General features: G+C 47.9%; 47 protein-coding genes and 3 tRNA genes (1 of these 50 running past the window's edge). 46 read left to right on the top strand and 4 right to left on the bottom strand.

Features of this window, described 5'->3' with window-relative positions; all coding sequences use genetic code 11:
* Nucleotides 1-155 precede the first annotated feature (155 nt).
* The 11 genes from BLQ36_RS03255 to BLQ36_RS13210 all read left to right on the top strand — a co-directional run bounded on the left by BLQ36_RS03255 (nucleotide 156) and on the right by BLQ36_RS13210 (nucleotide 10,968).
* Entirely contained in the window at nucleotides 156-353 is a 198-nt protein-coding gene (locus BLQ36_RS03255) for a hypothetical protein (protein WP_074513961.1), read from the top strand.
* Between the two features lie 125 nt (nucleotides 354-478).
* Nucleotides 479-2,443, top strand: a complete 1,965-nt coding sequence (gene htpG, locus BLQ36_RS03260; RefSeq protein WP_074513962.1) for a molecular chaperone HtpG — start codon at nucleotides 479-481, stop codon at nucleotides 2,441-2,443.
* A 105-nt stretch (nucleotides 2,444-2,548) separates the two neighbouring features.
* The gene (locus BLQ36_RS03265; RefSeq protein ID WP_318260902.1) at nucleotides 2,549-3,295 is read left to right on the top strand and encodes a nitroreductase; all 747 of its coding nucleotides are present in this window, start codon (nucleotides 2,549-2,551) and stop codon (nucleotides 3,293-3,295) included.
* A 157-nt stretch (nucleotides 3,296-3,452) separates the two neighbouring features.
* On the top strand, nucleotides 3,453-4,328 hold the full coding sequence (galU, locus tag BLQ36_RS03270) for a UTP--glucose-1-phosphate uridylyltransferase GalU (RefSeq protein ID WP_074513963.1): 876 nt from the start codon (nucleotides 3,453-3,455) through the stop codon (nucleotides 4,326-4,328).
* 10 nt (nucleotides 4,329-4,338) lie between these two features.
* On the top strand, nucleotides 4,339-5,577 hold the full coding sequence (locus tag BLQ36_RS03275) for a DUF445 domain-containing protein (protein ID WP_074513964.1): 1,239 nt from the start codon (nucleotides 4,339-4,341) through the stop codon (nucleotides 5,575-5,577).
* Nucleotides 5,574-6,878: a DUF445 domain-containing protein gene (locus tag BLQ36_RS03280; protein WP_074513965.1), complete on the top strand. Its 1,305-nt coding sequence runs from the start codon at nucleotides 5,574-5,576 to the stop codon at nucleotides 6,876-6,878. Before BLQ36_RS03275 ends, BLQ36_RS03280 begins: the two co-directional genes overlap by 4 nt.
* A 245-nt stretch (nucleotides 6,879-7,123) precedes the next feature.
* Nucleotides 7,124-7,336, top strand: a complete 213-nt coding sequence (locus tag BLQ36_RS03285) for a 50S ribosomal protein L9 (protein WP_074513966.1) — start codon at nucleotides 7,124-7,126, stop codon at nucleotides 7,334-7,336.
* A 99-nt stretch (nucleotides 7,337-7,435) separates the two neighbouring features.
* Nucleotides 7,436-7,717, top strand: a complete 282-nt coding sequence (locus BLQ36_RS03290) for an HMA2 domain-containing protein (RefSeq protein WP_074514161.1) — start codon at nucleotides 7,436-7,438, stop codon at nucleotides 7,715-7,717.
* A gap of 3 nt (nucleotides 7,718-7,720) precedes the next feature.
* Nucleotides 7,721-8,353 (top strand): HMA2 domain-containing protein, encoded by a 633-nt coding sequence (locus BLQ36_RS03295; RefSeq protein WP_074513967.1) that lies wholly within the window; start codon nucleotides 7,721-7,723, stop codon nucleotides 8,351-8,353.
* Nucleotides 8,350-10,464, top strand: coding sequence for a heavy metal translocating P-type ATPase (locus BLQ36_RS03300; RefSeq protein ID WP_074513968.1), 2,115 nt, complete (start codon nucleotides 8,350-8,352; stop codon nucleotides 10,462-10,464). Before BLQ36_RS03295 ends, BLQ36_RS03300 begins: the two co-directional genes overlap by 4 nt.
* A gap of 18 nt (nucleotides 10,465-10,482) precedes the next feature.
* The gene (locus tag BLQ36_RS13210) at nucleotides 10,483-10,968 is read left to right on the top strand and encodes an HMA2 domain-containing protein (protein WP_081342200.1); all 486 of its coding nucleotides are present in this window, start codon (nucleotides 10,483-10,485) and stop codon (nucleotides 10,966-10,968) included.
* A gap of 66 nt (nucleotides 10,969-11,034) precedes the next feature.
* Here BLQ36_RS13210 and BLQ36_RS03310 read toward each other — a convergent pair whose 3' ends face one another.
* Nucleotides 11,035-13,098, bottom strand: a complete 2,064-nt coding sequence (locus BLQ36_RS03310) for a methyl-accepting chemotaxis protein (RefSeq protein ID WP_318260904.1) — start codon at nucleotides 13,096-13,098, stop codon at nucleotides 11,035-11,037.
* Between the two features lie 117 nt (nucleotides 13,099-13,215).
* Entirely contained in the window at nucleotides 13,216-14,310 is a 1,095-nt protein-coding gene (mutY, locus tag BLQ36_RS03315; RefSeq protein ID WP_081342201.1) for an A/G-specific adenine glycosylase, read from the bottom strand.
* Between the two features lie 372 nt (nucleotides 14,311-14,682).
* Between mutY and ilvN the strand changes: the two genes are divergently transcribed.
* The 15 genes from ilvN to BLQ36_RS03390 all read left to right on the top strand — a co-directional run bounded on the left by ilvN (nucleotide 14,683) and on the right by BLQ36_RS03390 (nucleotide 28,352).
* Nucleotides 14,683-15,213: an acetolactate synthase small subunit gene (ilvN, locus tag BLQ36_RS03320; protein WP_074513969.1), complete on the top strand. Its 531-nt coding sequence runs from the start codon at nucleotides 14,683-14,685 to the stop codon at nucleotides 15,211-15,213.
* Nucleotides 15,194-16,210 (top strand): ketol-acid reductoisomerase, encoded by a 1,017-nt coding sequence (gene ilvC, locus BLQ36_RS03325; protein WP_033170771.1) that lies wholly within the window; start codon nucleotides 15,194-15,196, stop codon nucleotides 16,208-16,210. Before ilvN ends, ilvC begins: the two co-directional genes overlap by 20 nt.
* A 79-nt stretch (nucleotides 16,211-16,289) precedes the next feature.
* Nucleotides 16,290-17,552, top strand: coding sequence for a 3-isopropylmalate dehydratase large subunit (gene leuC / locus BLQ36_RS03330; protein ID WP_074513970.1), 1,263 nt, complete (start codon nucleotides 16,290-16,292; stop codon nucleotides 17,550-17,552).
* A 1-nt stretch (nucleotide 17,553) separates the two neighbouring features.
* Nucleotides 17,554-18,042, top strand: a complete 489-nt coding sequence (locus BLQ36_RS03335; RefSeq protein WP_074513971.1) for a 3-isopropylmalate dehydratase small subunit — start codon at nucleotides 17,554-17,556, stop codon at nucleotides 18,040-18,042.
* A 2-nt stretch (nucleotides 18,043-18,044) separates the two neighbouring features.
* Entirely contained in the window at nucleotides 18,045-19,112 is a 1,068-nt protein-coding gene (gene leuB, locus BLQ36_RS03340; RefSeq protein WP_074513972.1) for a 3-isopropylmalate dehydrogenase, read from the top strand.
* 39 nt (nucleotides 19,113-19,151) lie between these two features.
* Entirely contained in the window at nucleotides 19,152-20,816 is a 1,665-nt protein-coding gene (gene ilvB, locus BLQ36_RS03345) for a biosynthetic-type acetolactate synthase large subunit (RefSeq protein WP_074513973.1), read from the top strand.
* Nucleotides 20,817-20,898: 82 nt separating this feature from the next.
* On the top strand, nucleotides 20,899-21,771 hold the full coding sequence (gene rfbA / locus BLQ36_RS03350) for a glucose-1-phosphate thymidylyltransferase RfbA (protein WP_074514165.1): 873 nt from the start codon (nucleotides 20,899-20,901) through the stop codon (nucleotides 21,769-21,771).
* A 5-nt stretch (nucleotides 21,772-21,776) separates the two neighbouring features.
* Complete coding sequence (gene rfbC, locus BLQ36_RS03355) at nucleotides 21,777-22,343, top strand: dTDP-4-dehydrorhamnose 3,5-epimerase (protein ID WP_074513974.1); 567 nt, start codon at nucleotides 21,777-21,779, stop codon at nucleotides 22,341-22,343.
* A gap of 18 nt (nucleotides 22,344-22,361) precedes the next feature.
* Entirely contained in the window at nucleotides 22,362-23,405 is a 1,044-nt protein-coding gene (gene rfbB, locus BLQ36_RS03360; protein ID WP_074513975.1) for a dTDP-glucose 4,6-dehydratase, read from the top strand.
* A gap of 100 nt (nucleotides 23,406-23,505) precedes the next feature.
* Nucleotides 23,506-23,581: transfer RNA gene (locus BLQ36_RS03365), tRNA-Ala, on the top strand.
* A gap of 25 nt (nucleotides 23,582-23,606) precedes the next feature.
* Nucleotides 23,607-23,682, top strand: a tRNA-Ala gene (locus tag BLQ36_RS03370).
* Between the two features lie 466 nt (nucleotides 23,683-24,148).
* A complete protein-coding gene (locus BLQ36_RS03375) occupies nucleotides 24,149-25,657 on the top strand; it encodes an IMP dehydrogenase (protein ID WP_074513976.1) in 1,509 nt (502 codons plus the stop codon).
* Between the two features lie 141 nt (nucleotides 25,658-25,798).
* Complete coding sequence (locus tag BLQ36_RS03380) at nucleotides 25,799-26,476, top strand: response regulator transcription factor (RefSeq protein ID WP_074513977.1); 678 nt, start codon at nucleotides 25,799-25,801, stop codon at nucleotides 26,474-26,476.
* Complete coding sequence (locus BLQ36_RS03385) at nucleotides 26,476-27,801, top strand: sensor histidine kinase (RefSeq protein WP_074513978.1); 1,326 nt, start codon at nucleotides 26,476-26,478, stop codon at nucleotides 27,799-27,801. Before BLQ36_RS03380 ends, BLQ36_RS03385 begins: the two co-directional genes overlap by 1 nt.
* A gap of 101 nt (nucleotides 27,802-27,902) precedes the next feature.
* Nucleotides 27,903-28,352 carry a hypothetical protein gene (locus tag BLQ36_RS03390; RefSeq protein WP_074513979.1) on the top strand — a complete coding sequence of 150 codons (450 nt, stop codon included), beginning with the start codon at nucleotides 27,903-27,905 and terminating at the stop codon, nucleotides 28,350-28,352.
* Between the two features lie 34 nt (nucleotides 28,353-28,386).
* Here BLQ36_RS03390 and BLQ36_RS03395 read toward each other — a convergent pair whose 3' ends face one another.
* Nucleotides 28,387-29,547, bottom strand: a complete 1,161-nt coding sequence (locus tag BLQ36_RS03395) for an FprA family A-type flavoprotein (RefSeq protein ID WP_074513980.1) — start codon at nucleotides 29,545-29,547, stop codon at nucleotides 28,387-28,389.
* A 119-nt stretch (nucleotides 29,548-29,666) separates the two neighbouring features.
* Here BLQ36_RS03395 and BLQ36_RS03400 point away from each other — a divergent pair, with 119 nt between their 5' ends.
* The 3 genes from BLQ36_RS03400 to BLQ36_RS03410 all read left to right on the top strand — a co-directional run bounded on the left by BLQ36_RS03400 (nucleotide 29,667) and on the right by BLQ36_RS03410 (nucleotide 34,105).
* Complete coding sequence (locus tag BLQ36_RS03400; protein ID WP_074513981.1) at nucleotides 29,667-30,920, top strand: efflux RND transporter periplasmic adaptor subunit; 1,254 nt, start codon at nucleotides 29,667-29,669, stop codon at nucleotides 30,918-30,920.
* Entirely contained in the window at nucleotides 30,917-34,015 is a 3,099-nt protein-coding gene (locus BLQ36_RS03405; protein WP_074513982.1) for an efflux RND transporter permease subunit, read from the top strand. The genes BLQ36_RS03400 and BLQ36_RS03405 overlap by 4 nt, the downstream gene beginning before the upstream one ends.
* 13 nt (nucleotides 34,016-34,028) lie before the next feature.
* Nucleotides 34,029-34,105, top strand: a tRNA-Pro gene (locus tag BLQ36_RS03410).
* A gap of 56 nt (nucleotides 34,106-34,161) precedes the next feature.
* On the opposite strand, the gene BLQ36_RS03415 is transcribed toward BLQ36_RS03410, so the two are convergent.
* Nucleotides 34,162-34,443: a hypothetical protein gene (locus BLQ36_RS03415; protein ID WP_033170757.1), complete on the bottom strand. Its 282-nt coding sequence runs from the start codon at nucleotides 34,441-34,443 to the stop codon at nucleotides 34,162-34,164.
* A 184-nt stretch (nucleotides 34,444-34,627) separates the two neighbouring features.
* Between BLQ36_RS03415 and BLQ36_RS03420 the strand changes: the two genes are divergently transcribed.
* The 17 genes from BLQ36_RS03420 to BLQ36_RS03500 form a co-directional block, all read left to right on the top strand.
* On the top strand, nucleotides 34,628-36,004 hold the full coding sequence (locus tag BLQ36_RS03420) for an amino acid permease (RefSeq protein WP_074513983.1): 1,377 nt from the start codon (nucleotides 34,628-34,630) through the stop codon (nucleotides 36,002-36,004).
* Between the two features lie 221 nt (nucleotides 36,005-36,225).
* Entirely contained in the window at nucleotides 36,226-39,750 is a 3,525-nt protein-coding gene (gene nifJ / locus BLQ36_RS03425; RefSeq protein ID WP_074513984.1) for a pyruvate:ferredoxin (flavodoxin) oxidoreductase, read from the top strand.
* Nucleotides 39,751-39,907: 157 nt separating this feature from the next.
* Complete coding sequence (locus BLQ36_RS03430) at nucleotides 39,908-40,504, top strand: recombinase family protein (protein ID WP_074513985.1); 597 nt, start codon at nucleotides 39,908-39,910, stop codon at nucleotides 40,502-40,504.
* 74 nt (nucleotides 40,505-40,578) lie between these two features.
* A complete protein-coding gene (locus BLQ36_RS03435) occupies nucleotides 40,579-42,030 on the top strand; it encodes an ATP-binding protein (RefSeq protein WP_074513986.1) in 1,452 nt (483 codons plus the stop codon).
* A 322-nt stretch (nucleotides 42,031-42,352) separates the two neighbouring features.
* Nucleotides 42,353-43,702 carry a GumC family protein gene (locus tag BLQ36_RS03440; RefSeq protein WP_074513987.1) on the top strand — a complete coding sequence of 450 codons (1,350 nt, stop codon included), beginning with the start codon at nucleotides 42,353-42,355 and terminating at the stop codon, nucleotides 43,700-43,702.
* A gap of 4 nt (nucleotides 43,703-43,706) precedes the next feature.
* Complete coding sequence (locus BLQ36_RS03445; RefSeq protein ID WP_081342217.1) at nucleotides 43,707-45,536, top strand: nucleoside-diphosphate sugar epimerase/dehydratase; 1,830 nt, start codon at nucleotides 43,707-43,709, stop codon at nucleotides 45,534-45,536.
* An 86-nt stretch (nucleotides 45,537-45,622) separates the two neighbouring features.
* Nucleotides 45,623-46,837, top strand: coding sequence for a DegT/DnrJ/EryC1/StrS family aminotransferase (locus tag BLQ36_RS03450; RefSeq protein WP_074513988.1), 1,215 nt, complete (start codon nucleotides 45,623-45,625; stop codon nucleotides 46,835-46,837).
* A 2-nt stretch (nucleotides 46,838-46,839) separates the two neighbouring features.
* Nucleotides 46,840-47,517 carry a sugar transferase gene (locus BLQ36_RS03455; protein ID WP_412582395.1) on the top strand — a complete coding sequence of 226 codons (678 nt, stop codon included), beginning with the start codon at nucleotides 46,840-46,842 and terminating at the stop codon, nucleotides 47,515-47,517.
* The gene (locus BLQ36_RS03460) at nucleotides 47,514-48,506 is read left to right on the top strand and encodes a glycosyltransferase family 2 protein (RefSeq protein ID WP_074513990.1); all 993 of its coding nucleotides are present in this window, start codon (nucleotides 47,514-47,516) and stop codon (nucleotides 48,504-48,506) included. The genes BLQ36_RS03455 and BLQ36_RS03460 overlap by 4 nt, the downstream gene beginning before the upstream one ends.
* Nucleotides 48,499-49,596 (top strand): glycosyltransferase family 4 protein, encoded by a 1,098-nt coding sequence (locus tag BLQ36_RS03465; RefSeq protein ID WP_074513991.1) that lies wholly within the window; start codon nucleotides 48,499-48,501, stop codon nucleotides 49,594-49,596. The genes BLQ36_RS03460 and BLQ36_RS03465 overlap by 8 nt, the downstream gene beginning before the upstream one ends.
* Nucleotides 49,574-50,866, top strand: a complete 1,293-nt coding sequence (locus BLQ36_RS03470) for a hypothetical protein (RefSeq protein ID WP_074513992.1) — start codon at nucleotides 49,574-49,576, stop codon at nucleotides 50,864-50,866. The genes BLQ36_RS03465 and BLQ36_RS03470 overlap by 23 nt, the downstream gene beginning before the upstream one ends.
* A gap of 183 nt (nucleotides 50,867-51,049) precedes the next feature.
* Nucleotides 51,050-51,949 carry a glycosyltransferase gene (locus BLQ36_RS03475; RefSeq protein WP_074513993.1) on the top strand — a complete coding sequence of 300 codons (900 nt, stop codon included), beginning with the start codon at nucleotides 51,050-51,052 and terminating at the stop codon, nucleotides 51,947-51,949.
* Between the two features lie 41 nt (nucleotides 51,950-51,990).
* Nucleotides 51,991-52,794, top strand: a complete 804-nt coding sequence (locus BLQ36_RS03480) for a glycosyltransferase family 32 protein (protein ID WP_074513994.1) — start codon at nucleotides 51,991-51,993, stop codon at nucleotides 52,792-52,794.
* A gap of 38 nt (nucleotides 52,795-52,832) precedes the next feature.
* Entirely contained in the window at nucleotides 52,833-55,139 is a 2,307-nt protein-coding gene (locus BLQ36_RS03485) for a polysaccharide pyruvyl transferase family protein (RefSeq protein ID WP_074513995.1), read from the top strand.
* On the top strand, nucleotides 55,136-56,536 hold the full coding sequence (locus BLQ36_RS03490; RefSeq protein ID WP_074513996.1) for an oligosaccharide flippase family protein: 1,401 nt from the start codon (nucleotides 55,136-55,138) through the stop codon (nucleotides 56,534-56,536). Before BLQ36_RS03485 ends, BLQ36_RS03490 begins: the two co-directional genes overlap by 4 nt.
* 134 nt (nucleotides 56,537-56,670) lie before the next feature.
* Entirely contained in the window at nucleotides 56,671-57,591 is a 921-nt protein-coding gene (locus tag BLQ36_RS03495) for a GDP-mannose 4,6-dehydratase (RefSeq protein ID WP_074513997.1), read from the top strand.
* Between the two features lie 53 nt (nucleotides 57,592-57,644).
* A protein-coding gene (locus BLQ36_RS03500) for a toxin-antitoxin system HicB family antitoxin (RefSeq protein ID WP_074513998.1) crosses the window boundary here: on the top strand, nucleotides 57,645-57,671 show its 5' portion. It continues 165 nt past the right edge of the window; 27 of the gene's 192 nt are visible here — the first part of the coding sequence; it begins with the start codon at nucleotides 57,645-57,647; its stop codon lies off the right edge, out of view.

Raw genomic sequence — 57,671 nt, forward strand, 5'->3', positions numbered from 1 at the left:
AGTGTTGGCACTGCCCCTAGCGGCGGCGAAGAGTTGCTTCGAATGAGATTCGTGTAACCTGCAAACTGTAATTTACAGCCCAAAGATGATTGCATCTAAATTACAGAGATATAGTATAATATAGAAAAAGCAATTGAAATGAGGAGGTCTTGATTATGGTGACTTATGAAGAATTGTTTGAAGCGGCCAAGAAACAGGGCTTTGGTGGTACCTTTGAGGAATTTTGTGTGGCGTACAATACCTTTCAGCAGCGAAAGCCATCGACGGAGAAGCAGGTCCGCGGCATGGTTCAGCAGGAAAGCCTGGCTGACCATATGGATAAGAATCTGGAAATCGCGTATAAAAAACTTTGACCGGTCAATTGTCAATTTTTGACTTTTTGTTTTTTTTGTCGTATACTTATATCTGTACGTTAGCACTCAGCCTATTAGAGTGCTAAAACTTCAAAAATTATTTCTGAAAAGGAAGGCAGATAGATATGGCAAAAGAAACCCATGAATTTCAAGCGGAGACCAAACAGCTCCTGGAACTGATGATTCATTCCATCTATACGAATCATGAGATCTTCCTGCGTGAGCTTATTTCCAATGCATCGGATGCAATTGACAAGGTTCATTTTGAGAGCCTGACGAATCGCGATCTGCTTGAGGGGGATGACAACTTTGAGATTTTCCTGGAACCGGATAAAGATGCGCATACGCTGACGATTTCCGATAATGGTATCGGCATGAGCCGTGAGGAAGTCATTGAAAATATCGGTACCATTGCCAAATCTGGTACGAAGGCATTTATGGAACAGCTCAAGAAAGCCAAAGAAGCTAGTGAAAATGGTGAGAGCAACACGGATAAAGAGCTCATTGGCCAGTTTGGTGTCGGTTTCTATTCGGCCTTCATGGTAGCGGAGAAAGTTACCATCGAGACCCGCAAGGCTGGTGAGAAGCAGGGTACCCGTTGGGAGTCCACGGGTGACGGCTCCTACAGCATTGAAGAATGCGAGAAGGAAAAACGCGGTACGACGATTACGATTACGCTGGGCAAGGAATTCTTCGGGGATGCCTCGGAAGAAAACTACACGGATACCTATAAACTGGAAAGCCTGGTCAAAAAGTATTCCGATTATGTCCGCTATCCGATCAAGATGAACTTCACCTTTGAGGAAACGCCGAAAGATGATGAGGGCAAGGAAATCGAGGGAGCAGAGAAGGTAAAACGTGTGGAGCTTCGTACCTTGAACTCCATGCAGCCGCTTTGGACCAAAAATAAATCGGAAATCAAAGACGAAGAATACGAGGAATTCTTCAAGAATCAGTTCCATGAATGGGAAAAACCGATGGAGGTATTCCATACCCATGCGGAAGGTTCTGTGGAGTACACGGCGTTGCTGGCAATCCCTGCCCATGCACCGTTCAACCTCTATCATACGGATTATGAGCCGGGCCTGCAGCTCTATTCCCGTCACGTATTCATCATGGATAAGTGCAAGGACTTGCTGCCGGATTACCTGCGCTTCATGAAGGGCTTGGTGGATTCGCCGGATCTTTCCCTCAACATCAGCCGTGAATTGCTGCAGCAGAGCCGTGAGCTTAAGACCATCGGCAAGGCCTTGGAAAAGAACATTCTTAAGGCTTTGGGCCGCAAGATGAAGAATAAGCGCGAGGACTATGAGAAGTTCTGGAATGAGTTCGGTAAATCGCTGAAGATTGGTGTTTATGGCAGCGTTTACTCGGGCATGGATACCATTAACAATCTTAAAGACCTGTTGCTCTTCATGAGTTCGAAAGAGGGCAAACTGGTATCCCTTAAAGAATATGTGGAGCGCATGCCGGAGAGCCAGAAGAAAATCTACTATGGGACGGCAAAAGATAAGGCAACCATCGAGCAGCTGCCCCAGATGGAGACCCTGCGTGACAAGGGCATCGAGGTGCTCTATCTCTTAGACCCCGTGGATGAGCTCTGCATCGAGGCATTGCGTGAATACGAGGGCAAGCAGTTCCATTCCATCAGCCGTGGTGACCTGGATCTCGATGATGCTGAGAGTCAGGAAGTCAAGAAGGAGACTGAAGACATCCAGAAGAAGAACGACGATCTTATGAAGGACATCAAAGAAGCGTTGGGAGAAAAGGTCGCCGATGTCAAAGTTTCGGCCCGTCTCAAATCCAGTGCCGTCTGCTTGGTGGCAGATGAAGCTGGTCCATCGCTGTCCATGGAGCAGACCTTTGCCGATATGAACAATCCGCTGTTCAAGGCACGCCGTATTTTGGAAATCAACCCGCATCACGATTTGTTCACCCGCCTGCAGTCTTTGCATGAGGCTGGCAAAGACAGTGCAGAGTTCAAGGATTATTGCGATCTCCTTTATACGCAGGCACTGCTCATCGAGGGTATTCTGCCGGAAAATCCTGTCGAGTTTGCGAATAAAGTAGCAAAACTTATGGCAAAATAAGAAAAATTTCTTTAAAAATAATAGCCTGCTTCCGTTTGGAGGCAGGTTTTTTTCTTTTGATAACGAATTATATACAATAGAACCGAATGAAATGGAGGGCATAGAATGGATAAACAGCCGGATATGGAATGGTTTGATTACGTAATCAGCAAGCTTGAAGATGTCGATGATGTGCTGCTGATGGAGGGTCACCAGAAATCACATAAGAAAGTCAGTGATGCCATCGACCTTCTGACCTGGTCAGAGGAAAACCTCATGAAGGGGGCTCTGCCATGTATCGCATCCCGTCATAGCACGCGGAAGTTCAAACCGGAGCCAATTGAGGAAGAGAAGCTGCAGCAGGTAATCGAAGCCGGGCGGCAGGCACCAAGTGGTAAGAACAAACAGCAGAATCATTTTCTGGTAGTTCGGGACCCCAAGGTGCTCGATACGTTGGTACGTCTCGTGCAGGAAGAATTTGCCAAGATGGAGATTACCGATGAAAACAGTGATGACATTGGCAGCGCAATCCGTCTATCCAAGAAGGGGAACTATGTATTCAAATATAATGCGCCTTGCCTAATTATTGTTGCTAATAGGCGCAACTATGGCAACCGTTATGCGGATACCGCTTGTGCCATCGAAAATATGATGCTGGCGGCCAATGCCCTTGACCTCGGTTCCTGCTGGATTAACCAGCTGCGCTGGCTTAAGGATAACCCCGTTATCATGGAGTATCTCTATGAGCTGGGGCTTCAGGAAAACGAGGCGGTATTTGGCTCCCTGGCCATCGGCTATGCCGACAGTGAAGACGGCTTGCCGAACCGCCGGGCGATTCCCATCAAGGGCAACGAAGTTACTTATATCGGTTAAAATGACATACCAGCGAGCGTGAAACAAAACGTTCGTTGGTTTTTTCTTGTGTACTGGTGAGTCACATTTTGCGTGGAACTGCGTAAGTAGCAGGATTTTTTTCATTCATGTATAATATATATACTTAGGACATTTTACAAACAAGGGGATTTATACTATGCAGAAGATAAAGAAGGCTGTTATTCCGGCGGCTGGTTATGGAACGCGTTTCCTGCCGGCAACGAAGGCGACACCGAAGGAAATGTTGCCCATTGTCGATAAGCCGACGATTCAGTACATCGTTGAAGAGGCAATGGCCAGTGGCATTGAAGATATTCTGATTATCAGCGGGCACGGCAAGCGTGCCATTGAGGACCACTTTGATGGGGCTCCCGCCTTGGAAGCGGAGCTGCTGAAAAAAGGGAAAATGGATCTGCTGGAAAAAGTCCAGGAGACTGCCGATATCAATATCCACTACATCCGCCAGCGCTACATGCGCGGGCTAGGAGATGCAATTCTCTGTGCCAAGTCTTTTATGGGGAATGAACCCTTTGCGGTATTGCTGGGGGATGATGTGGTTTACAATCCGGAAAAAACAGCGCTGCGGCAGCTTATGGATATTTATGAGGAGACGGGCGGTTCGGTGCTAGGCTGCCAAAATGTACCCGAGGAGAAAGTCTCCGCTTATGGTATCGTGGCCGGCACTAAGACGGATAATGAACGCCTGATGAAGGTAACGGACATGGTGGAAAAACCGGCCCGGGAAGAGGCTCCCAGCCGTATGGCTGTGTTGGGCCGCTATATCATTAAGCCCCAGATTTTTGACATTCTTGAGAAGACGGAGCCAGGCAAAGGTGGCGAGGTTCAGCTAACCGATGCGCTTAAAGTTTTGGCTCGTGAGGATGCCGTTTATGCCTATGATTTTGAGGGCAAGCGCTACGATGTTGGCGATAAGCTCGGATTCCTCAAGGCAACGGTGGAATTTGCCCTGCGCCGGGAGGATTTAGGGGCGCCCTTTAAAGCCTATCTGCAGGAACTTACGGGAAGAATCTGAGGTGTGACTTTTGCAGACAAAAAATAAAGCCAATCTGGCTTTAGGCATTAGTGCCGCCGGTTTCATCGGAACGATGGCAGCCGGCGGCACTGGCTTTTTGCCAGGTCTTTTGCATCACGGTTTTTTAGCCGCAACTATTGGCGGCCTGGCCGATTGGTTTGCCGTGACGGCAATCTTTCATAAACCGCTGGGCATATCCTATCGCACGGATATCCTGCGCCGCAATCGGCAGCGCATCATGGAGGCCATTGTGACCTTTGCCAGCGATGACCTTTTGAGTACTCAGAATATCATGCGTGTCATCGAGGAACAGGATACGGCGCGTTTGTTGGTGGAGTATCTCGAGCATCGCGGCGGCCGTGAGCGCGTGCATGAAGTGGTCGAGACCGTTTTGCTCCGGGCGGTGGAGGATTTGGACACGGCTGCGGTGGCAGCGGAACTCTCCCCGGCGATTCGGGAGGGGCTTCAGACCTTTGCTTTAGAGGATATCGTGTCTGACCTTCTGGAGATGCTGGCGGAAGAAGAGCATTCCGAGCGAATACTGGCAAGCCTGCTGGCCATCAGCCAGCGCTTGCTGGAATCAGAGCCCTTGCAACAGGTATTGCTTTCGCGTATCACGAGCCTGCGCCAACAGTATGAGAAGGATTCAGCGGGACGGGCTTTTGTGCTTTCTTCGCTGGGGATTACCGATGAACGGATTCTTACGCTGCTGCTATCTCGTATGCAGCAGCAGTTAAAAACGATGCTGGCTGAGCCGACGGAAAGCTATGCCAGCGTAAAGGCGGGCCTTGAGACCATGCTGCGGGCGCTGAGTCAGGATGTGCGGCTGCGTGCTATCCTGCAGGATCGTAAGGAACAGCTGCTGGAGAGCCTCGATATCGAAGGGGGGCTGGCGCGATGGTTGGAGGCAAATCTCAAGGGGGAGGAGCCCTTCTGGCTGCCTCAGGTCCACGCGTTTCTCGATGCCCGCATGGACGATTTTTCCCGCTCGGAGCCTTGGCAGCGGCGTTTTGACCGCTTTGTCAAGCAGTTTGTTGAAGACGAGCTGACCAAACATCATGATTTGATTCCTGGGATTATCCGCGAGCGCCTCGATGAGTTTTCCGATGATGAACTCGTGGCCTTTGTGGAAGCGAAAGTGCAGGATGATTTGCAAATGATTCGCATTAATGGTTCCCTGGTGGGTTCTTTGGTGGGCATGGGACTTTATTTGGTCGTCATGCTGCTGGAAAGGATGTGGGGACTATGAGATGGGCAGATTTTAATAAGGCTGATAAGACTTTGCTGTTAGCCTTGCTGGTGTTTTTTCTGGCGTTAGCCTTGCATTTGAATTACCCGGAGCGGATGCTGGCGGATGGTTTTCTGTTCTGTGCGGAAGCCGCGCTGGTGGGCGGTATTGCTGACTGGTTTGCCGTGACGGCAATTTTCCGCAAGCCCCTGGGCTTTCCCTATCATACGGCTATTTTGCCGCGCCGCCGGCAGTCCTTTATTGAGGCATCAGTGACGATGGTGCAGAAGGAATTCTTTTCCAGGCGAAAGGTGTTCCGCCATTTGGAGCGGCTTCATCTGCTTCCCATGCTGCTGGGGTGGCTGGCAGAGCCGGAGACAGAAAATCGCCTGGTGCTGCAGCTGGTTCATTATGCCCGGGATTTTCTGCTGCAGCAGGACGCTCGGTCCCAGGCGAAAGCTGTTGCGGAAAGGTTCCGCGGCACGCTGGAGGCACTGGAACCGGAATCCTTTTTTGCCCTTTGGGGCGGTTGGCTGCGGCAGACCGGCAAGGATAAAGAATTTTTGAGCCGCGTGGCGGTCTATCTTCGGGGGCGGGCGGCAACGGAAGCGACTTGCACCGCCCTGGCGGAAATGTTTGAGCACTACGGTGAGGAGAAGGTGCAGGATAATTCTCTGGGGGCTTTCCTGATGGGGCTGGCCAAGGCCGTGGACCTTGTCAATTACGAGGAAGCGGCGAAGCTGGTGCAGCAGCAGCTTTTGGTGATGCTGGATGACCTGGCTGCGAAGGATTCGGAACTGCAGCGGGAGATGCTGGCGCTGTTTTATGAAAAAGCCGCCGAACTCAATCAGGAGCCATCCTTTCATCAGTTGGTTCATGAGCTCAAAGACCGGCTGGTCAAAGACCTGCCTTTGGAGGAGGCTGTCTTCCGGACCCTTGACCATCTGCACCGCCACTTTGCGGCGGATAAGGCACGTCATGTCGACCCCCTCACCGAGCATATGCCGGCATTGCGGACGCGGCTGGAGGAAATCCTGCGTGGCGAGTATCGGCGCATGTTGCAGCTGGTGGAGTCAGACGAATTGCTCCGCCGCTCGGTGGGCCATTTTCTCTATGACCTCATTGCGCGCACGGCCCTCCATGCCCAGACCCTTGTGGGTGTCATAGTGGCAAATGTCTTGTCCCGGCTGACGGACGAACAGCTCAATCATCTGGTCTATGATAAGGTGGAGCCGGACCTTTTATGGATTCGCATGAATGGTTCGATTGTCGGCGCGGGAATTGGCCTGGTGTTGTTTATCCTTATCGGCTGTGTAGGATAAACAATTGTCCTAAGATGCAGTAAATAGATTGACAATTCCAATATTAACGTCCTATAATGAATATTAAAGGGCGTCAGCGTTGACAAAGAAACGTGGTTTTGCTACTATAGAAAATGAAATTGATAATTCTTCTAGATTGTTGATTTCATTCTCCAACGGCAGAATGGAGAACAGGATGCCCATATACAGGAGATAAGCAGGCATTGCCTGTTTATGATTGTTTATTATTTAGGAGGATGGATTTTATGTTCCAGAAAACTGATTTTTGGATTGGTCTGGCTGTAGGTGCTGTTGCTGGTATCTTCGGTTATCGTTTCATGCAGGAGCGCGAGGCTCAGCTGGCTGCTATGCAGCAGGCTGCACCGGCTGCTGAACTTCCGGTTGCTGAACTCCAGCGCCAGAAGGAAGAGCTCGAGGACCTCATCGCAGCTCAGGAAGCAAAAAAGGCTAGCAAATAATAAGTCGTTCTAGGACGAGAAAGGAGACTGCCGCTCTTTGTTTTTGCGGCAGTCTTTTTGTATGATTAGGGGGAAACTGTTTTGAGTTTGCTGGGAAAAATGCAAATCCCAACGAATAAACTGGATTTATTTATTCGTTCCGTGGAAATCGCATCGTATTTGCCGGGACGGGTACGGTTATATTCAAATAACATGATTGGCGATGAAGGTTTAGCACAGCAAGTAAAGAGCCAGTTAACGGCCTTTGCTGAGATTGATGCAGTAACGACGAATACAGTATCGGGTTCGATTCTCATTGTTTACACGCCAGACAAGCTTCGCCGCAACGCAGAACTGCGCAAGGTGGAGGAATATATCATGACGCACGCGAGGAGGAAATAACGAATGTCATACGTATCAGGATTCATGATGGGGGCGGCCATTGGTAAGAGTATCCGCCGGGCAATAGCCGGTGGTACACCAGCACGTCATCGGGGGCCAGTAAAGGCTTGCCGTAAGGTTGCCATGCCGGTAAAGGCTGCTCGTGTTGAGGGCTTACAGCTGATTTCATCCCTGCCGGGGCGCCGCCGCTATCGGGCCGCTTTTTCGGCGGAGCTTGGCAAACTGCTGGAAGAAAAGCTGGCAAAACTTAGCTATGTGAAATCGGTGCAGGTAAATGCCGTAAGCGGCAGCATTCTGTTGACTTTTGCGCCCCAGGATGATATTTATATGGATAAATTAGCCAAATGGCTGGAGCAGCATCTATTTAAGAAATGCTGCCAGCAGAATGGTGCTGCTCCGGATATGGAACGTGAGTCCCATGCGGGCCTTATCACGCGCAGCATCCGCAATACGGCCCGGGCCTTCAGCCAGTGGATTAAGGACCACACCTGCGGTTGTTTTGATATGAGTTCGCTGGCTTCGATGTTGTTCTTGTTGCGAGGCTTGCGCAAGATGCTTTTGACGGGCCAGTATCCGTCCGGTTCCCAGATGCTCTGGTGGGCGGTTACGTTGATGAGAGGATGGCGAACCGTATGATATACGGAAATTGTTTTTTTCATTTGCAGGCAGCGCTGAATCGTGAGGAGCGGGCCAAGCTGGCTGCAATGATACGCCGCAATCGTTATGTGGTGGCGGTGTCGGTAACAGAGCGCAGGGTGCAAGTCTGGTACAAGCGGCAGATGCCGCCTTACCAGCTGCAGCAGCTGCAGCAGCTCATGATTGCTACGGTTAAGCGCTTGCAGGAAACGGCGGTTACGCCGGCCCAGCGGTTAGAGGAATACCGTCGGGATGCGTTGATTTCCCTGGCGGGGTTTGCCGGCATGGAAATTTTAAAGCGCACTTCCCCGGGGCTGTTTGCTGGTGCTAAGGTACTGCGCAGCCTGCTGGTGCTGGGAATTGCCCGCAAGTTCATTCAAAATGGCGTGCAGGGGGTCGTGAAAGACCGCCAGCCCAATGCGGATACTTTGACGGCTACGGCCGTTATCGCCTCGGTTCTCGCTGGCAAGCCGGAATCGAGCCTGACCCTGTTAGCACTTTCCAATGGCGCAGAAATGCTTACAAGTTACGCCGCCGAGAAGGCGCGTACCCATATTTCGGGTCTGCTGTCCCTTGACCAGCGCTATGTATGGCTGGTGGAGGGGGACACGGAAAAGAAGGTTCCCGTGGAACAGGTCAAGGTTGGCGATACGATTGCGGCCCATACGGGCGAAAAAATCGTAGTGGATGGCCGGGTGATTTCCGGTGATGCTGCCGTCAATCAGGCCTCCATCACTGGTGAGTCGAACCCTGCCATGAAACATGCTGAATCACCGGTTTACGCTGGCAGTGTGGTGGAAGCTGGCGAGCTGGTTATCAAAGTTGAAAAGGTGGGCGAGGATACGTCCCTGGCGCATATTGTCCATCTAGTCGAGGAGGCCCAGAACCGCAAGGCGCCGGTGCAGAACTTTGCGGACAAGATGGCCAATTTCCTCGTGCCGATTTCCTTTATCGGGGCAGGCATCGTCTATGGTGCCACCCGGGATTGGCAACGGGTGCTGAATCTTTTGTTCATCGACTTCTCTTGCGGCTTGAAGCTTTCGACGGCTACGGCTATGTCAGCAGCCATCGGCGCTGCGGCGAAGCGCGGCATCCTCGTCAAGGGCGGCAATTATATCGAGGCCCTGGCGGAGACGGATACGGTGGTGCTGGATAAGACTGGCACCCTTACTGTGGGGATTCCGCAGATTGCCTTTACGAAGACGGCCAAGGGTGTTGAGGAGAAGGAAATGATTCTCTTAGCATCGTCGGCTGAGCAGCATTCAGTCCATCCGCTGGCCGTAGCTATTCAGAAGTACGTTCAGGAACAGGAATGGACTTCGCCCCAGCATAAGTCCTCGAAGACCATCGTGGCTCGGGGCATGCTGGCAGAGGTGCCGGATTTTGAAGGTTATCAAGGCGGCACGGTTCGGGTGGGCAGCCGGAAATTCCTGCGGGAAAACGGCATTGCCATCGATGAATCCCTGCTGGAGGGCATCGAGTGCAAGAACCTCCTGTATGTGGCAAGAGATACGGAGCTCTTAGGCGTTATTGGCATCGAGGACCCGGTCCGGGCCAAGATGAAGAAGACTCTCAATCAGATGCGCCGTCATGGTGTGGATGAAATCGTCATGCTCACAGGCGATAGCAAGGCGGTGGCAGCTGAAGTGGCCCGCAATATGGATATCGACTCCTACCATGCGGAAATCCTGCCCGAGGATAAGAGCCACTATGTGAATAAGCTCAAACAGCGCGGTACCGTAATGATGGTGGGGGACGGCATCAACGATGCACCGGCGTTGGCTTTTGCTGACGTAGGCGTTTCCCTTGGCGGCCGTCAGACGGATATTGCGGCTGAGTCGTCAGCGGTGACGATTCACTCGGAAGACCCGGAGCGCTTGATTGAGACCTTACAGTTAGGACGCCGGACGATGGAGTTGGTTCATCAGAACTTCATGGCCACTATTTTGGTTAATTCTTCGGCGATGCTGCTAGGAGCCCTGGGCAAAATCAGTCCTCTCTGGGCGGCGGTAATTCATAATACGGCAACCCTGGCAGTGGTGCTCAACAGCTGCCGGATACTGAATCAGAATAAGACTGGATTTTTTGCTCGGCCTCGTCGGGCTGCTTGATGGAAAAGGGGGATAGTTATGCAGTATGGATTTAAAAATTTGCCACTGGGACTGCCCATGACGGTAGCTTCCGTGGGAACCTTGGCTACGCTGTGGGGTGGGAAGAAATTCCACGTGGGCTTCGGTGTTGCCTGGGCGGCTTTGTCCTTCCTGCATGGTTGGCAGCATCATAAAAAGATGCAGGCCGATGCCTGCCGCTTAGCTGGCTGTGGCAAGCAGTCTGCTGAAGTTGCTGACCCCTTGCAAGCCATAGCGGCCAGCTTCCAGGTGGAGTCCTATCTGCCGGGGCGTGTTCGCCTGCGCAGTGGTATGCTAGCGGATAATCCCCAGTGGCAGAGGCCTTTGGCGGATTATTTGAAATCCTTTACAGGGGTTAACGGAGCGGTGATAACGCCGCTGACGGGTTCCCTGCTCATTACCTATGACCCGGAACAGCTCCGCCAGAAGCCGAAACTTGCCCGTTTGGAGCAGCAGCTTGCTGAATTGGCGGCAGAGCGCAATTAATCGAGCATAGACGAAGGCCCGATGGTGCATTGGCATCATCGGGCCTTCGTCTATGCTATGAGGGGGTTAGATTCCCATTTCGATATTGTGGATAATCGTCGTGAGTTTTTCCATTTCGGCTGCTGTGCGTTGGTTGATTGCCTCCAAGGCCTGGATAGACTGCGTGGATTTCTGGATATGGGTGACCCCTTCGTTGAGGCTCTTGTGGAGATTCTTCATCTCCGCCGCGAAGTGTTTGTCGAACTCATTGATTTTATCCTCGAAGTCTTTGTTAGCCGAGAGAATGTTGTCAATTTCAGCGACATCATGCAGCAGGACTTTGATGGCCTCATCGGAGGTATGCAGGCTCGTCTGCGTGTTCTCAGAGAGCTTGCGGACCTCTTGCGCGACGACGGAGAATCCGCGGCCAGCTTCGCCTGCACGGGCAGCCTCGATGGCGGCATTGAGGGCGAGCAGATTGGTCTGGGCGGCAATTTCATTAATCATCTTCATGACATCGTCGATCTTCTGCGTGCTCTGCGAGAGCATGTCAAGTTTCGGTGTGATCTCGCGGTTGCGCTCGGTTAACTGATTAAAGAGCCCGTTCTGTTCGTCAATGCCCTTGGAGAGCTGCTGGATGGCCTCTTGAATGAGGTCGACATCGTCAGACATGCGCATGATTGTCTGGACGATACCCGGCATCTTCGCTTGGTAATCCTTGAACATATTGATGAGGTTGTCCTTGAGTACCTCAGTATGTTTCTGACGGTCGATAATGCGCTTAAAGAAGAAGGAGTTGCAGTTTGAGTAGCTGCCCGCAAAGTTGTCGATATATGTGTCAGAGAAATGCTGTCCTTCGGGTACGTGATAGAAACAGATGGCGGTCAGGGTTTCGTTGACATGCAGCCCCATGATTTCGCCGAAACTTGAGAACCCAGCGACCGGTATATCTTTGAAGAAGTCCATGTGTTTTATTTCTTCTGGATAGCCGAGACGGCGCAGGATACAATCGTTGAGAATAGCGCCGAGAGCCTTTGGTTTGCCGTTAGTGTAACTGCGGATATCACGGTTGAGCGTTGTCTCCAGTGACTGCCGTTTGAGCAGATAGAGTTTTTCGCCGGTTACCACGTCGCAGAAGAAACTGATGCGGTCGTTGACGTCATCGATACCGGAAATCGTACGGATGAAATCATCGCCGTTGATATCCGTGGCGAAAGTATACCCCTGCAATTTTGTCTGGAGTTCTGCGGTGCTGCGGACACCAAAGTGGTCTTTGAGGGCTTCGATAAAGGAAATGGGTTCGCCATTTGGCCCCTCAATGGTTTCGACATAACGAAGGGCGGTGTTGGCGCTGCCGACGGTAAATACATCTCCGGTGCGTTCAACGGCCTGGGATTTGAAGATGCCGTAGCGATAGGCTTTCTTGAGACGGATCAGCGTGATGACCGCATGATTTTCAAGACATTGCTTATCGTTATAGATGTAAGTGTGCGTAAAGGTCATATCGCCTGCCGAGCTGCCGCCGATAAACGGAATTGGATATTTGCCGGATTCGAACAATGCTTGGAGTACAAAAGTTTCACAAGCTGAGACGCCATCGACATAAACCATAGCAAAGGTATGAGCTACACTCAGACGGAACGGCACTGGCAGTTTGTCGATTTCGCGGCGGATAGCGGCAACGCGTTCATTGACCGTCAGCTCGACTTCGCCGCGGCGAAGATCCTCGCTGGGCAGCGGGATACTCATGATATGTGCAGCTTCAATCATGCGGTTGGAAAAGGCTTGCAACAGGACTTTAGCGCGGCCGTCAGGGGCATCGCAGTAAAGGGATTGGCTTCCCTGAGGGCGGCAAAGTTCGCCAGAAGTCGTCATCAGGATGACTTTTGTCGTGGTGGGAACTTCGCGCTTGATAGCCTGAGCAACATCGGAAAGATTGAGGTCGGGGGAAACAAAGCCCATGATAAGGGCGCAGCCCTCGGCAACATCCGCTAGGTCTTTGAGACGAACCGCCGTGAGTTCACTCTTGCCCAGATAGGCAACCTTGATGTCCTGCTGCGTGGAGACAGCAGGTACGGTTGGCGTTACACTAGCAGCTGCCGGACTGGCAGCTTCGGCTTTCTTCAACGTTGAAGAAAAAATATTCATCATTTCTAAACACCTCTCTGTCCTTGCTCGTAAAATGCGTCGTTTGCATCAGAATAACTTTGGATTCGTTCTTTTATCCTTAAATTTTCGCCAAGTAAAAGAAATCTCCTGCCAAATCCGTTATTTTATATAGGAAATGTAGTGCGCAAAGGCTGTGGGGATGCTGAATTGGCTGGCAATTTCGGCTGGGGTTGCCCAGGTGAAGTTGTCTTTTGTTTCCGCTATACGAAGGTCGGCGGGGGCCAGCTGGATTTTCCAGCCCGTCAGCTGCCAGGTGATATGGGAAAAGATATGCTTGGCTGCGGGAAGCTTTTCTATCTTCAATGGGGTTAATTGCTGCTGGCGCAGATATTCTTTGACTTTTGACCGGTCAAGTTGACCGGTTAAATTGGGAAATTCCCATAATCCTGCCAGAAGTCCTTGGTTGGGACGCTTGTGCAGGGCGATGTGGTTTCCCTGTTTGATCAGCAAAATGGTACGCTCTTCCTTTCTTTTTGCCTTGGCCGCAGCTTTTTGCGGGAAGTCCTGCGGGGTGCCGGTTTCTTTGGCTAGACAGAGCTTTGCTAGGGGGCAGTGGGCACAATGGGGTACCCCGTGGGGGAGGCAGATGGTGGCCCCTAGGTCCATGAAGGCCTGATTCAGTGCCCCAGCATCCTGGCCCTCAGGATAATGGGGAAGCAGCAGCTCTTCGAAGGCCTTTCGCGTCCGGGGGGCCATGATGTCCTCGCGGCAGGTGATGACACGGGCGATGACGCGAAGTACGTTGCCGTCAACGGCTGGGAGGGGAAGGCCATAGGCGATGGAGGCGATGGCGTTAGCTGTGTAGCGGCCAATGCCTGGGAGTGACAGCAGCTGTTTTTGATCTTGGGGTAGCTTTCCCTGGTGTTCTTGCAGGATGACCTGGGCGGCTTTTTTCAGGTTCCGCGCCCGGGAATAGTAGCCAAGTCCCTGCCAAAGCTTCATCAAGACTTCTTCGTCGGCGTTGGCTAAGGTAGAGATATCGGGAAATTCTTCGAGAAAGCGGTTGTAATAAGGAATCACTGCAGTGGCCCGAGTCTGCTGCAGCATGATTTCCGAAAGCCAGGTATGGTAAGGCGTGGGGGCTTCCCGCCAGGGAAGCTGGCGGGTTTGCGCCTGGCCCTTATACCAAGTGAGCAAGGGGGCGATGATTTCGCCGATGATATCGGTATGGTCAAGGATTAGTGCTGGTTTCACGACAGATGGTTCCTTTCCTATTGTCAAATTATATGTTCGCTCTATCCTATCACAAACGGCTGGGAAAAACTAGCGGGACGGAAAACATAAAAAGATACCAAACCGTTCAATAATTCAGAAAAAACCAAGAAATATAACTTAGCTTCCTTGTAAGGTGGACAGATATGCTGAAATATGTGGGGATATATAGGATTTTGTGCTCGGGTAGAGGAACATAATATTAAAAAACATCGACAAAATACAAAAATGTTACAAAACTCTATTGACAAAACCGTCTATCGGCGTAATAATGTATACATGCTTTACAACATTACATTTTAAAGAAACAGCAACGACTTTGGTCTTTAGGCAATATGGGGAGGAGCAATCGCTATGAAACACGTTTTGTCTGTATTTGTCGAAAATCAGACCGGCGTACTGGTTCGGGTTGTAAGTATGTTTTCCAGACGGGAATTCAACATTGACAGTTTGTCGGTGGGAGTGACCGAACGCCCGGAATTTTCCCGCATCACCGTTGTGGTGCAGGGGGATGAAAATCTTGTGGAGCAGATGATAAAACAGCTCGAGAAGATGCCGGTGGTGCAGGCCGTTCAGCGTCTGGATGAGAAGAACGCTGTGTGCCGCGGAATGACGCTTATCAAGGTCAAAGCGGATGATACGAGCAGGCTCGATGTCTTGAAGATGGCGGAGCTCTTTCGGGCTCATGTGGTAGATGTGGACTCGTCTACGCTGGTCTTTGAGATAACGGGAAGCGACGATAAGGTTTCGGCTTTTTTGAAGCTGGTTGAGCCTTATGGTATTGCCGAAGTCATCCGTACCGGTCTTATTGCATTGGAACGCGGTGAGCATACCATTTATGAACATTGTGAGGAGAGAGAGTATTATGGCAAAAACTTATTATGATCAGGATGTCAACTGGGAAGTTCTGAACGGCAAAAAAGTTGCAGTCATTGGCTACGGCAGCCAAGGACATGCACATGCCCTTAACCTCAAAGAGAGCGGTGTTGACGTAGTAGTCGGCCTCTATGAGGGCTCCAAATCCAAGAAAGTTGCCGAAGAACATGGCCTGACGGTTAAAAACGTTGCGGATGCAGTCAAAGAAGCTGACATCACGATGGTCCTGATTCCGGATGAGAAACAGTCCGACGTCTATAAGAACGAAATTGCTCCGAACCTCAAAGACGGTAGTGCTCTTGCCTTTGCTCATGGTTTCAACATTCATTATCAGCAGATTGTTCCGCCGGCTAATGTGGATGTATTCATGGTTGCTCCGAAAGGCCCAGGCCATCTCGTTCGCCGTACTTATACGGAAGGTTCCGGTGTTCCGGCAGTATTTGCCGTTCATCAGGATGCTTCGGGCAAGTGCTTTGATATCGCCCTGGCTTATGCCAAAGGCCTTGGTGCCACCCGTTCCGGTGTCCTGCAGACTACTTTCCGTGACGAGACGGAAGAAGACCTCTTCGGTGAGCAGGCCGTTCTCTGCGGTGGTGTTTGCCAGCTGATGCAGACGGGCTATGAGGTCCTCGTCGAGGCAGGCTATCCGCCTGAGATGGCATACTTCGAGTGCTTCCATGAGATGAAACTTATCGTTGATCTTTGCTATGAGGGCGGCTTCACGAAGATGCGCAAATCCATCTCCGATACAGCTGAATATGGCGACTACATGGTAGGACCGCGCATCATCACGGAAGAGACCAAGAAAGAGATGAAGAAAGTCCTCAAGGAAATCCAGGATGGTACCTTTGCCCGCAACTGGCTCCTTGAGAACCGTGCAGCTGGCCGTGCAAACTTCATGGCGCAGCGTCGTCTCCATGCTGAGCATCCGATTGAAAAAGTCGGTGCTGAGCTTCGCCAGATGATGCCATGGCTTCGCGATGGTGCAGATTTGTCGAAAGACTAATTGATGTAACCGAACATTTCTAAGCCTTCCCCCGAAGGGGAAGGCTTTCTTTAGGATATATGACTAGGAGGGCAACAATATGGGCATGAATATGAGTGAGAAAATCCTGGCCCGTCATGCAGGGCTGGATTCGGTTAAGGCCGGTCAGCTGATTACTTGCAAGCTGGATATGGTACTGGCCAATGATATAACGGCACCACCGTCCATCAAGAAGTTTGAAGAAATCGGCCGCCCTGTCTTTGACAACGAGAAAATCGCACTGGTTCCGGATCATTTCCAGCCAGCGAAGGACATCAAATCGGCAGAACTGGCGAAAGCTGTCCGCGATTTTGCCCAAAAATGGAATATCGTCAATTACTTCGAGCAGGGACGCGTTGGCATCGAGCATGTTATCCTGCCGGAAAAGGGCATTGTCGGGCCGGGCATGCTGACGATTGGTGCAGATTCACATACTTGCACGTACGGCGCTGTAAATGGCTTCGCTACTGGTGTCGGCTCCACGGATTTGGGAGCAGCGATGGCAACGGGGGAGGCTTGGTTTAAAGTTCCCGAGGCAATCAAAGTCAATTTAACGGGCAAAAAACCTAAAAATATCAACGGCAAAGACGTTATCCTCACGTTAATTGGTAGGATTGGCGTAGATGGTGCCCGTTATAAATCGCTGGAATTTACTGGCCCAGGGGTGGCAGAACTCACGATGACCGATCGTCTGACAATCGCCAATATGGCCATTGAAGCCGGTGGAAAAAACGGCATATTCCCCTTCGACGAGGTTTGTAAGGAGTATGTGGAGGGGCGTGTCAAAAAGCCGTATGAGCCAGTAGAGGCTGATGCTGATGCGCAGTATTGTCAGACGGTAGAAATCAATCTTGACGAATTGAAACCAGTGGTGGCATTTCCGCATCTTCCGGGGAATACGAAACGGGTGGAGGATATCGAAGCACCAATCGCCATTGACCAGGTAATCATTGGTTCCTGCACCAATGGGCGCTTGGAGGACATGCAGATTGCGGCCGAAATCCTCAAAGGGCATAAAGTGGCCGATTGGGTGCGCTGCATCATCATTCCGGGCAGTCCGGCGATTTACAAGGAATCCATGAAGCGCGGCTATATCGATGCCTTTATCGATGCCGGCTGCTCGGTATCAACGCCGACCTGTGGCCCGTGCCTCGGCGGCTATATGGGAATTATGGCGGCTGGCGAGAAATGTGTTTCGACGACGAACCGCAACTTCCGTGGCCGCATGGGACATGTCGACAGTGAAGTTTATCTGGCAGGACCGCATGTAGCAGCCGCCAGTGCCGTCTTGGGACGCATCGCAACGCCAGAGGAGGTAAAGTGATATGAAATTAGAAGGTAAAGTATGGCGCTACGGCGACAATATTGATACCGATGTCATCATTCCGGCTCGTTATCTGAATTCGTTTGATCCGAAGGAATTGGCCAGCCATTGTATGGTAGATATTGATGAAAGCTTTTCCCAGAATGTAAAAGCTGGCGACATCATGGTGGGGGGCAAGAACTTTGGCTGTGGTTCTTCTCGTGAGCATGCACCAGTAGCAATCAAAGCCTCTGGGGTGCCGGTAGTTATTGCGGCTAATTTTGCCCGTATCTTTTACCGTAACGGCATCAATATTGGGCTGCCACTTTTGGAAATCGGTGATGATGTGGAAAAAATCAATGCCGATGACCAGCTGCGGGTGGATACGGCCACGGGGGTAATTGAAAACGTCACGACCGGGGATGTATTCCACGCCAATCCGCTGCCGGGCTTTATCCAGGACATTGCCAAGGCCGGCGGCCTCATTAACTACATAAAGGAGAAAAAATAACTATGGCTTATAAGATTACGGTAATTCCGGGAGACGGCATTGGCAAAGAAATCACCGATTCGGCTGTAGCCGTTTTAAAGAAAGCCGATGAGAAGTTTGGTCTGGGGCTCTCCTTTGATTATCACGATGCCGGCGGCACGGCCTACGATAAATTTGGTACGCCGTTGCCAAAGGAAACCATCGATGCCTGTAAGGCGTCGGATGCAGTGCTGTTTGGCGCTGTGGGCGGCGACAAATGGGACAATGTGGATCCGGCCCTTCGCCCGGAGAAGGCAATCCTTGGCCTGCGCAAGAACTTGGATCTCTATGCCAACCTGCGCCCGGTCAAAGTGGCCGATGCTCTGGTGGATTATTCCCCCCTTAAACCAGAGCTGGTAAAAGGCGTGGATCTGGTTATTGTGCGTGAGCTGGTGGGGGGGATCTATTTCGGCGAAAAATGCGAATCGGAGCAGCACAATGGTGCGGAACGCGCTTGGGATTTGGAGAATTATTCCGTTCCCGAGGTGGAGCGCATCGCGAAGCTCGCTTTTGAGACGGCGAAACTGCGCCGCGGAAAAGTTACGTCGGTGGATAAGGCAAATGTGCTGGCCACGTCCCGTCTCTGGCGCCGTACGGTGGGCAAAGTGGCAGAAAACCATAAGGATGTGGAGCTTAACAACCTCTACGTCGATAACTGTGCCATGCAGCTGGCAATTCGTCCCACTCAGTTTGATGTAATCGTAACGGGCAATCTGTTTGGGGATATCCTCTCTGATGAAGCGGCGGTGGTGGGGGGGTCCATTGGCATGATGCCATCCGCATCCATCGGTACCTGCACGAGCCTTTACGAGCCGATTCACGGCAGTGCGCCGGACATTGCTGGCAAGGGCATTGCCAACCCCATGGGAACGATTCTATCGGCGGCAATGCTGCTACGATATTCCCTTCATGAGGAGGCCGCTGCCAAGGCCATTGAGGCTGCGGTGGATAAGGCCTTGGCAGATGGTTATCGCACGCCGGATCTCTGGAAAGAAGGATTTTCGAAGGCAAATACCGAAGAGATTACACGGGTAATCTGCGAGCGGATTTAAGTCTTCCTCACTGGGGGTAGGCTGTTAGGAGGCGATCGTTTGAAAGGTGCACAAGCAGTAGCGGCCTGCCTCAAGGAGCAGGGCGTTACCACGGTTTTCGGATACCCCGGCGGCATGATTTTGCCGCTATACGATGCGTTTTACGATGACAAAGATATCCAGCAGGTGCTGGTAACCCATGAGCAAAATGCGGCTCATGCCGCAGATGGTTATGCCAGGGCTTCAGGGAAAGTCGGCGTCTGCATTGCCACATCAGGCCCGGGGGCGACGAACCTCGTAACGGGAATTGCCACGGCCTTTATGGATTCTATTCCGCTGGTGGCGATTACCGGCCAGGTCGATACGACCTTGCTGGGCAAGGATGCCTTCCAGGAGACGGATATTCTGGATGTCACCATGCCCATCACGAAACACAATTACAAGGTAAAGGATGCCCGTCAGTTGGTGCCGACCATTCGCGAAGCCTTTAAGCTGGCCCGCCAGGGGCGGCCGGGGCCCGTGCTGGTGGATGTGCCGCGGGATTTGTTCTTTGCCGAGGTAGAGTATAGGGCTCTGGCGTCAGCGGAAAAGCGGCAGGGGGAACCGGATGCGGATTTTCTGATTTGTGCCGCTGAGGCAGCAGGAGAAATCCTTCGCGCCAAACATCCCGTGGTTATCGTGGGGGGCGGCGTCATTTCGGCCGGAGCATCGGCTGAGGTCATTGCCTTTGTAGAAAAATTCCACTTACCCGTGGTACATACCTTGATGGGGCTGGGGGCAATCCCCAGTTCCCATCCTCAGTCCTTGGGCTTTGCCGGAATGCACGGCGAAAAAGCCGCCAACCATGCAATTGCCGCCGCTGACTTGGTGGTGGCAATCGGCAGTCGTTTCGGTGACCGCCAGACGGGAAACCTCAAGAAATACACCCAGGATACGAAGTTCATCCACATCGACATCGATCCGGCGGAGATTGACAAGAATGTGCGCAATACCTTAGGATTGGCTGGTGATATGAAAAAGATACTGGCCTTGCTCATGCGCCATGAGCCCCGCGGTGACCTTAGCGATTGGTGGGCGAAAATCCGCAAATGGAAGGAATCCTACGAATACGATTATCATCTGAACCGTCTGACGGTGCCCTGGGCCATGCACCAAGTAGCCGTCAGTACCAAGGGCAAATCCTATGCCTATGCCACCGATGTGGGGCAGCATCAGATGTGGGCGGCGCTTCACCTTCGCGTGGAGGAACCGCGGACATGGCTGACTTCTGGCGGCTTGGGAACCATGGGCTTCGGCCTGCCGGCAGCGATGGGGGCACAGCTTTCTTATGGCAACAGCCGGCGGGTTATCCATGTGGCCGGCGATGGCGGCATCAAGATGACCGGCAATGAGTACTATACCATTGCCCGGCTGCAGCTGCCGATTATTTCCCTAATCGTGAACAACACGAGTCTGGGCATGATTCGCCAGCTCCAAAAGGTCATGTACAAGGAGCGCTACATCGCCTGTGAGTTCGACTATCCCATGGACTATGTCGCCTATGCGCGAAGCTTTGGCATCGAAGCTGAGAGCGTATCCACCCAGGAGGAATTTGCTGAGGCTTTGCAGAGGGCTTTAGAGGATAAAGAGCATCCCCGGGTTATTGTGCTTAATGTCTGGCGGAGTTTTGTGGAGCCCATGATAAAGGGCGGCGCCCGCATTGACGAGTTCGTTGAATTTAAATAACAACTCCATATAAAAGAAGGAAAATCATCTCGGTTTGTTGTATAATATTAAAGATACAATGAATTTCGGAGGTGATTTTCTTTTGATAAAAAAGGGAATAATACTGGCAGGCGGTTCGGGGACACGGCTCTATCCGCTCACAAAAGTTGTCTCCAAGCAGCTGATGCCGGTATACGATAAGCCAATGATATATTATCCGCTAAGCACCTTGATGCTGGCGGGGATTAACGACATCCTGATTATCACGACGCCGGAGGACCAGGAGCTGTTCCGGCAGCTGTTAGGGGACGGCCGCCAGCTGGGAATCCAGATATCCTATGCGGTTCAGCCAAGTCCCGATGGTTTGGCCCAGGCCTTCTTGATTGGTGAGGAGTTCATCGGTGGTGAAGCCTGTGCGCTGATTCTCGGCGACAACATCTTTTATGGCTCGGACCTGGCACAGGCCATGCAACGGGCGGCTGCACTTGATGAAGGTGCGACGGTATTTGCTTATTATGTTTCAGATCCGGAACGCTATGGCGTGGTGGAATTTGATGCTGAGGGAAAAGCCTTGAGTCTTGAGGAAAAACCAAAGGCACCAAAGTCGAACTATGCCGTTACGGGACTGTATTTTTACGACAAGGATATTGTCGATATCGCTAAGACCATCCGGCCATCGGCCCGGGGGGAATTGGAGATTACCGATGTCAATAAGGTCTATCTGGAGCGTGGAACGCTGCAGGTGGAAAAGATGCGCCGCGGCTATGCTTGGTTGGACACCGGAACCCATGAATCCCTGCTGGATGCTGGCGCCTTCGTGCGTACCATTCAGGCTCGGCAGGGCTTAAAGATTGCCTGTTTAGAAGAGATTTCCTATCGCATGGGGTATATCGATGCGGCCCAGGTGGAAAAATTGGCTCAGCCGTTGCTGAAAAATGAATACGGAAAATATTTGATTAATATGCTGAAAGAGTGAAAGAATTGAAAGCAACAGAAACAAAATTAAAAGGCGTGTTTGTGCTGGAACCTCAGGTGTTCGGTGACGAGCGCGGCTGGTTTATGGAGAGCTGGTCTCAGCGCAAGATGGAAGAGGCTGGCATAAAGGTGGACTTTGTGCAGGACAACCAATCCTTCTCAGCGCAGAAGGGAACGCTTCGCGGTCTTCATTACCAGCTGAATCCAAAATGCCAGGCCAAGCTTCTTCGCTGTACTCGCGGCAAGATTTTTGATGTGGCGGTCGATATCCGCAAGGGGTCGCCACAGTACGGCCAGTGGGTAGGGGTTGAGCTCTCGGCTGAGAACAAGAAACAGCTCTTCATCCCTCGGGGATTTGCCCATGGTTTCATTACCTTGACCGATGATGTAGAAGTACAGTACAAGGCTGACAATTACTATGCACCGGAATGTGATGGCAATATCCGTTGGGACGACCCGGATATTGGGGTAGCGTGGCCAATCGAGCCGGTCATTTTGTCCGACAAGGATAAGAAAGCCCCAACGCTCAAGGAAAGAGCAGCAAATCACCTCAACTTTGTGTATGAGGATTGATAGGAAAGAGGTAATGATATGAATATCGTAGTAACTGGTGGAGCCGGTTTTATCGGTTCGAATTTTGTGTATTATATGCTCAAGAAGCATCCCGCGGACAAGATTATCTGCTATGATAAGCTCACCTATGCCGGGAATCTGGAGACGCTGGAAAAGGCACTGACGAAGGAAAACTTCAAGTTTATCCGTGGGGATATTGCTGACCGCACCCAGGTCTATAAGATGTTCGAGACGGAAAAACCGGATATCGTCGTAAATTTTGCTGCCGAATCCCATGTGGACCGGTCAATCGAAAATCCGGAAATCTTTCTGCAGACCAATGTCATCGGTACTAGCGTGCTGTTAGATGCCTGCCGCAAGTACGGCATTGACCGCTATCATCAGGTATCGACAGATGAGGTCTATGGTGATCTTCCTCTGGACCGTCCGGATCTGTTCTTTACGGAGACGACGCCGCTTCATACGTCGAGCCCGTATTCTTCTTCGAAGGCTGGGGCAGATTTGTTGGTTCAGGCCTACCATCGCACCTACAAGATTCCAGTGACCATTTCCCGCTGCTCCAATAACTATGGTCCTTTCCACTTCCCGGAAAAGCTCATTCCGCTGATGATTATCAATGCGCTGTCGGATAAGAAGCTGCCGGTTTACGGGGATGGCCTCAACGTTCGTGATTGGCTCTATGTCGAAGACCACTGCGCAGCTATCGACCTCATCCTGCAGAAGGGAAAAGTCGGCGAGGTGTATAATATCGGCGGCCATAATGAGCGTTCCAATATCGATGTGGTCAAAACCATTTTGAAGGAACTGGGCAAAGGCGAGGAAAACATCGAGTATGTAACGGACCGTAAGGGCCATGACCGCCGTTATGCCATCGACCCCACCAAGATTCGCGAGGAACTGGGCTGGGAACCGACGACGAAGTTCGAGGACGGAATCAAGGAAACCGTAAAATGGTATCTGGATAATCGCGATTGGTGGATGGGCATCATCAGCGGGGATTATCAGACCTATTATGAACGCATGTATGATACGCGAGCGAAATTGGAGTTCGCGAAAATCTAATCGTGTGTAAATTTTAAAAATAAGGGGTTGACATGATGATGCCAACCCCTTATAATATTATCTGTTGACAGCAACAAGTTAATAAATAACGGAACATTCTGGGGGCATAGCTCAGCTGGGAGAGCGCTTGCATGGCATGCAAGAGGTCAGGAGTTCGATCCTCCTTGTCTCCACCATTTACAATGTTCGGTTTATAACAATGGGGGCGTAGCTCAGCTGGGAGAGCACCTGCCTTGCAAGCAGGGGGTCAGGAGTTCGATTCTCCTCGTCTCCACCATCGAATGTAACAGGACTTAGCAGATTGCTAAGTCCTTATTTTGTTTTTTATTTACCTTGCTGATATAATCAGAAAATTATTGACTTTCTCAAAATGGCGCGCTATAATAGAACCAAATAAAGGAACTGATTATTCTGAAAAGGTAATAGCTAGCCAACGGAGAGTCAGCTTCCTAAAGTGTACACGAGCTGATTAAGGAGGGGAGTCCGATGGGCCCGTAAGAGTACCCAAAAGGTAACCAAATGAAGACGAAAAAAGTAAATCGAGACGAATAGCAGTCAATGGATGAAACACATCATTGGCTGCTATTTTTGTATTGACTGCATATATGTAATATTGTAAAGCGAACTGCAGTTTTGAGATTGACACAGATTCGCAATTATATTAACATATATAACAATATACACAGGCACAGTGTACTATTGCTTTAGGTAGATTCATAGGTATCAAGAAAGAAGGGGTTACGTTGGCATTCTATTTCAAAGAACCATCACACACTTTTGGCGAGTATTTGCTTGTTCCGGGATATTCTTCGGACAAATGTATTCCGAACAATGTATCGCTCAAAACTCCGCTGGTAAAGTTCAAAAAGGGTGAGGAGCCGAAAATCTCCATGAACATCCCGATGACTTCTGCTATCATGCAGGCGGTTTCGAACGATAAGATGGCAATCGCACTCGCTCAGGAGGGTGGCGTATCCTTTATTTATGGTTCGCAGACGATTGAAGAAGAAGCAGCGATGGTGGCTCGCGTTAAAAACTATAAATCTGGTTTTGTAAGTTCTGATTCCAATATCAAGCCGACTACGACGCTTGGTGAAATTCTGGAGCTCCTGCAGAAAACGAGTCATTCTACGATGGCCGTTACTGAGGATGGTACGCCAGACGGTAAACTGCTGGGTATCGTTACGAGCCGTGACTATCGTGTTTCCCGCATGTCGCTGGATACGCAGGCCAAAGAATTCATGACCCCGTTTGATAAGCTGGTTTACGCAAAAGCTGAAGAAGTAACGACAATCAGCCAGGCCAATGACCTGATTTGGGAAAATAAGCTCAACATGCTGCCAATCGTTGATAAAAACCAGCACCTCCGTTACATGGTATTCCGCAAGGACTACACCAGCGATAAGGAACATGAACTTCAGCTCATCGACAAAAATAAGCGCTACATCGTTGGTGCAGGTATCAACACCCGTGACTATGCCGAGCGCGTTCCGGCCCTCTTGAAGGCTGGTGCGGATGTACTCTGCATCGACTCCTCGGAAGGTTTTTCCGAGTGGCAGCGCATTACGCTGAAATACATCCATGAAAACTTTGGCGAAGATGTCAAAGTTGGTGCTGGCAACGTCGTTGACGGTGAAGGCTTCCGCTTCCTGGCTGAGGCTGGAGCAGACTTCATCAAAGTTGGTATCGGCGGCGGCTCCATCTGCATCACCCGTGAGACGAAGGGCATCGGCCGCGGCCAGGCTACGGCACTTATCGACGTTTGCCGTGAGCGCGATAAATACTACGAAGAGACGGGCATTTATATCCCCATCTGCTCCGATGGCGGTATCGTTCATGATTATCACATGACGCTGGCACTGGCAATGGGCGCTGACTTCCTGATGCTGGGTCGTTATTTCTCCCGCTTCGACGAAAGCCCGACGGACAAGGTTAAGGTCAATGGCACCTACTACAAAGAGTATTGGGGTGAAGGTTCTAACCGTGCTCGCAACTGGATGCGCTATGACCTGGGCGGCGCTCGCAAGCTTTCTTTCGAAGAAGGCGTTGATTCCTATGTACCTTATGCCGGTCCTTTGAAGGACAACGTTCAGACGACGCTGGCCAAGATTCGCAGCACCATGTGTAACTGTGGTTCCCTGAGCCTGCCGGAATTCCGCGACAAAGCAAAACTCACGCTGGTATCGGCTACGAGTATTGTGGAGGGCGGTTCCCATGACGTCATCCTCAGAGACCGTCTGGGCCGTGAATAATAGCTTTCCAATTGGACACCGTAATTACATATGGATTAATTCGGAACGGATTTCTTAGGAAATCCGTTCTTTTTTCATAGGAATTTCAAGAAAAGCAGGATATAATAGTAGTTAAGATAAAATTTTCGGGAGGCATTTACGATGCGCGTACTTTTAGCAGAGGATGACAAGCGGCTGGGAAAGCTGATTCAATACATGCTGGAGCAGAATGATATCCAGGTAGAGTGGGTAACCAATGGCAACGATATTTACGAATATGCCAAGTACAGTGACTACGATATTCTGGTGCTGGATTGGATGATGCCAGGGGTAACTGGCGTGGAAGCTTGCAGCCGCCTGCGCCACGAAGGCTATGAGAAGGCAATCCTGATGCTGACGGCGCGCGATTCCGTGGAGGACCGCGTAACCGGCCTGGATGCTGGTGCCGATGACTATTTGGTAAAGCCCTTTGAATTTGCTGAACTGCTGGCGCGTCTGCGGGCTTTGGGCCGTCGCAGTACCCAGAAAATCCAGCAGGATGTGGTGGAAGTTGGCGATTTCACCTTGAACCGCACGGCAAAAGTTCTCAAGAAGAAGGACGATGTGATTCAGCTGTCCCCGCGGGAGTTTCAGATTTTCGACTTGCTGGCCCAGAACATCGGCATCGTCGTTCCCCGGGATATTATTCTTGACCGCATTTGGGGCTTGGAATCGGATGTCAGCTCCAACAATATCGACTCGTATATGAAGATTTTGCGTAAAAAGCTTGACCTTGGTGATGGGGATACGATTATCAAGACGGTTCGTGGCGTTGGGTATAAGTTGGAGGCCCATAAGTAATGACAGAGAACCTTTTTGGTAAGAGCCGGCGAAAACTTACAATGCTGTATTCGCTGGTTATGATTATTTTTTTGGCTGTGTTGATTTTTGCCATGCACCAATCCATGGAATGGTCCATTCGCTCGGAGCAGGCAAGGGAGCTTTGGGATACGGCAGATAACGTTGCCGAAGCACAAAAATACCTCAATCAGCATCCGGAACTGGTCATCGATGATACGGTGGCCTATAAGAGCACCAATGACCGCCTGTTCTTTTATGTGTTTGATGACGATGGGCGTTTGCTGAACTTTGCCCGGGCCTCCTTTCGCATCGAGCCCTTTATCCTGGATGTCATGAATCAGTGGAATTCCGGGGAAGGGGAAGTGGCTGTCGTCACGAAACCGCGGGAAAATGGTCACAAGACGAAAATCATGATGACTATGCAGAAGATTGAGCAGCCGGGGATGACACCCCAGACGGTTTACGTGGGAAAAGATGTCACGGCGTTGTACAATGGCATGGAAAAAGCCACGACCATCATGGCAGGCCTTGGCTTGCTGGCACTGATTGTGGCTACGATTGTCGGCCATATCCTCTCCGGCAAGGCAATGGTTCCCCTCAAAGCTGCCTATGAAAAACAGCGTCAGTTTGCCGCCGATGCCAGCCATGAGCTGCGCACGCCGCTGGCTGTCGTCATGGCGTCGGCAGATCTTTTGCAGAACGACCCCTCCATAAAGTCGCCCTTCCTCAAGCAGGTCATTGAAGATGTGCGGGATGAAGTCAAGAAAATGACGAAGCTGGTGGGAGACCTTTTGGTGGTTGCCCGCAGTGATAACAAGGCTTTGAAGCTCAAGCCGTCGAAGTTTGATTTTGGAGCTGTGGTAGCACAGACGGCAAGGCTTATGGCCCCGCTGGCGGAACAGAAAAAGATTACCCTGGTGGCTGACCGGCTGCCCAAGGCAGTTATCCATGCTGACGAGCAAAAGATTCGTCAGCTGGTGCTGATTTTGGTGGATAATGCGGTGAAGTACACGCCGGAGGGCGGAACGGTAACCGTCGAATTTCGCAAGGCAGAAAAGGGCAAGGTGAGTCTGGCGGTAGCCGATACGGGAATTGGCATATCCCCAGAAGACCAGGAAAAAGTCTTTGATCGCTTCTACCGCGTGGATAAGGCCCGTTCTCGTGAAATGGGCGGCAATGGCTTGGGACTTGCCATTGCCCAGGAGATTGTCAACCTCCACCACGGGGATATTCGCATCGAAAGTGAATTGGGCAAAGGTACGACCTTTATCGTCACCCTCAAGACAAAAGTCAAAGGGAAGACAAAGCCCCTTAATATGATTTAAAAAGCATAAAATATCTCGATGGGTTAGCAGGATTTACGCCGAAGGATAACGAACTATAAGGTAGTTAAGTATGCGCAAGTTTTTGCAGCGGAGGTGTGTTCATGAAGCATGATGGTTTTGATGAACGCCTTGATGGAATTCTTGTACGGGCTGCCATTCGTCTCCAGGAGAGAATGAGGCTGGCGTATACTCGGGGGAACTTGTCTGCTTATTTGAACCGCATCGGATTAGGACAGCTTTTGGAGCCTTCGCTCTTGGCGCGCGGCAGTCTTTTGGAACTTCAGGATGAAGCGGCCATTGCGTTAGCCAAGTCTATCCGCAGGGCAAGATTAAGAGGGTATCTTAAGGATTTTCTGGAGCAGATTAACATGCTGGAATTGTTGGAGCAGGGCAAAGGGGCGAATTTGCACAAGCCTTCACGCAATCACGAGCATAAGGTGAAGAAGAAAAAATCCTATCTGAAGATGGTTGAGGGCGAAAATAAGCGTTCGGCTATGTCAGAAGCTGAGAAGAAGGAACTCCTGAAGAATTTCAAGGTAATTAAAACATGAAAAAGAGGGCTGGGGACAGTCCTCTTTTCGTATATCAGATGCCTTTTATGCTTTCGGTAATTTTGTCAAGCTGCTCGGCAGTGGGGAGGTTAGCAATGCGGATAGGGGGCAGGATGATTTCGATGCCGGCGGCTTTTAGTTCGGCTTCAACCTGGGGGATGCTTTGTCCGCCCCAGCCATAGGAGCCAAAGGCGAACCCCACGTGATTCTTCGGGGCAAGCCCTTTGAGATAGCACAGGAAGCTGGCGATGGTGGGCATCATCTGGTTGTTGATGGTGGGGGAGCCTACAGCCAGGTATTTGCTGGTAAAGATGTCCGTGACGATATCCGAAAGGTGGTTTTCCTTGATGTCGTAGAAGGCAGCGGGGATACCCCGTTGCTGGAAGGCTTCGGTGATGGTGCGGGCCATGGCCTCGGTGGAATGCCACATGCTGTCGAAGACGACGACGGCACGCTTTGAGACTTCGCCGGCGGCCCACTTTTGGTAGCAGGCCATGATATCTGGGATGTGTTTGCGCCAGATGATGCCGTGTCCCGTGGCCAGCAGCTGGATGTCGAGGTCCTTAAGTGCTTGCAGGGCTGTTTGTGCCTGCCGGCCGTAGAGCATGAGGATATTGGCATAATATTTCTTGGCCTCGTAGAGGACGGTGGAAAGGTCATTTTCCTCATCAAAGCGCTGACTGGAGGCTAAGTGCTGACCAAAGGCGTCGTTACAGAACAGGATTTTTTCCTCGGGACAGTAGGTGACCATGCTGTCAGGCCAATGAAGCATGGGGGTTGGTACGAATTGCAATTTGCGCTGGCCGATAGACAGGACATCCCCGGCCTTGATACCTTCGTAGGCGAGTTCGCCATAGCGTGCCTTCAGCCCCTTCAGACCATTGGGCAGGGTGGTGATGATTTTTGCCTTAGGACAGTGCCTAGCAAGAATCCCCAGGGAACCCGAGTGGTCCGGTTCGGCATGATTGGAGATGATATAGTCGATTTTGGCGGGCTCTATGACTGAGGAAATCCGTTCGAGCAGTTCACCTGCGAATTGCTCTTTTACGGTATCGATCAAGGTGATTTTGTCATCGAGAATCAGATAAGCGTTATAGGTTGTGCCGCGGCCGGTTTGGTAGCCGTGAAAACTGCGCATGGACCAGTCAATGGCACCTACCCAGTAGATATCCTTTTTGATTTCAACTGCTTTCATGGATATTGCCTCACTTTCGACTAGGATTTTATACTATACCCCAATATTCTGCAAATGTGTGCAATTACCTGCTCTGCGTGTTAAAATAAAGCTATCATGATAAGGTAAGGTGAAGGATCATGCGTCATAAGTTTCAGGATATGAACAAAAAACAGCAGATTATCGCAGCGGTTGCCTGTTTGGCAGTGTTATCCGTTGCGCTTTATTTGTATTTTGGCAATGCCAGGGATACGAAAAAGGTGGTGCGTCATGGCAATCCGCTGGTCAAAGTACAGAAAGTGGTGCGTCAAGATATGATGCGGCACATCGCCCTGTCAGGCCAGACGGTGGCAGATGCCAATATCCCGCTGGCACCGAAATACACGGGGCGCATTACGGCGGTAAATGTCAAATTGGGTGATGTGGTCAAGGCTGGTCAGGTACTTATGGTTCAGGACACGGCGGATCTGGATATCTCCATCAATCAGAATGCGGCGGCAGCTAATGCGGCTCAGGCCGATGCCCGCGAGGCCGCTGCTTCTTATGACGCAAATTACATCAAGGCGAAGAATGCCTATGAATTGGAGCTGGCACGTTATCAGCGCAATCAGTATCTCTTTTCGATTGGGGCGATTTCGCAGGATAAACTCGATTCGGTGGAGCAGGAATACATGGCCAGCAAAGCCGCTTTCGATGTGCTGGCCAATCAGGTACAGGGTGGTGATGCGGCCAGTGTCCAGTCTAAAGAATATACGGCCGAAAAGCAGCGGCATGCCACCGATGCCTTGCGCAAACAGCGGGAGGATATGATTTTGCGGGCGCCGCGGGATGGTGTCATCGGCTACCGGAATGCCGAAGTCGGGGCCATCGTATCGGCAGGTACGAAGGTGCTGTCGTTGGTGGATAACAGCCATATCAATGTGGACTGCACCCTGTCTGAAAGCGACGCGGCGATTCTCGAACCTGGCATGGATGTCAATGTGACCATCGATGCCATGGGACAGGATTATGTAGGGCGAATTGTTTACGTGAGCCCGGCAATGGACGACAGTTCCAAAACCTATCAGGTGCGCATTGAGCTTAGTGAGAGCAAGGATGCCATCAAAGCCGGACTTTTTGCCCATACGGCTATCGATATTCTCCAGCGGCGGGATACGCTCTTTGTCCCCAAGGCGGCGGTGCTCTCGAAAAATGGCAGGCAGACGCTCTTTGTGCTGCGTGATGATGGTACTGTGGAAGAACGAGAGGTCAAGATCGGGCTCATGAATGATGACGATGAAGAGATTATCGATGGCCTTGAAGATGGCGATACGGTTATCCTGTCCAATCAGGATAAGCTCCAGACCGGTACGAAGGTCGATGTAGCAGAGCAGGATGCGGAGGCAGCGGAATGAATCTGACACGTTTTTCGATTAACCGGCCCGTCGGCATTTCGATGATTGTCATGTTTTTCGTGGTGCTGGGGCTGTATAGCTATTATCGCATCGGCGTTGAATTGCTGCCAGCGCTCAACACGCCGTATGTCACGGTATCGGTAAAATATCCGGGAGCTAGTGCCGATTCTGTCGAACAGGAAGTGGTAAAACCGGTGGAAGATGCCCTTTCTTCGGTGTCAAATGTCAAGAAGATCACTTCGACGGCCAGCTATGAGCGGGCCCGTATCATGCTGGAACTGAATTTTGATGCCAATGCCGATACGGCGGCCATTGATGCCACCAAGAAAGTGGAGGCCATCAAAAATAAATTGCCTGATGAGGCGGATTCGCCGGTAGTCATCAAGCGCGATATCAACGCCAAGCCCATAGTGGAACTGGCGGTTATCAGCCAGCACAGTTTAGCGGATACCTACTCCATGACGGATAATACCTTCCAGGAGGTGTTGCAGCAGGCCGGCGGCGTTTCGGAAATCGAGCTACACGGCGGCCGGGATAAAGAAGTGGCGGTGGAAGTCGACCGCGACAAGATGGCGGCCTATAAACTGACACTGAGCAAGATAAGCTCCGCAATCCGCAATGAGAATCAGCTGTTGCCATCGGGCTCTGTCTACACGGAGACAACAAAATCGGATGTCCGGGTTATCGCGCAATACAAGACAGCTAAGGACATCGAAAAGGTACAGGTGCAGAACACCGAGGGCAAGATGATTCCGCTGACGGCAGTGGCGACCGTCCGGGAACAGGACGCGCGCATTGCCCGCTATGGGCGGCTCAATGGCCAGGATGCCATCAACGTATTGGTGTACAAAAACAGCGATGCCAATGTGGTGGAGACGGCGGGCAACATCCTAAAAGCCGTGGAAAAACTGCGAAAGAATTATCCGGACTATCAGTTTGTGGTGGTTTCCAACGATGCCGATTATGTGGAGGATTCCCTTCATAATACATTGGGAACATTGGTGGAAGGCCTCATAACGACGGGCTTGGTGCTGTTTTTGTTTTTGCGCGGCTGGCGCTCTACGGCGGCTGTTATGGTGGCAATCCCGACTTCGCTGATTGCCACGTTCTTTGTTATGTATATTGCCGGCTTTACCTTCAATATGATGTCCTTGATGGGAATGACCCTTTGCGTTGGTATCCTGGTGGATGACTCCATCGTCGTGCTGGAAAATATCACCCGCCATTTGAAGATGGGGGAGGAGCCGAAACTGGCGGCAGAGAAAGGGCGAAATGAAATCGGTATGGCAGCAATCGCCATAACCCTTTGCGATGCGGCGGTATTTATGCCAATCGCCTTTATGGAGGGAATGACTGGTCAATATTTCCGTCAGTTTGGCCTGACCATTGTCTTTGCCGGTTTTTTCTCGCTGTTCGTTTCCTTTACCTTGACGCCGATGCTGGCATCAAGGCTTTACAGGCACGGCTACCATCCGCAAAAGACGAAGTTTTGGGCCTATATGGACCGGATGGAAAACAATGCAGTGGAATATTATGAGAAAATCCTGCGCTGGAGTCTTGGTCATCAGAAGAAATTAATCGGCATCATTACGGTGATCTTTATCGGCGTGGTTTCGATGGTTCCGCTGGGGCTGGTAGGGTCTGAGTACATGCCGCAGACCGATGAATCGAGCTTTACCATCAACATCCAGGGACAGATCGGTTCTTCCGCCGAGGAGACAAACCGCGTTGCCAAAAAACTGGAGGGGAAACTGGCCCAAATCCCGGAGGTCAAAAATTACATGACCCATGCAGGTGGCTCTACTGCCTATGAGGGGCGCATCAAAGTCCAGCTCTATGACCGCAAAGACCGGTCCCGCTCCGTATGGGAAGTGGCCAATGAAGTTCGTCGCTTTGCCAATGATATCAAGGATGCGGACATCCGCGTAGCGGAGACCCAGAGCAATGTTGCCGGTATTTCAGGGGGAGGCGGTGCCCGCAATGGCGGCGGTGCCCTGCAGATTGAGCTACGTGGCAATAATACGGAAGAACTTAATGCAGCCGCCGAGCGGGTCATGAACATCTTGCAATCCGATGTCAAGGGAGTTACAGATGTCAACAGTTCTTATACGGAAGGCATGCCGGAGCTGCAATTGACCGTTGACCGTCAGAAACTAAAGACCTATGGAACTTCGCTGGCTGATGTGGATACGGCCTTTGCTTCGGCAATCTCGGGCCTGTCGGCGGGGGAACTGAAAAACGATGCGGCCAACAGTGGCCTCGATACCAATATCAAAGTCCGGTTTAAGGGGGCCGATGGCTACAAGTCGTCGGATGTCGCCCATGTGCCGATTTCTGCCGGTGGTAAGCTCATTTATCTTGGGGATGTGGCTGAAATCAAGAATGGCCGCGGCCCGGTATCTATACGCCGGGTGGATAAACAGCGGGCTATTGCCGTTGGCGCCAACATCAGCGGCCGACCCATCGGTGACGTGATGAGCGATGTAAAAAAAGCCATGAAAAAGGCTAGCCTGGGGGATACGGTTACCTACCAGTTCAAAGGACAGGCAACCCGGATGAACGATACCTTTTCAGACTTGTTGAGCGCGCTTTTTCTGGCATTAGTGCTTATCTATATGCTGCTGGCAGTGCTTTACGAGTCGGTCATTACGCCGTTTATCCGCATGTTTTCCCTGCCGCTGGGCATCATCGGCTCGATTCTATTATTGTTCCTCACCCATAACACCTTGAATCTCTATTCGATGATAGGTATTTTGGTTATGGACGGTATCGTGGCTAAGAACGGTACCTTGCTGATTGATTACACGCTGACTTTGATGGATCGCGGGAAAACTGCACGGGAGGCCATTATTGAGGCTGGGCGGGTAAGGCTCAAGCCAATCTTTATGACCACCATCACGATGATGGTTGGCATGTTGCCGACAGCATTGGCTATGACCGCAGGTTCGGAGACACGCGTGTCCATGGCTTGGGTTATCATCGGCGGTCTTTTGACCTCTACGGTGTTTACGCTCATCGTCATTCCTATAATTTTTTTGTGGTTTTATCAAAAAAAGGAAAAAAAGACTTGCGTTAATCCGAAGACTGCGTTATAATAGTTTCTGTTGTCGGGATGTGGCACAGTTTGGTAGCGCGCTTCGTTCGGGACGAAGAGGCCGCAGGTTCGAATCCTGTCATCCCGACCATTATAACGACAATACAAAAGACCAGCTCAGTGAGCTGGTCTTTTTCATCTGCACAATCAATAGTCACGTACATTCTTGTCGCCAATAAAGCGGATAAACATATCTGGTGCAATAATTTCATCATCTAATTGAATCAAGGCTTTATGCAGATGGATGGAGACGAAGCGGCCATCGTGTTCATGTTCAATTTCATCGGCAAATTCTTCTTCATAGTGTTCCTTGAAAGTCTGGGCAGTGCTTTTGCTGGACGATACGTTGAGGATACTGGTGTAGACGTTTTCCTGCCCTTTTCCGTACTCGACTTTGAGGATGACATAGATAGCCATGTTCTTGATCATAGGTCGCCACACTCCTTGTTTTATCCCACAATTGCCTATTGGTCCCTATCAATGTTTATTTATTCGACGTGCTATGGTGGAATCCTGCTTACAGCATTACAAAATTTATATTTGCTTCTGTCCTTTAGTGTGGTATAATACAACAGTATGTTTATCCAGAGAAAACAATTTGAGGAGTGATTGTGTGGGAATTTTTCGCACAAAAAGTATTGCGGAGTATCAAAGCGATGCGTCAAAATCCCATCTGAAGCGGGCCTTGGGCTCTCTTGATGTTACGCTTTTAGGTATTGGTGTCATCGTGGGGACGGGAATCTTTGTGCTCACAGGCGTTGCGGCGGCCCAATATGCCGGACCGGCACTGATGCTTTCTTTTTTGCTGGCGAGTCTTGCTTGTGGCTTCGTCAGCATGGCCTATTCGGAATTGGCATCGATGATTCCCGTGGCGGGCAGTGCCTATGCCTATGCTTATACGTCCGTTGGCGAATTCCTGGCATGGCTAGTAGGGTGGAACCTCGTGCTGGAATATTCGGTGGGTGCAAGTGCGGTGGCTGGCGGCTGGTCGGCTTATGTCGTGGGCCTTTTGAAGTCGGCCGGGATTACCCTGCCCGCGCAGTATACGATGGTGCCGGCTGAAGGGGGCATCGTGAATTTGCCTGCCGTGCTCATCACGGGCTTTTTAACGTTTTTGCTCGTGCGCGGCGTGAGGGAAAGTGTTACGGTCAACAAGATTCTCGTTGGGGTCAAGTTGCTGGCAATCTTTATTTTCTTGTTCCTGGCTGCGCCTACGGTGAATCCTGCCAATTGGGAACCCTTTATGCCGTTTGGCTTTTCTGGTGTATCGGCTGGAGCTGCCGTAATCATCTTTGCGTATCTGGGTGTTGATTCTATTGCAACGGCGGCGGAGGAAACCAAGAATCCGGCCCATGATATGCCGACGGGGATCATCGCCTCACTATTGATCTGTACGCTTTTGTATATCGGTGTAACCGCGGTTATGACTGGTAATGTCTCCTATACCGAACTGGATAATGCCGAGCCAGTGGCCTTCGTGCTCCGCGAGCTTGGGTATCGGTTTGGTTCGGCTGTGGTCGGTACCGGCGCTATCGCTGGCCTCACTACGGTACTGCTGGTCATGATGTATGCTCAGACCCGGGCCTTCTACGCCATGAGCCGCGATGGCTTGATTCCCCAGAGCGTTTGCAAGATCCATTCAAAGTATGCCACGCCACATCGTATCACGGTGATTGTGGGATTGGCGGTTATGCTCATCAGTGGTTTCACGCCAATCAATGTTGTCGCTGAGATGTGTAGCGTCGGAACGCTCTTTGCCTTTATCGTTTCGTCAATAGGTGTTATGGTCATGCGCCGGAAGTATCCGGATATCAAGCGCCCGTTCCGCTGCCCGGCCATTTATGTTATGGGGACGCTGGCCATTGCCAGCTGCGCCTATATCATGTATAATCTTTCCTCCATGACCTGGGAGCGTTTCTGGGTGTGGAGTGCTGTGGGCGTTTTGATTTACTTCGCCTACGGGTACCGCCACAGCAAAGAAAACAAATAAATACAGCCTTCCCCTGTGGGGAAGGCTTTTCTATATGTAAACATGTAACATAATATTTACATTTGTCCATTTACGATATATAATGTTATTTACGTGGGGATATACGCAAAATTTATTATGTTATTATCTTCAGTAACATAGATTACTGACCACGACGCGGTTTTCGCGTTATCCTAGCTATATATTGCAATTCTATTTTCATAGAGGGGAGCAAACAAAACATGAGCAAACAGATGAAAACGATGGACGGCAACCAGGCTGCCGCCTACATCTCCTATGCTTTCACGGACGTTGCGGCAATCTATCCGATTACGCCGTCTTCTCCGATGGCTGAGCATGTGGACGAGGATGCGGCCAAAGGCAAGAAAAACCTTTTCGGTCAGACGGTCCGTGTCATCGAGTTGCAGTCCGAGGCTGGCGCAGCAGGTGCCGTTCACGGTTCCCTGCAAGCTGGTGCGCTGACGACTACCTATACGGCATCCCAGGGCTTCCTGCTGATGATTCCAAATCTTTATAAAGTAGCCGGTGAGCTGCTGCCGGGCGTATTCCATGTATCGGCACGTGCACTGGCCGCTAACTCGCTGAACATCTTTGGCGACCACCAGGATGTCATGGCAGCTCGCCAGACGGGCTGCGCTATGCTGGCTGAGGCAAGCGTACAGGAGGTCATGGACCTTTCGGCCGTGGCACATCTCGTTGCCATCAAGGGCCGCGTTCCGTTCATCAACTTTTTCGACGGTTTCCGCACGTCCCATGAAATCCAGAAAATCGAAATGGTCGACTACGAGGACCTCTCGAAGATTCTCGATTGGGATGCGGTGAAAGAATTCCGCCGCCGTGCTTTGAATCCGGATCATCCGGTTATCCGCGGTACAGCAACGAACCCGGATGTATATTTTCAGAGCCGCGAAGCTTCCAATGAATACTATCAGGCGCTGCCAGATCTCGTTGAAGAAGCCATGGCTGACATGGCAAAAATCACGGGCCGTGAGCATCATCTCTTCGATTACTATGGTGCCGAGGATGCAGACCGCATCATCATCGCTATGGGGTCGGTTTGCCAGGCAGTCCAGGAGACGGTCGACTACCTCAACCAGAACGGTGAGAAAGTCGGTCTCATGAACGTGCATCTCTATCGTCCCTTCTCCCTCAAGCACTTCTTCCAGTTCCTGCCGAAGACGGTCAAGAAAGTTGCTGTCCTCGACCATACGAAAGAGCCGGGTTCGCTGGGCGAGCCGCTTTACCTCGATGTCAAGGCTGCGTTCTACAACTCCGACATGAATCCGATTATCATCGGCGGCCGTTTCGGTCTTGGCGGCAAAGACACGACGCCGGATCAGATTTTTGCGGTATTCGAGGAACTCAAGAAAGATGCTCCGAAAGATGGCTTCACCATTGGTATCGAAGACGATGTCACGAACACGAGCCTCGCACCGGTCATGAGCGATGTTGACCTGACGCCGGCAGGCACGACGGCTTGCAAGTTCTGGGGTCTCGGTTCTGACGGTACGGTCGGTGCCAACAAGAGCGCCATCAAGATTATCGGCGATAAGACGGACATGTACGCCCAGGCATACTTTGCCTATGACTCCAAGAAGTCCGGCGGTATCACGATGAGCCATCTGCGCTTCGGCAAACAGCCGATCAACAGCCCATACCTCATCAACAAAGCGGACTTTATCTCCTGCTCCCAGCAGTCCTATGTCTACAAATATGACCTGCTGGCTGGGCTCAAGAAAGGCGGCAAGTTCCTTCTGAACACGACCTGGTCCGATGAGGAACTGACCAAACATCTGCCGGCTTACATGAAACGTTTCATTGCCAAGAACAACATCGAGTTCTACACGGTAAATGCTGTAGATATCGCGAAAGAACTTGGCCTTGGTGGCCGCTTCAACATGGTTATGCAGTCTGCATTCTTCAAGATTGCAAACATCATTCCTATCGATACGGCTGTGGACTACCTCAAGGATGCTGTCGTTAAATCCTACGGCAAGAAGGGCCAGAAGATTGTCGATATGAACAACGGTGCCATCGACAAGGGTATCGAAGCACTGCACCGCGTAACGGTACCGGCTGATTGGGCTAATGCCGAGGATGAAGCGGCAGAGAAGAAGAACGCTCCGGCCTTCATTACGGAAATCCAGGATGTCATGAACCGTCAGGAAGGCGACAAGCTGCCGGTTTCCAAATTCGCAGGCGAAATGGCTGACGGCACGTTCCCGCTGGGCGGCACGGCTTATGAGAAACGCGGCACCGCGATCAGCGTTCCCGTTTGGGATGCGGAAAAATGCATTGGCTGCAACAAGTGCTCCTATGTCTGCCCGCATGCTACGATTCGCCCGGTACTGACGACAGAGGAAGAACTGGCTGCTGCTCCGGAAGGTTTCCCGTCCAAGAAGACGAAAGCAATCAAGGATTATAACTTCACGGTGGCTGTATCCACGATGGACTGCCTCGGCTGCGGCAACTGTGCACAGGTCTGCCCGGTCAAGGCTCTCGATATGAAGCCGCTGGATGATGAGCTCAAGGCTCAGCAGGTATACTTCGACTATGGCGTTGATGCGAAGAAGGTCGCTCCGAAGAAGAATCCGATGAAGAAAGAAACGGTTCTTGGCTCGCAGTTCGAACAGCCGCTGTTTGAATTCTCCGGTGCCTGCGCTGGCTGCGGCGAGACGCCGTATGCAAAACTTCTGACACAGCTCTTCGGTGACCGCATGATGATTGCCAATGCTACGGGCTGCTCCTCCATCTGGGGCGGCAGTGCACCGGCTATGCCGTACACAAAAAACCACCTGGGTCATGGTCCGGCATGGGGCAACTCCCTGTTCGAGGATAATGCAGAGTTCGGCCTTGGCATGTTCCTCGGCACGAAATCTGTTCGCGACAGCTTGGCAGCCGATGCTAAAGCTGCCGTTGAAGCAGGCAAGGGCAGTGCTGAGCTGCAGACTGCTTTGACCGACTGGGTCGAGAACCTCAACAACGGCAATGGCACCCGCGAGCGCGCTGATAAACTCACGGCTCTGCTCGAAGCAGAAAAGGGCAGCGACGAACTGCTGAACAAACTCTACGAGAACAACGACTACTTCGTCAAACGTTCCCAGTGGATTTTCGGTGGCGACGGCTGGGCTTACGATATCGGTTACGGCGGTGTCGACCATGTCCTGGCATCGGGCGAAGACGTCAACGTATTCGTATTCGATACCGAGGTTTACTCCAACACGGGCGGCCAGGCATCGAAAGCTACGCCGGCAGCAGCTATCGCACAGTTCGCCGCAGCTGGTAAGAAGACGAAGAAAAAAGACCTGGGTATGATGGCTCGTACCTATGGCTACGTCTATGTGGCTCAGGTTGCTATGGGCGCTGACCAGAATCAGCTCCTCAAAGCAATCACTGAGGCCGAGGCATATCCAGGCCCGTCCCTCATCATTGCTTATGCACCGTGCATCAACCACGGTATCCGCAAGGGCATGGGCTGCAGCCAGCTCGAGGCAAAACTCGCTGTCGAGTGCGGCTACTGGGCAAACTATCGTTACAACCCGCAGCTCGTTGGTACGGATAAGAATCCGTTCAGCCTCGACTCCAAAGAACCGGACTTTGACAAGTTCCAGGAATTCCTCATGGGTGAGAACCGCTACATCAATCTCAAGCGTTCCTTCCCAGAAGCAGCAGAGGCGCTCTTCGAGAAGACCCAGAATGATGCTAAGACCCGCTATGAGGGTTACAAAGCGTTGGCTGGTAAATAATCAAGCGAATCAATAAGCGTTAAATGCGAGCCCGCTCTCAATTGTAGAGAGCGGGCTCGTTTTTTATCCGAAATTTTGGGGCGAGGCTGCTTTTTAGCTGATCACTTCATGTATTCCTATAGGGGGATATTTTTCCCCATAAGATAGGAGGAATACTATGAAAAACTACGCGTACATCCGAGTGTCCAGCCTGGACCAGAATGAATCAAGACAGCTGCGGGCGATGGCAGAATTGGCCATTCCCAAGGGAAACATCTACATCGACAAACAGTCTGGCAAGGATTTTAACCGGTATAACTACCAAAAGCTGCTGCAGCGGCTGATGCCTGGGGATTTGCTCTACATCTTGAGCATAGACCGGCTGGGACGAAACTACCGGGAAATCCAGAACCAATGGCGCTATCTGACCGAAGAACGGCAAATTGACATCTGTGTCATCGATATGCCGCTTTTGGACACCCGTCGCTATAAAGACCTGCTGGGAACATTTATTTCCGACCTGGTTCTGCAGGTGCTGTCCTTCGTAGCCGAATCCGAACGCGACAACATCCGCAAGCGCCAAGCCCAAGGCATCGCCGCCGCCAAAGCCAGAGGCACCCGCTTCGGCCGTCCGGAAGCGAAGATACCGAAGAATTTCAAACAACTCGTCAACAAATGGCGAAATAACAAACTAACATGCGAAGAGATTTTGCAAACATGTCAAATAAGTAAAGCAACATTCTACCGAAGAGTTCGCGAAATGGAAATAAGTTAACAAATAACGTAACAAAAACTTGAACTTGTTTAGTTATTGCGCTATTATTTAAAGTAAAAAGGAGGAAAAGCGAAATGATAACCGAAGAACTTGTTGAATTAACAAAGTGGATTTTAGAAAAAAAGACAGAAAGACAGGATTTAGAAATCAAAACAGCTCATGGCGGTTGTCCCAAACGGCTTTATGATACATTGTCTAGCTTTTCCAATCAAGATGGCGGCGGTATTCTCTTTTTTGGGATAGATGAAAAAGAAGGATTTAAGTTATCGGGAGTATATGACTTGCAGGATTTGCAGAAAAAAGTAGTGGAACAGTGTAATCAGATGGTTCCGCCTGTACGGGCCGTTTTTACGGTAGCGGAGGTAAACGGTTTTGATGTGTGTTCGGCAGAAATTCCCGGTTTGGAGTTATCAGAACGTCCTTGTTATTACAAAGGGGCAGGGCGTCTAAAGGGAGCTTACACCCGCGTGGGCGATGACGATATGGTAATGACGGAGTATGAACTGTATAGTTACGAAGCATTTTGTAAACATCTTCATGATGACGAGCGTCCTGTTGAACGGGCAATTATCGAGGATTTAGATGCACGAATGCTGAATTCTTACATGCAGGAAAAAAAGGCAGAGCGTCCTGGGTTTGCTCAACTGACTGATGCACGGGCCTATGAATTAATGGATATTCTGCGTGACGGTAAGCCGACTTTGGCTGCTGTTATGAATATGGGAATCTATCCGCAGGGATTTATGCCGCAGCTTTGTATCACGGCAGTGGTAGTTCCTGGGGAGAATATTGGCGATACGGATGACCACGATATTCGATTTAGTGATAATAAGCGAATTGAGGGAACCTTAGCCGAGCAGGTCCGTGAAGCAATAGCTTTTTGTAAACGAAATATGAAGACCCAACCGGTCATCGATAAGCAAACTGGCGAGCGCAGGGATATTGATGAATATCCCGTAGCAGCAATCCGAGAAGCAATTCTAAATGCGGTAATCCATCGAGATTATAGTATCTATACAGAGGGGACTCCGATACAAGTGGTTTTGTATCGAAATCGGTTGGAGGTTCACAGTCCGGGAAATTTATATGGGCGGATGACCGTAGACCAATTGGGGGTGGCTAAACCAGACCTCCGAAATCCTGCTTTAGCGACGATGACCGAAGCATTGACTCGGGCCGAAAATCGTTACTCAGGGATACTGACGATGCGAAGAGAGATGAAGCTCAGTGGATTGCCAGAGCCTGTTTTTGAAAATCGTCGAAATGAATTTGTCGTGACGTTCTATAACACGCAGGAGCAACAGGAAAATACAGCGGAGAATACACCGGAATCGGTAAAAGCTTCTTTGTTGGATTTTTGCCGAACACCACGTACAAGAGCAGAACTTAAAGACTACATGAATATAAGTACGTTCACGTATATCTATAATCGGTATATAGTGCCATTGGTTGAAGCTGGTCAGTTGGAACTCACTTTGCCAGACAAACCACGAAGCAGAAATCAGCGCTATCGGACCATACAATAAAATAAGGGATAAAAAGCCAGCCACACAGGTTACTACATAGTTTCCTGTGTGGCTGGCTTTTCTTTTGCGTTATGGAAATTGTCTCATAAAGTGTACTTTTTGACAAATAGGGAACATCGTCCTAAATCCACTCGAATAATCTCAAAACCTATAAATCCGTACACAAAAAGCGTTGAAAAATGGACATTTGTAGCTCCTTTTGTTATAATGGGGCTTGTGAATGTACTGTCTCAAAAAGTACACTTTTTGATAAACATCGCACTTATTCATCGATGTATAAACTACATGAAATCTAACAACACAAAAGGAGCAGGGTAACGATATGGAAAACGAAGAGAGCATTGACCTGGGACGACTCATGCAGATCATGCTGGAGCGAAAGAAGGTAGTAGGCGGCATCGTCGCCGGTTGTACGGCACTGGCGATTGGTACCGCCTTCATCCTGCCGAAACAGTACGAGTCCACCACCCTCGTCCAGACCCGCAGTGCGGGTAAGGACATCGGTGGTGCGGCTGCTATGGCTGCCGCTATGGGGATTAATATCGGTGGCAGCAGTTCCAATGCTTCGCCGCTCAATTACATCGAGTTGATGAAAAGCCGCCGGGTTCTCGAACCGATTATCGATGAAATCGAGTGGCCGGATGATAAGAAACCGGATGCAAAGGCCTTTGCCAAGAAGAACCTCAAAATCGAGAATACCAAGCAGACCAACCTCATCACGGTAACGGCAACTGGCCGTACGCCGGAAGAAGCGCAGCTGATTTCCCAGGGTGTTGTGGATAACTTCCTCACGATGCAGACGGAAAACAGCCAGCAGACCCAGAGCCTCTTGGTTACCTTCCTCAACGACCGTATCGAAAATGCCAAACAGGAAGCAGACGATGCGGCAGCAAAACTGGCTGCTTTCCAGAAAGAGCATAAGCTCTATAGTCCCAGTGACCAAGCAAAGCTTGCTATCGAACAGTTAAACGCCTATGACAAAACCATTGGTGAAATGCAGGTAGCGCAGAAATCGGCCCAGGCTCAGTACGACGTCGCTACCCAGAAACTCGGCGAACAGAAAGCTGGAGCTGCCAGCTACAACATCAACGATAACAGCACCGTCCAGAGCATCCGTGCGCAGATTGTCGCGAAGGAAGTCGAACTCGTCGGCCTGCGCCAGAAATATACCGACAATCATCCGTCTGTTATCGCGGCACAGCGTCAGCTGACTCAGCTGAGTCAGTCGTTATCCGATGAAGTCGGTGCCGTCGTGAACTCTAACGCCGCCAGCCTCAACAGCGCCCAGATGGAACTGTTAAAGAACCAGGCGGTAGCCCAGGCACAGGCCAGCGCCGCCAGCGCCAGCGAAGCGGCCATTAAGGCGAAAAAAGCCGAGAAAGAAACAGAAATCTCGCAGCTCCCAGAAGCCGTCATGGACTACATCAAACTCGAAAGCGACGCGAAAATCAAACAGCAAATCTACACCAGCCTCGTCCAGCAGTGCGAACAGGATAAAATCCAGGAAGCCATGGAAAGCATGGACATCCAAATCATCGATGCGGCAAATCTGCCCGATGAAGGTAAGCCGGCGGCACCTAGAAAGAAACTAATCACAGCGATTGGCTTTGTTGTCGGCTGTTTGATTAGCTTTGGCTATGGACTGATTTGTTATAAACGAGAAGAGGTTTGACGTGTTGGCTTATCTACGACAAATACGAGACAAACTAAAACTGCTGTTAATCGATGCCATAATCCTGGCCGTGATGCCATTAGTAGCATTGTTGCTTCGTTTCGAAGGTGTCGTTCCCGCTGCGGAGTTTGATACGTTTCGGGTATGCTTGCCATGGATGGTGTTGATTTCACTGGCCATCTTTTATTTCTACGGGATGTATCACCGCATTTGGCACTATGCACGTATTCGTGATCTCATTGCGATAATTGGTGCCATAACCCTATCACAAGCTATTGTCTTTTTGATTATATCCATGGCGGCGATTCCCGTGCCGCGCAGTGTCATCATCCTGACCTGGGTGCTTATGATTTGTGCCGTGGGAGCTAGCCGTCTGGCCTATAAAGTCAATTTGGACTTGGTCACAGAATCCCAAGGGGATAGAAAAAATCTCCTCATCGTTGGTGCTGGCGATGCTGGCGCCATGCTGGTGCGGGAACTGGAACAAAAAATGACTGCAACTATTTGCATCGTCGGATTTGTTGACGATGATGTGAAAAAACAAAAGGGGCGACTCGCTGGTTTTCCGATACTCGGGACCATAAGTGAAATCCCCAAAGTAGTACAAGAACACAAAATCGACAAAATCGTTATCGCCATACCCTCGGCGGATGGGGATACCATCCGCCATATTGCGATGCAATGCCGCAAGACGGGGGCAAAAGTCCGCATCATGCCAGGAATCTACGAAATGATGACCGACGAAGTCGGCATGGGGGAGATGCGCGAAATCCGGTTGGAAGACTTGCTTCGCCGTGATCCGATTCACCTCGACTTTGCCAAGATAACAAACTACATCGCCGGCAAAACCGTACTGATTACCGGTGCTGGCGGCTCCATTGGCTCGGAAATCTCCCGTCAAATCAGCCGCGTAGGAGCAAAAGAGATTATCCTCCTCGGCCGTGGGGAAAACAGTATTTATGAAATCCATCAAGAACTTAAACGCAAATTCCCAGAACAGACTTATCATACGGTAATTGCCAATATCACGGATAAAGACCGCATGGCGCGAATCTTTAAAAGGTTTCAGCCGGAAGTCGTATTCCATGCTGCTGCGCATAAACATGTTCCGTTAATGGAAATTCAGCCCGAAGAAGCTATCAGGAACAACGTCTTCGGCACGAAAAATGTGGCAGAGCTGGCAGATGAGAATCACGCAGAAATCTTCGTCTTGATTTCCACGGATAAAGCCGTAAATCCAACCAGCGTAATGGGAGCTACCAAACGCACGGCAGAACTCGTACTGCAGAAAATCAACCAGCATAGTCAGACCAAGTTCGTCACGGTAAGATTCGGCAACGTCCTCGGCAGCCGTGGCAGTGTCGTGCCGCTGTTTGAAAAACAGATTGCCGCTGGCGGCCCGGTAACCGTTACCCATAAAGAAATGACAAGATTCTTCATGACCATTCCGGAAGCTGTACAACTGGTACTCCAAGCTGGTAGTCAGGCCGAAGGCGGCGAAGTTTTCCTGTTTGACATGGGCAAACCCGTGAAAATCAAAGACATGGCCGAAGACCTCATAAGACTTCATGGCCTCGTTCCAGGCGAAGACATCCAGATTATCTACACGGGGCTGCGTCCAGGAGAGAAACTTTACGAAGAACTCCTTACCAACGAAGAAGGTACGACTAGTACCAAACACAAGAAGATCTTTAGAGCACAGATTCAGCCGTTGGATGAATCTGATCTTGAGCAAAGCCTGAAAACGTTGCAAGAAACCACAGACAAGCAGGTAATCCTGCAAACGCTAAAACACATGATACCAACCTATAAAAGCAAACAGCTGGAATCCTAAAAAAGCCTCCCCCTAAGGGGGAGGGGGACCGCGAAGCGGTGGAAGGGGGGTCCAGCACGAAAGGCAAGAAAGAAGGCATTCTATCAATGAAATCTCGTAAAATAAGTTTTTCCCCTCCCGATATCACGGAAGAAGAAATAAACGAAGTAGCAGAAGCACTGCGCTCCGGTTGGATAACCACTGGCCCAAGAACGAAAAAATTGGAATCGCAAATCGCAGATTACTGCCGTACGAGTAAAGCGGTCTGTTTGAATTCTGCTACAGCAGCATTAGAGCTAACGTTAAGGGTGCTTGGTATCGGTAAAGGCGATGAAGTAATTACCAGCGCCTATACCTACACGGCATCCGCCAGCGTCATTGACCATGTCGGAGCAAAAATCGTATTGGTGGATACGGCGAAAGATAGCTGGGAAATGGATTACGATGCATTGGAAAAGGCCATCACCGAGAAAACCAAGGCGATTATCCCAGTAGATTTAGGTGGTGTTCCCTGCGACTATGACAAGCTAAAAGCCATTGTCGAGGCGAAAAAAGACCTGTTCCAGCCGAAGAATAAAATCCAGCAGGCTTTGGGCCGAGTGGCCATCACAGCCGATGCCGCGCATGCCTTTGGCGCAAGCTATAAAGGCCAGCCGGTTGGCTCCGTGGCAGATTTTACAAGTTTCTCTTTTCATGCCGTGAAGAATTTTACCACAGCTGAAGGAGGTGCTGTAGTCTGGAAAGCCATTGATGGGGGAGATAACGAAGAAATTTACCATCAGTATCAGCTCTTGAGCCTTCACGGCCAGTCAAAGGATGCCTTGGCAAAGACAAAACTTGGTGCCTGGGAATACGACATCAAAGGCCCGTGGTACAAATGCAATATGACCGATATCATGGCGGCCATTGGATTAGTGCAGATGAAGCGCTATCCGGCAATGTTGGCACGAAGAAAAGAAATCATTGATAAATATAATGAGGCGTTCAAGGATTTGCCAATCCAGACGCTGCCGCATTATGGAGTAGACTATCAGAGTAGTGGACATCTTTACTTAGTGCGATTGCTAGGATTAGGAGAAGCAGAACGAAATGCCTTCATCATCAAGATGGCAGAGCGTGGTATTGCGACGAACGTCCATTACAAACCGCTTCCCATGCATACAGCATATAAAAATCTTGGTTTTGACATCCAGAATTATCCAAATGCCTATAAGCAGTATCAAAACGAAGTCACCCTGCCACTGCATACCAAGTTGACGGATGAAGATGTGGACTACATCATAAAGAATTTCAACGAAGTTTATCAGGAAGTGAATGCATGATCTTGCGCAAATGGGAAGAACTGCCAAAGGAAATGCAAAACGAACAGGTGCGTCCGTACTATGATTACCTAGCTCAGCAGAAAATGACTTTAGCAATAAAATTCTTGCTAGATAAGATTTTTGCTGCCATATTGTTGTTAATTTTATCTCCGATATTTTTTGCCGTAGCCATCTGGATTAAGATGGATTCGCCAGGTGAAATATTCTTCCGTCAGGAACGTGTGACGCGCTACGGTGAAAAGTTCCGCATCTACAAATTCCGGACCATGGTAAAGAATGCAGAGAACATAGGTAGTCAGGTAACCACCAATGCCGATATGCGCGTGACCAAAGTCGGCAAGAAGATAAGAGCTTGCCGTCTAGACGAGATTCCCCAGTTGCTTAACATCCTCAAGGGAGAAATGAGCTTCGTGGGCACACGTCCTGAAGTGCCCAGATATGTGCAGCATTACACGGCAGAAATGTATGCCACATTATTGCTGCCAGCCGGGGTGACCAGCGAGGCCAGTATTGAATACAAGGACGAAGAAAGACTTTTATCTGAGGCGGAAAACGCAGATGAAGTATATATCAACAAAGTCTTGCCAGAGAAAATGCGTTGGAATTACAGCGGCATTAGCAAGCAGGGTGTTATGGAAGATATGAAGATAATGCTGAGAACAGTGGGGGCTGTGGTTTGAAAGTTAGTATTGCTATAGTTGCATATAATGAAGAGGCATATCTAAATAATATTCTTGCAGATATTGTGCAACAATCATATCCATTATGCAATGTGGAGTTGCTTTTGATCGATTCTATGTCTACTGATGAGACATATAATATAATGAAGAAATTTAAGATGGAATATGGAAAGGAATTTTTTAGTATAAAACTTTTGAAAAATGAAGGGAAAAGATTACCGAATGGATGTAATGTGGCTTTAGAAAATTATACAGGAGATGTTATATTACGAATAGATGCACACGCAAGGATACCTATAGATTTTATCAAATTAAATGTGGAAACTATAAAGTCAGGTGAATGTGTATGTGGTGGGCCAAGACCTAATATAATTGAAAAAAGTACAAAGTGGAAAAAAATGCTTTTAGCAGCAGAAATGTCAAAATTTGGCAGTGGTGCGGCACCCTTTCGTAATGGGCAAAAACGTTCTTATGTAACATCGGTTTTTCATGGGTGCTATAAAAGAGAAGTATTTCAAAAAATAGGAAAATATGATGAGCGTTTAGCTAGAACTGAGGATAATGATATTCATTACAGGATGCGGCTTGAAGGGTATAAAATTTGTTTTAATCCATTTATAAAATCTTATCAATATATTAGACCGTCTCTGAAAAAAATGTTAATGCAAAAGTATGCTAATGGATACTGGATTGGACGGACAATCTATATCCAGCCTAAATGTTTTTCGTGGTATCATTTTATACCTATGTTGTTTGTTAGTGCGTTGCTTCTATCATTGTTTTTTTCACATTACACTGATAGAAATTTTTTAGCATATTTGTTAATAATATATTTTTCTATAAATATATTTATTTGTGTAAAAGAAAATTATAGAAAAATCAGGGGAAATTATTATTTGATAGTATTACCTGTAATTGTATTTTTTATTCATATATTATATGGGTTGGGTGAATTTGTAGGGCTGATAAAGGGATTACGACATGCGTGATATATGTATCTTTAATGGCGGAGTAAAAAATAGTGGCGGAATCGAACGCGTTGCAGCTAATTTAGCTAATATGTGGGTGGCTGATGGAGATAAAGTCACATTGGTAATATCAGATAGTTGTACAGAATCCTTTTTTAAATTGGATCCTAATATAAAAATAACATCATTGGGGGTAGACCATAATATATCTGTATTGAGACAATTGGGTGATTTTTTCAGACTGATAGTGAAATTTAGAGCCTATGTGAAAAGAAAAAGACCGGATGTAGTAATGGGAATGTGGACAAGTAGGGCAATGATAGCAACAATTGCCTGCTTGGGGCTTGGAATACCTGTAATCGCATGCGAGCATAGTGCATATGAAAAAATGCGAAGTGACTTTAAAATTTTAAGGTTGTTTGTTTATCGATTGTCGACTGCTGTGGTGGCATTAACGGAGCGTGATACAGATTTATATAAGAAAATCAATGCGAATTCTTATACTATTCCCAATGCGATAAAGAGAATTCGGTATAATGAACGGGATGATACGAATAAAACTATTTTGTGGGTGGGATGGATATCATATGAGAAAGGCGTTGATCGGCTTTTGGAAATATGGTCAGAAATATGTAAAAAATATCCGGATTGGAAATTGAAAATTATTGGGAAAATTCCAGATGATAAACCGGAGTACGGAAAGATATTAGACAGGATGAAAAACAAATATGAATTTGGCGGTCAATTGACGATAATGGCAAGTACACAGGAAATATTTAACGAATATGATAACGCAGATATTTTTGTTATGACTTCTAGATATGAAGGGTTACCTATGGTGTTGTTAGAAGCTATGGCGAGTGGCTTGCCAGTAATTTGTTATGATTGTCCAACAGGTCCAAGAGAAATAATAGAAGACCGTGTGAATGGCTTTTTGATAAGTGATGGTGATACAAAAAGTTTTGCAGAAAAATTATCATTGTTGATAGAAAATAATGCATTGAGAAAAGTGTATGGGAAAAATGCTTATGATACAGTGAATAGATGTTTTAATGAAAAGATAGTCAGCTGGAAATGGGATGATTTGATTGCACGTTGTATTTCTAGATAAAATAAAAAAAATATTAGCGATCATGGCGTTTTCATGGTATGTTTTTCCGGTTTTTTTTCAAGGCGTTCCGAGTGTTGCTTGGATGTTTATATATGCGGCAGTACCATTGATATATTTTTCTGTTAACTACAAAAGAGCACTGATTTATGCGCGTGCGTTTCAAAAGTGTGAGATTATATATTTGCCATTAATATTGCTTTTAATATGGTCGTTGATTGTTATTGTGTGCACCCAATCATATGATTTTTCGTTTTTGGGAGAGCTTGCTAATTTGGCGAAAAATATAATAGTATATATTTTCTTGTTTGATTTGCTGGGGTCAATATGGGAAGAAAAAAATAAGCAACTATTATTTATGAAAACATATATTATAGTGTGTTTTTTGTACATAGCATCGACGTTGCTTTTTATAGCTTTTCCAGAATTAAAAAATCATTGGAATGACATAATAATATTATCAGAGATGGACGCGAATTTGACTAATGACTTGACATATTTTACAAGATATGGATGGTCGGGGTTTAGTGGATTTACGATATCTTTTAAAATACTAATTGGTGAAATATTTTTGTTGTATTTTGCTTCTCGATGTCGGTTTGTATCAATGCTGATGATAGCGATGGGGATTGGAGCTTTTTGCTACGGTAGAATAGGTGGATTTTTATCTATATTGGTTATTGTTATCTATGGAATTAATCAACTTTATGTTCAAGGTATAAAATTCATTTTCGATGTTTTTAAGTTCTTGTTGTTGCTAAGCTTAATGTTTTCTGTGGCTTTCTATTATTTTTCGGATAATATGTTCGCTATGATTTGGGTAAAATGGGTATCAGCACCGATAGAGTCGTTTTTTTATGGAATAAATTATGGGCAAGTTGATTTCGGTGGAAGTACGAATCATATGATTGAAGATATGTATTTTATTCCAGAAGAAAATACACTTATTTGGGGAGATGGATATTATATAAATCCGGACGGATCGTATTATATGCATACAGATGTTGGAGTTATGAGATCTGTTTTGTTTTATGGCTTAGTTGGCTGCTTGATTGGTTATGGAGCATTGTTTGCATATTGTGCGGTTGTATATAAAATAATGGCTAATAATAAAGATCGTATAGGAATGTTATGTGCGATATTGATTTTTGTGGTTACGATGATATATGAATTTAAAGGCTTGAATTTTGTTATTCCTTTTGGTGTTTTATCTATTATGTACATAGCAAATAAGAAGGAAAAATACGATAATCCATTTAATAATTGCGGCTGATTTGAAGGTGATAGTCTATTTATAAATTTTGGATTATATTAGCCCTTTTATATAAAAAGATGAGGGGATATTGTTTTGATGCTTTTTATTAATAATGTTATTTTTTGTATAATCAATACCGGTGGGAAAGTATTATTTTTGTAGCAGTTAGGACGGCAGTAACGAAAGATGAGGATGATAGAAATGATAAGTGTAATAATGCCGTGTTTTAGAGAAGACGAAACTGTACTAAGAAAAGCAATAGAATCGATTTTAAATCAGACATACAGCGATTTTGAATTGATAATCATACTTGATGATCCAAAAAATGAATTATTGTATAGAACAGTTAGTGAATACAGAGAGAATGATAAACGAATAAGATTTTATATAAATAAAAAAAATTATGGGATAACGAAAACTTTAAATCGTGCATTGTCCTTTGCTGTTGGGGATTATATAGCACGCATGGATGCAGATGATATTTCCAAGGTTACTCGCTTGGAAAAACAGTTGAATTTTATCGAAAAGCATAATTTGGATTTGATTGGATGTGATTATGAAGTTATCGATAATGACGGCAATTTTTTGTATGTGAATCATAATCCAATTACTGATAAAAAAATAAAAAGTGTCTTACAATACAGGAATTGTATTGCGCATCCTACATATTTTGCTAGAAGACACGTTTTTAAAATATTAAAAGGATACGTAGAGATAGAGGCTTGTGAGGATTATCATTTTCTCTTAAGAGCAGTAATGCATAATTTTAGATTAGGAAATTTACCTGATGTTGGTTTGTCGTACAGATTATCACAAAATGGAATTAGTAGGAAAAAAGAGGTAAAACAAGAAGTTATAGCAGATTATTTGAGAAATAATCTTGATAATATAGTTGATATGAATAATGATGTTGTAAATCGTTATTTAGAAAGTGACTTAGGTGTGTATAATATTGAACAAATGAATGAATATATTTACTATAGAAATCGGATAAAAAATGGAAACTATTTTAATGTGATGAGAATTATTAACAATAAATATGCAAAACTATATTTGCAGAATGTGATAAAAGATAAATTGTTTAGTTGTGCAGCGATGTAGTTATGAATAGTAAATAAATTATGATTGAGGGTAAATTTAGTATGATTCCTAAAGTTATACATTATTGTTGGTTTGGTGATAATTCACTATCTGAGGATGCAAAGAAGTATATAGATTCATGGCGGAAATTTTGCCCTGACTACAAAATTATCGAATGGAATGAAAATAATTTTGATGTAACCGAAAATGACTACTGTCGTGAGGCTTATGAAGCAAAGAAATGGGCGTTTGTAACAGATTATGTTCGGTTGAAAGTTCTCTATGAATATGGCGGTATCTACATGGATACGGATGTTGAAGTTTGTAAGAATCTTGACTGTTTATTGAAATATGAAGCAGTGTCGGGATACGAGTCGGAGACAAGTATCCCGACAGGCACACTGGCTGCCTGTCGGGGAGATGAATGGATTGGGATGTTGCTTCATGATTACGATGACAGGCACTTTTTGCAAAAGGATGGTAGCTACGATATAACGACAAATGTTGTTACTATTACTAGACTTACAAAAGAAAAATATGGATTAAGATTGGATGGAAAGAGAAAAGTTTTTGGGACAAATATATTGATTTTGCCGTTTGATTACTTGTGTGCAAAATCCTTTAAGACTGGAATCGTGGAAAAGACGGAAAATACAATGACGATACATCATTTTTCGGGGTCATGGTTGACTGCTGATGTAAAGAAATATGATGATGTATTTAAAAAGAATTATAAAAAGTTGACATGGGTGCCAAATGAATTTATGCGTATGAAAACGGCAACGATATTAGCCTGTTATCAATTGGGGGGGTGGTATGCTGTATGGAAACGGTTTTGTGAATCAGTATTTCGTATTGACTCATAATATATGGTCGGATTTGTTTTATGTGAGGAAGTGCTGATTTGAAAAAAGTTGGATTGATGACATGGTATAAGTATAAGAATTTCGGGACAGCCCTTCAGGTCGTTTCTTTATCCTGCTGTATCAAAGAACTTGGTTATTCTACGGAAATCTTAAATTATACCCCTAGAACAATGGGAAATTACCCTAATTATAACTTTACTTCCTTGATGAAACGGCTCTTGAGAAAAATCATGAAAGCTGCGAAAAAGGAGCAGGTGATTGTTTCTCGGCATAGGGAAGAGTTATTTGATAACTTCATAGCAGAACATTTAACAGAGTCGCAAACAGCAAATAATGCTATAGAGCTGGAAAGTTTATCCAATGATATGGATGCGGTGGTTTGTGGTAGTGATCAAATTTGGGCACCAAGCTGTTTTGATGATAAATATTTCCTGTCATTTGTTCATGATGTAAACAAGATGATTTCTTATGCGCCCAGTATCGGCTTGACGCATATTGATAGTTTGTTAGTCGCAGAAGAAATGGCGGCTTTGATTAGTAGGTTCAAACATCTGTCTGTTCGTGAACAGCAGGGAGCAGAGTTGATTAAGAAATTATGTGGTAGAAAAGCTGAAGTGGTATTAGATCCGACGCTTTTGCATGATATTGGCTTTTGGAACCAGATAACATATCAGCATGAAGTACCAGATGGTTTCATGAATCGGCCATATATCATTGCTTATTTCCTAGGAAAGCCAAATCGTTACCTCGGTGTGTTGCGTAAAGCGGAACAGACATATGGAATGCCAGTTTTCCTTATACCTGTATTCAAGGTGCAGTATTCGAGTAAATACTGTCTTCCCTTCGAGATAGGGCCTGCTGAGTTTGTCCAGCTCATTGCTCATGCGAAGTACGTCTTGACGGATTCTTTTCATGGACTTGCTTTCTCTGTGAATTTTAATAAACCTTTTACGGTGTTTAAGCGTTTTAAAGATGGCGATAAGACAAATCAAAATTCCCGTATCTTGAATCTATTGTCCCTTATGGGGTTGAATAACAGATTATGTGATGCTGAGAATTATGTGCCAAAGAAAAACGACTTTTTATGTGATTTTTCTCAGACGAATACTGCCATGGAGAAGCTTCGGCTGAAATCTGTACGATTTCTGAAAGGATCATTGGAGCAAGCTACAGCGGACAATTCTAAGCCAGCATCGGTTGGGGATTTGAAATTTTGCTGTGGGTGCGGTTCTTGTAAGAGTCAGTGTCCTACGCAGGCTATTTCTATTCAGAAGAACGAAAATGGTTTTTGGGAAAAATTTGTAGATAAAACGAAATGCATTCATTGTAAGAAGTGCTTAATGGTCTGTCCTTTCTATCAAGTAGAAGCGCGCTCTATGCGTGAAATGAAAAAACTCGTAGCCTATAAATCAAGGTGTTTGGAGAAGGTCCGTACGGAATCATCATCGGGTGCTGTGGGAGCTGATTTGGTTCAGGTTTTGTTAGACGATGGCTATACGATTAGTGGCTGTGTTTATGACAGGACTATGAATCAGGCGGAGCATATCTGGTTTGACAAAGAGAGTGCGGATAAGGCTGAGTGGATAAAAGGATCCAAATATATTCAAAGCAGTACGACGGCTGTTATGGATGCAGTAGCTCATCAGGAGTTCAATCAAATAGCATTTTTCGGAACCCCTTGTCAGGTGGCTGCCATGGATAAGTTGTTGAGACGAACAGGTAAGCGGACGGAGGCAGTTTTGATTGATTTAATCTGTCATGGAGTTCCCTCGCAACATCTTTGGGATAAATATATTGCTTATATTGATAGATGGTATCATACGGGGCATAATCCTGACGTTAAATTCCGTTCGCCAGATACGGACTGGCGCGCGCTCTCTCTCTCTGTTAATGGCAATAAAAATCGTTATATCAAGAATGAGAAGAAAGATTTGTTCTATGCTTTTTTCCGTCCTAGTCTTTGTTATATGCCCTCTTGTTATGAATGTCCCTATCGTGAAAAGTCAGCAGCGGATATACGTATTGGTGATTATTGGGGAGAACGTTTTGTAAAAGACTCTACAGGCGTGTCAATGGTCACGATACATACGGAAAAGGGGAATCAGATTATGAAGAAGTTGTCCGGTTGGATGGAAGAATTTTGCGTCAGTGAATATTGGAGTGTTCAATATCCTTATAACCATCAACCACCGATATTTTATCATGAGCTGATAAGAAAATTGAAAACAGATGGGGAAGACTTATATTCGCTTTATACGAAATATGCAATAGGCTATGCCAAAAGAGAGAAGTTAGTACAGGGATTCAATTTTATTAAGAAATTTGTCAGAATGTGGATGAAATGAAGCAAAAGTATGAGTATTTATCCAAAAATGTTTTGTTATTTTCGATTAGTAGTTTCTTGCCGAAAGTAATTGCCTTTTTATTGATACCTTTTTATACAAGTATCCTTACTCCGGCGGATTATGGTGTATCGGAAATGATACAGACGACAGTATCGTTATTATTGCCCATATTTACCGTGGATATTCAGGATGCGGTATTGCGTTTTTCTTTTGATGATAGATATAAGCCTGACAAAGTATTTTCGGTGGCAATCTCTATGATATTAAAGGGATTTGTCTTGGTTTTCTTGATTGCTTTAGGCTTAGTGATGTTTAATATCCAAGGGATGGAAGTTCAATATATCGTATTTGCATTGTGGCAATATGGAATTATGTCATTACAAAATAGCTGTAATCTTTTTTGCCGCGGGATTGATAAAATAAGTGTTATTACAATCAGCAGTTTGATTGATTCAGTTCTGAATGCGTTAATCAATATATTGCTTTTGGCTGTGATACCTATGGGGTTGGTTGGTTATTTGTTGGCAAGCACTATAAGCGCAACAATCAGTCTGTCGTATATGATAGTCAAAGCAAAACTTTATCAATATTTGGATTTTAACATTAATTCTCAACTGCAACATGAGATGCTTTGTTTCAGCTTGCCGCTAGTCTCTAGCGGTATTGCCTGGTGGGTAAACAATGCTTCGGATCGTTATATTGTTACAGCCATGGTGGGGATAGCAGCTAGCGGCTTATATGCGACAGCTTATAAGATTCCTGCGATATTGACAGTTTTTCAAAATGTTTTTTTTCAAGCGTGGTCTATTTCTGCACTCAAGGAATTTGATAAAGATGATAAGGATGGATTTATAGCTAAGATGTATACTTTGGTAAATTCAGCTATGGCAATCATTTGTTCGATTATCATCTTATTTAATGTTCCCCTTTCTCGGTTATTGTATTCAAATGATTTTTTTCAGGCATGGGAATTTGTTCCACCGTTGTTAGTGGCTATTGTATTTAATGCGAATGCGTTGTTTGTCGGAGCAATTTATACTGTAGTAAAAAAGACAAAAATATTATCTTTTACGACGATGTTGGGAGCTGCTGTCAATGTCTTGGGGAATATTATTTTCATTTACTGGATCGGGCCTTATGGTGCAGCTTTGTCTACAATGTTAGGGTATTTTTTTGTGATGCTCATTCGATTAGTCTTATTGCAGCGAATGTTTTCTCTTAAGGTAAGGTATCGTCGTGATCTATTTGTGGTAGTGTTGTTATTCACGCAGGTTTATTTGGCAAAATATGGTGTAAATCTAATCGCAGAGCAGAGTTTAGTTCTGGTGGTGATAATATCCTTATATGTAGATGAAGTTAAATGTTTATTTATGAAATTGAAAGTTAAATTATTTTAAAGCGATAGCATTGCCTTTCATTTAAGAGGTTAGGTGTGCTGGTGAAGACTTATGGATATCAGGAAAACTTTGAATGAGGAATAATACTATAAAGAGACAATATGTTATTTTAGTTAAAACGGGGATGGGGCTAAATGATGGTTTTAATAACGGGTGGAGCTGGTTTTATCGGTTCTCATCTGGTTCGGCAGATGTTGGATGAAAAAAATATAGTAGTGTTGGATGACTTATCGACTGGTTCATTGAAACATCTGTCCGAGTTGGATATTGTGTTATGGAAGCAGGATATTTGCAATCCAGATATTGTACAACAAATTGTTTCTGAAAAATTTGATGTCATTGTGCATTTAGCGGCGCAGACGATGGTAGATTCATCCATAAAAAATCCGATTTTTGATGCATCCGAAAATATTATGGGGACGCTTAATGTGTTGGAGGCGGCTCGGCAGTGTGGGGCTCGTGTGATTTTTGCTTCGACGGCAGCTGCTTATGGCGATGTGATGGAGAACGAGCTGCCGGTGCCGGAGTCCCATGAACTTTCTCCGCAGTCGTTTTATGGGCTCACGAAGGTCGGTGTTGAAAAATATCTGGCACTTTATCATCAGCATTATGGTCTGGATTACGTTATTTGCCGGTTTGCGAATGTCTACGGTGAGCGCCAGGGCGATAAAGGCGAAGGCGGCGTCATCAGTATTTTCGCCAAGCGAATTGCTGCGGGTAAGGATATCACGATTTACGGTGACGGCACGCAAACGCGCGATTTTGTTTATGCCGGTGATATTGCCCGTGGTATCTGCAAGGCAATGACTACGGAAAACGTGAATACCGTGTATAACCTTAGTACGCAGACGGAGACGAGTCTGCTGGATTTAGTACGTATTATGAGTGAGGTTTCGGGCCGCGAGATTACGCCTAAGTTCGGGCAAGTACGTGATGGGGATATCTATCGGTCAATGCTTTCGAATCGGAAGGCGAAAGAAGACCTTGGCTGGGAGCCACAGATTTCATTAGCAGATGGTTTGCGGCGGACGATGGCCTATTTTCAGTCAAATTGACATGTCAGAATGATGTGTTTTCAAGATAAGAGATAGCGGTGTGAGGTGATTGGATGTTTGTGGTAAAGAAGAATTCTGAG

The organism is Selenomonas sp. WCT3, assembly GCA_900100835.1.
Lineage (GTDB): Bacteria > Bacillota > Negativicutes > Selenomonadales > Selenomonadaceae > Selenomonas_A > Selenomonas_A ruminantium_E.

Excerpts from the sequence above, each read along its gene's own strand:
- BLQ36_RS03475 (WP_074513993.1), top strand. The coding sequence starts at position 51,050 with ATGATAAGTGTAATAATGCCGTGTTTTAGAGAAGACGAAACTGTACTA.
- BLQ36_RS03400 (WP_074513981.1), top strand. The coding sequence starts at position 29,667 with ATGCGTCATAAGTTTCAGGATATGAACAAAAAACAGCAGATTATCGCA.
- leuC (WP_074513970.1), top strand. The coding sequence starts at position 16,290 with ATGGGCATGAATATGAGTGAGAAAATCCTGGCCCGTCATGCAGGGCTG.
- BLQ36_RS03480 (WP_074513994.1), top strand. The coding sequence starts at position 51,991 with ATGATTCCTAAAGTTATACATTATTGTTGGTTTGGTGATAATTCACTA.
- BLQ36_RS03405 (WP_074513982.1), top strand. The coding sequence starts at position 30,917 with ATGAATCTGACACGTTTTTCGATTAACCGGCCCGTCGGCATTTCGATG.
- BLQ36_RS03495 (WP_074513997.1), top strand. The coding sequence starts at position 56,671 with ATGATGGTTTTAATAACGGGTGGAGCTGGTTTTATCGGTTCTCATCTG.
- BLQ36_RS03415 (WP_033170757.1), bottom strand. The coding sequence starts at position 34,443 with ATGATCAAGAACATGGCTATCTATGTCATCCTCAAAGTCGAGTACGGA.
- BLQ36_RS03490 (WP_074513996.1), top strand. The coding sequence starts at position 55,136 with ATGAAGCAAAAGTATGAGTATTTATCCAAAAATGTTTTGTTATTTTCG.
- BLQ36_RS03255 (WP_074513961.1), top strand. The coding sequence starts at position 156 with ATGGTGACTTATGAAGAATTGTTTGAAGCGGCCAAGAAACAGGGCTTT.
- BLQ36_RS03440 (WP_074513987.1), top strand. The coding sequence starts at position 42,353 with ATGGAAAACGAAGAGAGCATTGACCTGGGACGACTCATGCAGATCATG.
- BLQ36_RS03395 (WP_074513980.1), bottom strand. The coding sequence starts at position 29,547 with ATGAAAGCAGTTGAAATCAAAAAGGATATCTACTGGGTAGGTGCCATT.
- BLQ36_RS03390 (WP_074513979.1), top strand. The coding sequence starts at position 27,903 with ATGAAGCATGATGGTTTTGATGAACGCCTTGATGGAATTCTTGTACGG.
- BLQ36_RS03310 (WP_318260904.1), bottom strand. The coding sequence starts at position 13,098 with ATGATGAATATTTTTTCTTCAACGTTGAAGAAAGCCGAAGCTGCCAGT.
- BLQ36_RS03280 (WP_074513965.1), top strand. The coding sequence starts at position 5,574 with ATGAGATGGGCAGATTTTAATAAGGCTGATAAGACTTTGCTGTTAGCC.
- BLQ36_RS03295 (WP_074513967.1), top strand. The coding sequence starts at position 7,721 with ATGTCATACGTATCAGGATTCATGATGGGGGCGGCCATTGGTAAGAGT.
- galU (WP_074513963.1), top strand. The coding sequence starts at position 3,453 with ATGCAGAAGATAAAGAAGGCTGTTATTCCGGCGGCTGGTTATGGAACG.
- BLQ36_RS03265 (WP_318260902.1), top strand. The coding sequence starts at position 2,549 with ATGGATAAACAGCCGGATATGGAATGGTTTGATTACGTAATCAGCAAG.
- rfbB (WP_074513975.1), top strand. The coding sequence starts at position 22,362 with ATGAATATCGTAGTAACTGGTGGAGCCGGTTTTATCGGTTCGAATTTT.
- BLQ36_RS03300 (WP_074513968.1), top strand. The coding sequence starts at position 8,350 with ATGATATACGGAAATTGTTTTTTTCATTTGCAGGCAGCGCTGAATCGT.
- BLQ36_RS03290 (WP_074514161.1), top strand. The coding sequence starts at position 7,436 with ATGCAAATCCCAACGAATAAACTGGATTTATTTATTCGTTCCGTGGAA.
- leuB (WP_074513972.1), top strand. The coding sequence starts at position 18,045 with ATGGCTTATAAGATTACGGTAATTCCGGGAGACGGCATTGGCAAAGAA.
- BLQ36_RS03435 (WP_074513986.1), top strand. The coding sequence starts at position 40,579 with ATGATAACCGAAGAACTTGTTGAATTAACAAAGTGGATTTTAGAAAAA.
- BLQ36_RS03380 (WP_074513977.1), top strand. The coding sequence starts at position 25,799 with ATGCGCGTACTTTTAGCAGAGGATGACAAGCGGCTGGGAAAGCTGATT.
- BLQ36_RS03430 (WP_074513985.1), top strand. The coding sequence starts at position 39,908 with ATGAAAAACTACGCGTACATCCGAGTGTCCAGCCTGGACCAGAATGAA.
- htpG (WP_074513962.1), top strand. The coding sequence starts at position 479 with ATGGCAAAAGAAACCCATGAATTTCAAGCGGAGACCAAACAGCTCCTG.
- BLQ36_RS03385 (WP_074513978.1), top strand. The coding sequence starts at position 26,476 with ATGACAGAGAACCTTTTTGGTAAGAGCCGGCGAAAACTTACAATGCTG.
- nifJ (WP_074513984.1), top strand. The coding sequence starts at position 36,226 with ATGAGCAAACAGATGAAAACGATGGACGGCAACCAGGCTGCCGCCTAC.
- BLQ36_RS03465 (WP_074513991.1), top strand. The coding sequence starts at position 48,499 with ATGCGTGATATATGTATCTTTAATGGCGGAGTAAAAAATAGTGGCGGA.
- ilvC (WP_033170771.1), top strand. The coding sequence starts at position 15,194 with ATGGCAAAAACTTATTATGATCAGGATGTCAACTGGGAAGTTCTGAAC.
- BLQ36_RS13210 (WP_081342200.1), top strand. The coding sequence starts at position 10,483 with ATGCAGTATGGATTTAAAAATTTGCCACTGGGACTGCCCATGACGGTA.
- ilvN (WP_074513969.1), top strand. The coding sequence starts at position 14,683 with ATGAAACACGTTTTGTCTGTATTTGTCGAAAATCAGACCGGCGTACTG.
- BLQ36_RS03450 (WP_074513988.1), top strand. The coding sequence starts at position 45,623 with ATGAAATCTCGTAAAATAAGTTTTTCCCCTCCCGATATCACGGAAGAA.
- BLQ36_RS03285 (WP_074513966.1), top strand. The coding sequence starts at position 7,124 with ATGTTCCAGAAAACTGATTTTTGGATTGGTCTGGCTGTAGGTGCTGTT.
- BLQ36_RS03335 (WP_074513971.1), top strand. The coding sequence starts at position 17,554 with ATGAAATTAGAAGGTAAAGTATGGCGCTACGGCGACAATATTGATACC.